The sequence below is a fragment of the Deltaproteobacteria bacterium genome (assembly GCA_013151235.1).
Lineage (GTDB): Bacteria > CG2-30-53-67 > CG2-30-53-67 > CG2-30-53-67 > CG2-30-53-67 > JAADIO01.
In genome coordinates, this window is sequence record JAADIO010000023.1 from 1 (window position 1) to 57,027 (window position 57,027).

The following is a 57,027-nucleotide window of genomic DNA, read 5'->3' on the forward strand; positions in this document are numbered from 1 at the left end:
TCAAGGAAGAACACCCCTGGGTACTCTACTTCGGGGGGGATAGTGCAGAGAGTTGGTGGAAGATCCGTTACTATATCGAGAAGGCCTGCAAGGAATCCGGAGTTGAGCGGTTCACCCCTCACACATTACGGCATACCTTCGCTTCTCATTGTGCTATGGCCGGGGTCGATCTCCGGACCCTGGCGGAACTGTTAGGCCACAAGACCCTTGATATGGTGATGCGATATTCCCACCTTTCCCCGAAACATAAGCAGGCGGCCGTGGCACTCCTGAACAACATCGAGAATCCGGGAAAGAAGGTTTTGGAGTTCCCCGCAAATAAAACAAGTACGGAATAAGTACGGAAGGGGAAAACCGGTTTTTGCAAGAATCCTTTGAGGTGCCCTAAACTATTGATTTTATTGGTGCCGAAGACGAGACTCGAACTCGTACGAGGTTTCCCTCACTGCCCCCTCAAGACAGCGTGTCTACCGGTTCCACCACTTCGGCATCTTCCAAAAATAGCTTCATATTTTAAACATGCCTGTAGTGGTTGTCAAGAAAAAATCCTTTACTTTTCCGTCTTCAACCTCGGGTCAAGGGCATCCCGTAACCCCTCGCCGAGAAGATTGTAGCCAAGCGCCGTAATGAGGATGGCAAGCCCGGGAAAAATGGAAAGCCAGTGAGCGAAGTCGATATACTTATAGCCGGAACTGAGAATATTCCCCCAACTCGGGGTGGGGGGCTGAACACCGAGACCGAAGAAACTCAGTGCCGACTCCGTAAGGATGGCACCGGCAATGCCAAAGGTGGCAGAGACCAGAACGGGGGCCATGGCGTTGGGAAGGAGATGACGGAAGATGATCCGAAAATCGGAGGCGCCGAAGGCCCGGGCCGCCTGGACGAATTCCTGCTCTTTGAGCGCGAGAAATTCCGCCCGGACGAGACGGGCCACACCCATCCAGCCGGTGACACCGATAATGACCATGATATTCATCAGGCTCGGTTCCAGCACGGCAATGACCGCCAGAATCAGGAAGAAGGTGGGAAAGCAGAGCATGATGTCGACAAAGCGCATAATTACGGCATCGACCTTCCCCCCGTAATAGCCGGCAACCGCTCCGAAGAAGATGCCGAGCAGGGTAGCGATCCCTACCGCAACGAACCCGACCAGCATGGAGACCCGGGCCCCATAAATCATCCGGCTCATCACATCCCGGCCCGATTCATCCGTCCCCATCCAGTGGGCGACAGACGGAGGACTCAGGATATTATTCACATCGATCCGGGCGGGATCATAACGAGCCAGCAAAGGAGCAAAGAGAGCAAAAACGAAAAGGATACAGATAATCACCAAACCGGCCACGGCCAGCCGGTTCTTCCGGAATCGGCGCCCGACGATCTGTAGATAAGATGCACTCTCTTTCATTTCGCCTCCTCCACACGTATCCTCGGATCGGCCAGAGCATAGGCGATATCGGCGACCAGATTTCCGAAGAGGGTCAGCAAAGCACCGATCACGAGAATCCCCATGACGACCGGATAGTCCCGGGCCCATGTGGCATCGAGGAAGAGTTTCCCCATTCCGGGAATCGCGAAGATCTGCTCGAAGATGGCACTCCCCCCGATCAGGCCGGGGATGGCCAGCCCGAGGATCGTGATCGTTGACATGAGGGCATTCCGGAAGGCATGCTTGTAAATAACCGACCGCTCGGGCAATCCCTTGGCCCGGGCCGTCCGGATATAATCCTGGCGGACCACCTCAAGCATGCTGGAACGCATGTAGCGAGAATATCCCGCCAGCCCGGCAAAGCTGCTCACGAAGATCGGCAGAACCAGGTGGCGTGCCCGGTCCCAGAAAAGGGGCCAGAAGGTGAGCTGATCGGCGTGCATCGACTGGAGCCCGGAGATGGGGAGCCAGCCGAGAAAGACCCCGAAGAGAATCATCAGCAGCAGAGCCAGCCAGAAGGTCGGCATAGCAAAACCGACAAAGACGAGAACCGTTGTCGCCTTGTCAAAGAAGGAATACTGCTTCACGGCGGAGAGGATCCCGATCGGCACGGCTACCACCAGGATCAGGATCATCGAGCAGACATTGATCAGGATTGTAATGGGAAGGCGTTCCCGAATTTTGACGAGAACCTCTCTTCCGTCGGTAAACGACCGGCCGAGATCCATCACCGAAAGACGCCGGACCCAGTGCAGATACTGGATCGGGAGGGGTTTGTCCAGTCCGTAGATTTTCCTGAGATTTTCCCTGGCCTGAGCCGAGGCCTTCGGGTTCAGTTCGGTCATGGCATCGGTCGGACTCCCCGGCGCCAGGTGAATCACCAGAAAGGTGATTACGGTGATTCCAAAGAGCATCGGCACCAGCAGGAGAATGCGTTTCAGCAGGAATATTGCCATCAGTGTTGTCTCTCCTCTTTTCTTCTGAGAACCGTAACTGCTCAGGTTGCTTCTATTTTCCCGCAGGACAAGGCGTGAGGAGCGCGGACACCTTCGGCGTATTTTTCATACGTTGAGGATTTGAGCACCGCAACACCCCAAGATCCCTTATTCATCAGAGCCGCTGAAAGCGGCAAAGATAAATCTAAGGCGGGGCGGGGCACGCCGAAGGCGTAACCAGTCATGCGGAAAAATAGGGGTGACCTGAGTAGTTACTGAGAACCTTAATGCAAACCCTGCGTCCGGTTCAAGTGAAAAATATGTTTACAGAACTCAAAAGCTGTGATGTAATTTATATGTAACGATCATAATCACAGACAGGCATGGACAGAATGGGATGAGGAGCCGCTCCCCTTAACTCGTGTGAAGGAGGAACCTGCGTGGAGCAATCGGTTTCAAATCATATTTTTGCAAAAGGTCTGAACAGTACGATTTCCCGCCTGCTGCTGAGTGTCGTCGGCATCACTCTCATTGCTGCATCCCTTCCGATTCTCTATTCCATCTCCCGGGCACAGTCGATCCTGATCACCCTGGAAACAGTGAAGCAGGTATTCCTCTGGGGGGGCCTCTCCCTGGCCGTAACCCTGCCCATGGCAAGCTGGAGAATCCGAAAAAAGATTTCCACACCTCTCCAGGACGTGCTGATCGCCGTGCAAAAAATAGAGGCAGGCAACCTGAATACCTGGGAGACTCATACGGAACTGACCGAGATCAAGGAGCTTTCCCGGTCGGTCCAGAACATCTCAACGCACCTTCAGAATGTCCTGAAAAATATCCTTCATACGACTCAGGCCCTTTCCATGATGTCCGAAACCACCTCTTCCAACGCTCGGAAGTTGGGCCGCGGCGCCCGGAAGGAAGCGGAGGCACTCGAATCAGTCTACGGTACGCTGAAGACTATGGCAACCTCCTGCCTGGAAATTTCCCGGATTGTGGAGAGCCTCTCCGATTCAGCGCAGGAGATCTCGTCCGCCACCCTGCAGGTCACCACTTCCACCCACCGGATCCAGGAAAGCACGTTGCAGCTTTCCGAATCGGTGGAAGAGAACGCAGCATCGATCGGAGAAATGACCGCTTCTCTCAAGGAAATCAGCGAAGGCGCAGAGGTCCTCTCCTCTTCCTCGGAGGAACTCGTCTCCACCATCACGGAAATCGACATGAGCATCCAGGAGGTCGCCGGTCTTGCCAAAGATTCCGTACGGGTGGCCGAGCAGGTCGCAGACAACGCTTCAGATATGGGGATGATGTCGGTCGTGGACACCATCAATGGAATGGAAGAAATCCAGAATGCCGTGGAAAAATCAGCGACCATTGTGAACCGGCTCTTTGAGCGCTCCGAAGATATCGGTCGTATCCTCACGGTCATCAACGAAGTCTCGGAGCAGACGGAACTTCTCTCTCTGAATGCCTCTATTCTGGCGGCGCAGGCGGGGGAAAACGGGAAAGGGTTTGCCGTCGTCGCCAATGAGATCAAGGCCCTGGCCGACCGGACGGGAGATTCCACCAAAGAGATCAAACGAATCGTCAATGCCGTCCAGGACGAAGCAAGAGACGCCGTGGGGGCCATCCAGGAAGGGAAAGAGAAAGCGGAAAAGGGGAAAGACCTCGCCCTTGAGGCAGGCAACGCACTCAACAAGATCCTCGAAAATTCCCGGGAGGCAGCACAGATGGCCCAGAAAATTGAGCAGACCACCGTGGAACAGTCAAAGGGGGTCTCCTTTGTCCGGGAATCCGTTGACAAGGCCAACACGATGCTCGAGAGAATTTCCCGTGCCATCAATGACCAGAAAGAAGGGAGTATCCAGATTCAGGATACCTCGGAACAGATCAACAGCCTCGGACACCAACTCAAGAATGCGATGAAGGAACAGACAACCGGGACAGAACAGGTCAGCACCTCCATGGAGAAGATCATGGAGCAAATCCAAACGCTCGAAAACACCCTGGAGCATAGCGAAACCGGAAATAACCAGAGCGTAAATACCATCCACAATATCCGGAAATCAACGCAGGAACGGATCGCCATCGCCGCGGAGCTGGAGGCCTCAATCAATTCCCTGCAGGATGAAAACACCACCCTCAAGGAGATGCTGACACATTTCAGAAACACTTGAAGGTCCGGCCGTTTCACCATGATGGCGGCTTCCGCTTGTCTTCCTCGTGATTTCCCGTGTCCGCTGTGGTGGATTGTTTTTTGTGACTTTGCCCCGGTCTTTTGTCTTTTCTCTCAGGGCGACAAGGTCACGGAATACCCTACCCCGTCCCGGACCACCATCAGTACTACATTCTCTGCATTCAATACCTGTTCCATGGCCTCCTGATAATCCTTTAAAGAACTGACGGGAATACTGTTCACCTGCCGAATGAGATCACCCGGACGAAGCCCGATTCTGTACGCTTCGGAATGCCGGCCGACCTTTTTGAGAACCACGCCTTCCGCACCTTCGGCCACATCGAGCCCGAGCCATTCACGCGAGATCGACAGCGCCCGTTCCGGGGTAACCGAACTCCCTTTTACAGTGGCCCTTTTCATCTTCCCATTCCGAAGATACCGGAGGGGTATCTTGTCATTCACCCGGTATCCTTCAATCAGCGTCAGATAGGATTCCCGATCCTCCACTTCGTGGTCCCCGATTCGAATCAGGATGTCCCCTTCCCGAAGTCCGGCCCGATCGGCGGGGCTGTTCCTGATCACCCGGGAGATCAGGATCCCCTTCCCTTCGGGAAGATTGAAGTATCGGACCAGTTGCGGTGTCAGGTCCTGCAGAAAAATTCCGAGCCAGGGTTTGTGGACCCGCCCGAAGGCCAGGAGATCTTCATAAATCCGCCGGGCCCGCCCGATGGGAATGGCGAACCCGATCCCCTCGGCCTTCCGGTAGATCGCCGTGTTGATGCCGATGAGTTGCCCGTTGATATTGAGAAGCGGCCCCCCGCTGTTGCCCGGATTAATGGAGGCATCAGTCTGGATGAAATCCTGGTAAAGACGGTTTTTCGTCCGGATCGACCGGTTCAAGGCGCTGATCACGCCGGTGGTCACGGAATGGGAAAGGCCGAAAGGGTTCCCGATGGCAATCACCGTCTCCCCGATCATGAGATCGTCGGAACGGCCCATATGGATATATGGGAGGGGCTTGTCTGCTTTGATCCGGAGAACGGCGATGTCCGACTTGGGATCGGAACCGACGAGGGTCGCCCGGTATTCCGTCTTGTCCGCCAGTCGGACCCGAATCGCCGTAGCCCGGTCGACCACATGTTCGTTGGTCAGAATATAACCCTTGGAGGAGATGATGACCCCCGAACCGAGACTCTGTGTCTTGTACTCCCGGGGTCCCAAGGATTCATAGAAATCACGGAAAAAATCGTCAAAAAAAGGAGAAGAAGCGCCGAAGTTGAAGGGGGTGGCGCGTGTTTCATGAATCTGCTCGCTACTGACATTCACAACCGCCGCCGAACTCTTCTCTACCGCCTCCACCACGGCATTCCGCCTGGAATAGGGAGCATGGGCGGCGGAAAGAGGGGGGTGGAAAAGAACAAACAGAATCGTGATCCAGAGAAAATATTTCCTTTTCAATTTCACCTCTCCTCCACACCATGTTTTTTCAGGATCACCGCAATCTCCTCCCGTGCCTCTTTTGTGCGCCCCTTCCGCAACAGGGCAAGGGCCTGCGAGTCCGCCAGTTTCCGAAAGAGGCGGGAGCGCCTCTTGCCGTCACCCACGGCCTCCAGGATCTGCGGCCGAATTCCTTTGAGCAGCTTCAGAAACCGTCCGTACTCCGGACCGAAACGAACCGCAAGCTCCCGACGGATTTTTTTCGCCAGGGCGGGACTGGCCCCCCCGGTAGAAACCGCCACGGTCAGATCTCCCCGCCGGATAACGGAGGGGACAATAAAATCGCACAGTTCCGGAACATCAACGACATTCAGCAGCACCCCTCGCTTTTTCCCTTCCCTCACAGCCCTCCGATGGAGACGGTCATCATCGGTCGCGCAGAAGGCAAGACGAACCCGGTCCATGTCCGAAGAACGGAAAGACCTCCTTCGGCAGGCAATCCGCCGGGCCTCGACAAGGCACTCCAGTCCCTTCGTCAAAGCGGGGCTTACGAGGCGGACCTTTGCGCCATAACGCAGAAGCACCCGCACCTTCCGTTCCGCCACCGGCCCGCCGCCGATCACGAGGACGGGCATCTGTTCCAGATTCAGAAAAAGTGGATAATAGGAATTCATTTCAGCGTGTCTACCAGGGGATGATCTTGTCAAGGAAAGAACGCTTCAACAGGACTTCCTTCTCTTCTGATCCCGTCTTACCCGACGTTGCCCGGCATTGATCGTCCGAGCTCCGGGCCTGCAGGAGCAGGAGCCGGCGAGCCCGTGCATCCCGGTCCTTCCCCTGATAGGTCCCCGCCAGTCCCGTAGAGACAAGAGGCCTGTCGGCACACTCCGCCGCACGCTTTTCCACACAGGAGGTCTTCGTCCCCTGCTGTTCCAGCTTTCGAACGGAGGGAATGTATTCGCTGTTGGGATACTGTTCAAAGAGAAGCTTCCGATACTCCTCGGCATGCTCCTCATCCTTCAGGTCCCGGTATGCCTTGTAAAGATAAAAAAGAAGCTGATCATTGATCCCGGAATCGGGATAGCGGTCCAGCGCCTCCTTGAAGCGGTTGACCGCCGCAAAAAGTGCGTTTTTCCGGAGATAAAACTCACCAATAAAAAATTCATTCTCCGCCAGAAATGTCTGGATCGACTTAATCCGCAACCGGGCCTGTGCAAGGTATTCACTCTTCGGAAAATCCTGCAACAGCCGATTGAAGACCTTCAGCGCCTCTTTGGCATGGGTCGGGTCCCGATCGATGGTATCGATCTGCCAGAAATGACATTCCCCGGTCCTGTAGAGAAGATAATCGGCCACGGGTCCACCAGAGTGAAGCTTGAACATCTCCTTATAAAGAGTCCGGGCAGCTTCATATTCCTTCTCTTCAAAGTAACTGTCCGCCACGGCGATCTGGGCAAGAAGTTCAAGGTCGCTCTTCGTCCCCATGACCTTCACCTTGTTGAAAATCTTCCGGGCCTCTTCGTATCTCTCCTTCTTTTCAAGATTAATCCCTTGACGATAGAGCTCCCTGGCCGTGGGAGGTTTTTTCAGAGTTTTCTTCTTCCAGAAACATCCCGCCACCACCAGAAAAGTCAGGAGCAACAGAAACAGGACAGCCCGCCGGAAGGAAAGATTGTGATTCATCGCTGCATTATCTCCAAAAAACATATTTATTTTCAATATGTTACACAGGGTGTGTATACACGCTCCCCCTGAGAAAGTCAAGAAAAAAAGAGGATATTGATTGACTTTTCAAGACGGATATCCTATTTTTCTCAGGTTCATTTCGTGATCTTTTTCGAGAGACGTCCAACGATTCTCCGGGGGGTATCTTTGCGGTTCTCCATTTTCTTTTTCCTTCTGGGCCTTTTCCTGCACGCCCAGGCGGCAGCAGGCGCACAATACACTCAGGTTACAGATCCTTTCAAGACCTTCAATTATATTGATACGGCCTCCGGCGGGACCGAAATCACGCTTGGAGACAACGCCGCCAGTGATCCGGTCGATCTCGGCTTTACCTTCAACTATTACGGCACATCCCACACACAGATCATCATCGGTTCCAACGGAACAATCGGCTTTCCGACGGAAACCACCGGCCTCGACACAACAACGAAACTCCCGGCCGTTCCCGACCCCACCGCTCCGAATGCCGTGATCGCCCCCTTTTCCGCCGATCTCGATCCCTCTTCCGGCGGAAGCATCCATTATCTCCAGGGCGGGACAACGGGGAGCCGCTATCTTGCCGTGGAATGGCTCAATGTCCCGCTGAAAGATAAGGGGGGTATTCGCTCATTCGAGGTCGTCCTCTACGAGGACAACGGCGACATCCTCTTTCAGTACAAGACCCTCGAGGGAGGGGAAGGGATCGACAGTACAACCGTCACCATAGGGATCGAAAACGGCGACGGATTAGTAGGCCTGACCCCGGCGGATGTAACGCAAATCGCAGAAGGGACCTCGATCCTCTTCTCGGAAAACCCCTCCGATGCCGACGGCAACGGCCTGATCGACCGCTTCGAATCGTTCTACAACCTCACCGGCGGCGGCACCGGAGACGATGACGGCGACGGGCTTTCCAACGCCGATGAATTCACCGCCGGGACCCGGCCCGACGAGGTCGATTCCGACGGGGACGGGATCAGCGACAAAAACGATGCCGACCCGCTCTCCACTGATTCCGACTCCGACGGGCTCAGGGATTCCGTGGAGGATATCAACACAGACGGGGTCCGGGACGGCAGCGAGACCGATGCCGGCTCCTTCGATACTGACGGGGACGGCTATACCGACGCAGCCGAGATCACCTACGGCAGCGATCCCCGTGATGCCGCATCCACACCCTCCCTGAATTTCACAGCAGTCACAACCACAATCCAGGCGGCAATAGACAACGCATCCGCCGGCGAACGTATCTATATCCCCGCAAGTACGACCCCCTATGTGGAAGATCTCACAATCAACAAGGCGATCACCCTGATCGGCGCCGGTACGGCTTTCACGACGATCGATGGGACGATTACCGTCAGCGGGGTTACGGGCGCCACACTGACCGGTTTCACCATTTCGGATGCAACGACCGCCGTTGAAATTCTCGGGGATGCTACATCCGTGACCGATGTCAATCTTACGAAGGTTACATTAAAGAACTGTACCAACGGGATCCTGATCTCCGACGCAGCCGCTTCCGGCGGAACGGCGGGAACGAAGACGAAAGCAGTCCTCAACGGGGTCACTTTCAGCGTGACTGATCCGATGACCGTCGGATACGGCATCAAGGTGGAGGATTTACAGGATGGAACGGATGACGTACTCATGAATAACGCCTCCGTTACCCTCACCGGAAGCGGCGGCATCATCATCGACAACAGCCGCAACATCGAGATCCGTGGGACGTCGGTTTCCAGGAGCGAGACCGCCGGAATCGTAGTCCAGGGAGACGGGGTGTCTTCCCTCGACATCGACAATACGTCCCTCTCCGGCAACTACGGAACCGGCATCACGGTGGCCGGCAACGGCACCGGGATCATCCTGAATCGGGATACCCTCTCGGGGAATGCCGGAAGTGGAATACGACTGACCGGCAACGCCTCGACCACCCTGACGGATAACACGATTACCCAGAACGGCGGATACGGGATGGAGGCGACGAGCGCTCCCACAGTAACCAATTCCGGAAATGCCCTTACAGGGAATACAAGCGGGAGTTACAGCAGCACCTCCATCTTCAGCGTCGACACGCCTGCCGACATCACAGGCACAAGCAGCACGGGACAGGTGATCGCCCAGTCTGTCGCCTGGATCCCGGCCGCCACGGGGGGGACGGTGCCCCTGATCGAACCACCGGTCGTGCTGAGCGATCCGATCTACAGCCTGTTCGGTGCAAGCATCACCTTCCCGGCCGGTGCGCTGAGCGAAGATACCCGGGTCACGATCTCCAAATCAACGGCATCTTATCCCTCGCTCCCGATCACGTTCAACTACCCCATGCCGCTCGCCGAGTTTTCCCTGGAACAGGGAACGTTGAACGGAACGGCCACCGTAACCCTGCCCGTCCTGGCGGGTTACGATACCGATACGGCCCGGGTCTTTCATCTGAACGGGAACACCTGGGAAGAAGTCACGGCTGCGCCGCCGGTCGGCAACGCTGTTACATCGCTGGAGACAAAAACCATCGCCGCCGTCCATCAACAGGTCTCCTTCCGGACGACCGGCATGGGCAGTTTCATTCTGGTCATCGACCTCCCGCTCCTTGACCATGGAGATCCGGGAAGCGGAGGAGGATGTGCCCTGCGGAGAAGGCCAGAAGCCGCCATATCCTCTTCGCTACCCGACACGATACTCTTCTTTTCTCCGCTGTTGGCCCTGTTCATGAAAATTCGAAAGCGATGGTCCGCCGTTGAAAAGTAATATCAACATAGACGCTCGATTCCGGGCATGGCACCGGCGGCTTGCCTGGCTGTTGCCGGCTTTCGTTTGTCTGCTGGCAATCTGCAGTGCCACCGAGGCCGCCCCGATCATCCGGAAGATCGAGATTGTGGGCAACCGAAGGATTGATAGCGGAACACTCCTCAGCCGTATCCAATCGAAAAAGGGGGAATCGCTCTCCATGGAAACCATCCGGAAAGATATCCGGGCAATCTATGGCATGGGGGGATATTTCGAGAACGTGCAGGTAGAAAGCGAACCGGTCAAAGACGGAATCCGGCTAATCTTCCGGGTCAAGGAGAAACCGATCATCTCTGAGATTACGATCAAGGGAAACAAGGAATTGGAAGAGGGAAAAATCCGGGATGTCCTCAAGGCACGGATCGGCTCTCCCTATGATCTCCGGCAGATCAAACGTGACCGAGAGGCCATCCGGAAACTGTACCGTGACGAAGGTTTTTACTTTGCAAAGATTCAGGCAACGGCAAAAGATGACCGGAATAAAAACAAAAAACTCCACTACAAGATCAGCGAAGGGAAAAAGGTCATCATCGGCGAGATCATCCTGAAGGGGAGCAAGCAGCTCAAGCCCGGAGAGATCAAGAAAAAGGCCATGGAAACCAAGGAACACTGGATGCTTTCCTTTATCAGTTCCGCCGGGGTCTATAAACGGGAGACACTCAATATCGACCTGGCCCGGATCAAGGATTTCTACTACAGCCACGGCTACCTTGAGGTCAAGGTGGGAGAACCGGAGATCTCCTTCAAAAAACCGAAAAGACGCACACATGACCGATTCTACGAATGGTTCGAGGGATGGGGGTGGGGCAAGAGCAAGATTGTCGTGACAATCCCCATCCATGAAGGAAAGCAGTACAAGATCGGGAAGGTCCGTTTTGAGGGAAATAATGCCATCTCCAGTGAGATCCTGGCTTCCTCCCTCTCCTCGAAGAAAGGAGAGATCTTCAGCAGCGAGAAGATCCGGAAGGATATTTCCATCATTGCTCATCTCTATGGAAAAAAGGGGTACGCCTTTGCCAACGGAACTCCCCTGACCAATCTTCACCGGGAGACCCGGACCGTGGACCTTACCTGGGATATCGATGAGGGACAGCGGGTCTACATCGGCGAGGTCAATATCCTGGGAAACGTTCGGACCCGGGACAACGTGATCCGACGGGAACTCCGCTTCAATGAAGGAGACCGGTACAATATTGCCAAGATAGATCGAAGCAAGGTTCGCATCCGGAATACCGGTTTTTTCAAGGACGTGCAGATCCGGACCAATCGACGGCCCGGCCGGCAGGTGGTTGATCTTAACGTCCTGGTTAAAGAACAACAGACCGGCTCCTTGAGTTTCGGGATCGGCGCCAGTTCCACCCAGGGGCTGATCGGATCTTTCGATGTGCAGCAGAAAAACATCTTCGGCACCGGGCGGGAGGTCAACATCTCCGCCGTCCTCGGCGGAAAGGACAGCAGTTTTAACCTCCGATTTGTGGAGCCCTGGCTCTATGACCGGGAGGTCAGTCTCGGGTTCAACCTCTATAAGAACATCTCCGATTACGACTCCTTCCGGGAAGAAACCCTGGGCGGCGGCATGACGTTCGGCCGCGCCCTCGATGAGTACAGCCGGGGATCGATCGGCATCAACTACGAAGACATCCATTACAACAATGTCGACCAGGGATACAACGCAAACCTGATCCAGGGACAGTCGGTCTCCGACATCACTCTGGGCTGGAAGCGAAACACCGTCGACAACATCATGGACCCGACCCGGGGCTACCTGGCCCGGGCCTCCGCAAAACTCGCCGGACTCATCGGCAACGCAAAATTCAACAAGTACTATCTTGCCGACCGGATCTTCATCAAGGGCCCCGGAAAAATCACCTTCTCCGAAAACGGAGAGGTTGGTTATATCAAAGCGAGCAGCGCAAAGGAGATCCCCGTATCCGAACTTTATTATCTGGGAGGGATCGAATCGCTGCGGGGGTATCAGTACCGGAGCCTGGGCCCGAGGAACTTTTTCGGCAGCCTCATCGGCGGCAGAAAGATGCTCCTGTCCAACTCCGAGATCTATTTCCCCGTCGCACCTTCGGCGGGACTGAAGGGCTTTCTCTTCTTCGATATCGGAAAAGTCTATGACCCCGTCACCCGGACGGTCATCTCATCCTACCGGGAGATCGACACCGATGGAGACGGTTTCGTCGACACCACCGAAGCGGTACGAAGCCCGAACATCACCGACGGCAATCAATGGAAGCGAAGCTACGGAATCGGCATCTCCTGGCGCTCTCCGGCGGGACCGATCAAGCTGGTATGGGCAAAGGCAATGAACCCGGAAGCCTTTGATAACGTTGAGACAATTCAGTTCAGCATGGGAACGACCTTTTAACCTTACCCAAGGAGTCTTTTATGAAAGCAAAAACCCCCCTGATGGCAATACTGATCCTTTCTTTCCTGCTGATCTCTTTCCGGCCGGCCTCGGCCAAGGAAAATCAAATCGGGATCGTTGATTTCCAGAAGGTCTTTGAAGAATCAACGGTCATCCGAAAGATGAACGACAATTTACAGGACAAGATCAAAGCGCAAGAGCAGGAGATCGAAAAAAAACGGGAGGACCTGGCAAAGATGCAGCAGGACCTGGAGAAAAAAAAGGCCCTCATGAACGCCGATGCCCGGACACAAAAAGAAGAGGAACTCCGCCAAAAGCTCAAAGACCTGAAGCGTTACGCCGACGACAAGAAAGATGAATTTCAGCGAAAAGGAAACAGCCTGATGCAGGCGATCATGAAGGACCTGACAAAAATCGTTCAGGAGATCAGAAAAGAGAAGGGTTATACCGCCATCCTCGAACGATCCTCAGGAGGTGTGGTTTGCTGCTCCCCCTCGGTCGACATTACCGAAGAAGTGATCTCGGAATACGATAAGAGGAACAAATAATGTCCGGGAAAGGGCACCACAAAACCTGGCGTCTCTCCGAACTGGCCTCGCAGGCCGGCGGTCATCTGGAGGGAGACGGGACCCTCGAAATCTCGGGCCTGAATTCTCTGAAGGATGCGGGGACCGGGGAGTTGGCCTTTCTGGCCAACCCGAAATACCTGCCGGAACTGGAACGGACAAAGGCCTCGGCCGTGATCCTGCCGCCGGACGTTCCTGTACGGATCGCTGCAATTCGGAGTCCAAACCCCTATCTCGCCTTCGCGAAGATCGCGACACTGATGCAGGGAGAAAGACCCGCCCCCCTCGGGGTGAGTTCCGACCTGATGCAGGGAGTTCGGTGCCGGCTGGGCAAGGATCTCTCCATTCATCCCCGAGTGGTCCTGGGCAATCACGTGACCGTAGGGGATCGAGTCACCCTCCATTCCGGGGTCGTCATCGGCGACAACAGCATTATCGGCGACGATACACGTTTCTATTCCAACGTCTCCGTGCGGGAGAATTGCCGGATCGGGAAAAGGGTCATCCTCCATTGCGGAGTGGTCATCGGCAGCGACGGGTTCGGTTTCGCCCCGGACGGTAATGAATATTACAAAATCCCCCAAACCGGCGGGGTCGTCCTTGAAGATGATGTGGAGATCGGCGCCAATTCGACCATCGACCGCGGCGCATTAGGAGACACCATCATCCGCCGGGGAACAAAGATCGACAATCTCGTCATGATCGCCCACAATGTGGAGATCGGAGAAAATTCGATCATCGTCTCACAGGTCGGCATTTCCGGCAGCACGAAGATCGGAAATCATGTCACCCTCGCCGGACAGGTCGGTGTGGCGGGTCACCTGACGATCGGGGATGAGGTCACGGTCGGAGCACAGTCCGGGATCACGCGGAACCTGGCGCCCAAGAAACGGGTCAGCGGCCTGCCGGTAATTGACCATCAAAAGTGGCTGAAAGCGGCAAGCAGCTTTGAGCACCTGCCGACGATCCGGAAGGCGGTAAGGAAACTGGAAGAACGGATCCGGGAACTCGAAGCTACGAGGAGGGAGGCCCCCGGATCTTCAAAAGAAGGAGGATATAGAAGATGATGGACATCAACAAAATCATGGAGTATCTTCCACACCGGTATCCCTTCCTGCTGGTCGACCGGATCGTAGAAATGGAAGCCGGAAAACGGATTGTCGGTCTGAAAAACGTCACCCATAATGAACCTTTTTTTCAGGGCCATTTCCCCGGTCATCCGATCATGCCGGGGGTCCTGATCATCGAAGCCATGGCCCAGACCGCCGGGGTGCTCTCCATGCAGATGGTGGACGACCCGGCCTCAAAGGTCATCTATTTCATGAGCATCGACCGGGCCAGGTTCCGTCATCCCGTGGTGCCGGGGGACCAGCTTCGGATGGAACTGGAAGTCATCAAGATCCGGGTCCCCATCATGAAGTTGGAAGGCCGTGCCTATGTGGAAGACAAAAAAGTCGCCGAGGCACTGCTGACGGCAACCATCACCGATAAATGAACATCCCGAAAAAAGGTCACCCCATGAAGATACATCCGACAACCCTCGTCCATCCCGGAGCAAAGATCGGTAAAAAAGTAGAGATCGGCCCCTTCTGCACGATCGGGGAACACGTTACCATCGGAGCCGGAACAAAGATCAAGTCCCACGTCAGTATTGACGGATGGACCGAAATCGGCGAAGGGTGCGCCTTTTATCCCTTCTCCTCCATCGGGGAACCGCCGCAGGACCTGAAGTTCAAAGGGGAGGCCTCGAACCTGAAGATCGGGAAGAACAACGTCTTCCGGGAATTCATTACCGTAAATCGGGGCACGGAACACGGCGGAGGAGAGACCGTCATCGGCGACAACAATTTTTTCATGGCCTATTGCCACGTCGCACACGACTGCCGGATCGGCCACCATGTCGTACTGGCGAACGCCGCCACCCTGGCCGGTCATATCACCATCGACGACCACGCCATCATCGGCGGGATCTCAGCCATTCACCAGTTTGTCCGGATCGGACGGCATGCCATTGTCGGCGGGGCCTCCGCCGTCCCCAAGGATGTCCCCCCCTTCTGTAACGCCACGGGGAACCGGGCGACCCTGCACGGGCTGAACACCATAGGGCTCAAGCGCCACGAATTTCCGGAGGAGACAGTGCGGGAACTGAAAAAGGCCTACCGGATCCTCTTTCGATCCGCCCTCCTCTTCGAGGAGGCCCGGGCACGGGTTGAACAGGAGGTGGCGAAGCTTCCGGAGGTCCGGGAACTGCTCGACTTTCTTCAGCATTCCGAACGGGGTTTCTGCCGATAGGATGAACAACCATGAAAAAATATTCTCCCATCGATTTAAAGAAAATCACCACCTACCCGATTGAACAACGGAAGAACAAGGTCAACGTGAAGGCCTTCGCTCAGCCTCAAAAGCCGGGAGCAGGGTTCAATAATTTCCTGGAGTCCCTCCCGGACATCCTGGCCGCACGGGACTTCAAGGCCGTCGTCGAGGCGGTCGTCGATGCACACAGACGGAAACGTCCGGTTCTGCTGGCCATGGGCGGCCACGTGATCAAATGCGGACTGGCGCCGCTCCTCATCGACCTGATAAACCGGGGGATCATCACGGCCCTGGCGTTAAACGGTTCCGCAAGTATTCACGACTATGAGATTTCCTTCCAGGGCGGCAGTTCCGAAGATGTGGCGCAAGAACTGAAAACGGGGCACTTCGGCATGGCCGACGAAACCGGGCGGGGAATTCATGAAGCGTTGGCTGCAGGCGACCGGGAGGGCTGGGGATACGGTGAATCACTGGGCCGGTATATCCTTGACCGGAAGACCCCCTTCCGGCAATACAGCGTCCTGGCCGCCGCCGCCGAACGGAAGGTCCCCGCAACGGTCCATGTCTCCATCGGGACCGATATCATCCACATGCACCCCGGGATGGACGGCAGGATCATGGGGGAAGCCACTTTCCGGGATTTCAGGATCTTCTGTTCCGTCGTCGCCGATCTGGGACAGGGGGGAGTCTTCCTCAATGTCGGATCGGCAGTCGTCATGCCGGAGGTCTTTCTCAAGGCCGTCAGTATCGCCCGGAATCTTGGACACGACCTGAGTGATTTTGTCACGGTCAATTTTGACATGATTCAGCACTACCGCCCCCGGGAGAATGTGGTCCGCCGCCCGACCCTCGGCTGCGGGCAGGGCTATGCCATCACCGGGCACCATGAAATCATGATTCCGCTGCTGGCGCGGGCAATCGTGGAAAAATTAAAATGACGAATTCGCAAAAAGTCCGTCTGCAACAAAAAAACAGAATCGTGGTGAGGGGAACGGTATGAATCAAGAGCGGATCCGGGAAATCCTCGGGAAGATCAGGAACCGGAAGATCCTCGTCGTCGGTGACGTCATGGTGGATGAGTATGTCTGGGGGCAAATTGACAGGATTTCACCGGAAGCCCCGATCCAGGTCGTCGATGTCCATTCGGAGAACACCGTCCCCGGCGGCGGCGCCAACGTGGTCGCGAATCTTGTCGGCCTGGGGGCCAGGGTCTATCTGGGGAGCGTTGTCGGAAAGGACGCGAAAGGCGACCTCCTCCGGGAACGGCTGCGCAAACAGGGGGTCCGTATCCAGGGAATGATCACCGACCGGACGCGGCCCACCTCGACGAAGACACGAATCATGGGCCGGAATCAGCAGCTCCTTCGGATCGATCGGGAAGATCGGACCCCGCTCCGGCCGGAGACGGAACAACGTCTCCTTGCCTATCTGAAAAAACAGATTCCGCTCTGTGATGCCGTGATCCTCTCAGACTACGGGAAAGGGATCCTCACGGAGAAGATCTTGACGGAGACGATCAGAAACGCTGCGAAAGAGGGAAAGATCATCACCGCCGATCCGAAAGGGAAAGATTTTAAAAAGTACCGGGGCATCACCTGCCTGACCCCCAACCGCAGGGAGGCGGAGGAAGCAACGGGAAGAATCCTGGCGAAGAGATCGGAGATCCGGGAGGCGGCAGAGCAATTACAGAGAGTCCTTCACAGCCCGGCCTGCCTGATCACCCTCGGGGGAGACGGCATGGCCCTGCGGGAACGGAATCGGTTTACCTTTCTCTCAACCGCAGCGCGGGAGGTCTTTGATGTCAGCGGCGCCGGGGATACGGTAATCGCCGCATTAACGCTCGTGGCAGCCGCGGGCTATTCGCTGAAAGAGGCCGCCGAAATCGCCAATCTCGCCGCCGGGGTCGTTGTCGGAAAGGTTGGTACCGCTCACGTCGCCCCCCGGGAGATCCTCGACCATGCAATGGGGGCCGGTGGGGACCGGACCGGAAAGATTTTCTCCTTTGTGGAACTGAAAGAGGAGATCCGGCGGAAAAAAGCACTCGGCAAGAAGGTGATCTTTACCAACGGCTGCTTCGATCTCCTCCATGTGGGGCATATCCGATACCTCCAGGAGGCCCGTGCCCTGGGGGACCTGCTGGTGTTGGGACTGAACAGTGACGACTCGGTACGAAAACTGAAGGGGAAACTTCGTCCGCTCATCTCCCAGGAGGAACGGGCGCTGATCCTGGCCGCCCTCGACTGCATTGATTATGTCGTGATCTTCGAGGAACGGACTCCGCTCAAACTGATCCGGGAGTTACAACCCGACGTCCTCGTCAAAGGCGGAGACTACAAGAAATCCGAGGTCGTCGGCGGCAACTTGGTGGAGGCCGCCGGAGGAAGGGTTGCCCTGATCCCTATCGTCCGGGGAAAATCCACGAGCGGTCTGGTGGAACGGATCGTGGAACGCTACGGGAAAGAGCAAGGCGCAAAGGGACAAAAACGCCCGAAAAACTTTTTGTAACCGGACAGGACAAAGGCCATGAATCAGCAAAAATCATCCAGTCCGCCCCTCCGGGTCGGCGTCATCGGTGTCGGCTATCTCGGACAGCACCATGCCCGGATCTATTCGGAGATGGACGGCGTGGAACTGGTCGGCATCGCAGATACGGATCGGGAGCGAATGAAGGAGATTACCGACCGTTTCAGCGTCCCGGCACATGATGACTATCGCACCCTTGTTCCGAAGATCGACGCCGTCAACATCGTTTCCCCCACGGTCACACACCACAAGATCGCCCGGGAATGCCTGGAGGCGGGCCTCGACGTCTTTGTGGAAAAACCGATCACCGTCACCCCCGATGAGGCCTCCGATCTGGTCCGCCTGGCCGAGGCAAAAAAGAAAATTCTTCAGGTCGGTCATATCGAACGGTTCAACGGTGCCGTACGGGAGTTGGCCCGTCTGGTCAAGGATCCGGGCTTCATTGAAGTCCACCGCTTAGGCTCCTTCGTCGGGCGGGCAACGGATGTCGATGTGGTCCTTGACCTCATGATCCATGATATCGACATCATTCTCAGTCTGATTCAGTCACCGGTCCGGGAGATTCGCGCAAACGGCGTCCCCGTGATCACGCCGAATGTGGATATCGCCAATGCCCGGTTGGAATTTCAAAACGGTTGTGTCGCCAACGTGACGGCCAGCCGGGTCTCCACCCACCCCCAGCGGAAGATGCGTTTTTTTCAGCCTGACGCCTATATCTCCCTCGACTTTCAGGAACAGGAGCTGGAATACTACCGGAGGATCGGCGATCCGGCGGAGTTCCTTGCCGGCAAACCGCCCCGGATCGTAAAGGAGGAGGTCACAATTCCCAGGGAAGAACCACTGAAGGTCGAACTCTCCTCCTTTATTGAGGTCCTCCACAACCGGTCGCGGCCCGTGGTCTCCGGCAAGGAGGGGTTGCATGCACTACTGGTGGCCACCAATATTCTCCAGGAGATTCAATCCCATCCTCCCGATACCACGGCATTTCCAAGATGATAAGCGAAAAGACCATCATGATCATTGCCGGAGAGGCCTCCGGAGACCTCCATGCCTCTCACCTGGTCCGAAAGATGACCGAAGTGGAGCCGCAACTGAACTTCTTCGGCGTGGGAGGTCAAAAAATGGAAGCCGCCGGGGTGCAACTCATCTTTGCGAATCATGAGATTGCCGTAACCGGTTTCTCGGAGGTTCTCTCAAAGATCGGGAAAATCCGCAAGGCCTACCGGGCCGTCCGGAAAACCCTGCGGGACCGTCCTCCGGACCTGCTGATCCTCCTGGACTTCCCCGACTTCAACCTGCGGGTGGCGAAGATGGCGAAGAAAATGGGGATTCCCGTCCTCTACTATATCAGCCCCCAGGTCTGGGCCTGGCGCCGGAACCGAATCGGTCTGATCCGGAAGCTGGTGGAGAAGATCATGGTCGTTCTTCCCTTTGAGGCATCTCTCTATGGAGAGAAAGGCATTTTTGTGGGGCACCCCCTGCTGGACATTGTAACACCTTCCCAAACGCCGGGAGAAATCATGGACCATCTGGGAATCCAGCGGGGTTCTCCGGTCGTCACTCTCCTTCCGGGCAGCCGTAAAAATGAAGTTGATAAGCTTTTGCCTGTGATGGTGGAGGCCGCCCACATGATCCGGGAGCGAATCACCGACGTACAGTTTGTGCTGCCGATCGCCTCCACCATATCCAAAGAGGATGTGACCGTCCTCCTGGAGGACGCCCTTGTCCCGATCATTCCGGTGCAGGAGCAAGCCTACGACGCTCTTTCGGTCTCCGACTTCGCCATTGTTGCCTCGGGAACGGCGACATTGGAAACCGCCATTTTAGGCGTCCCGATGTTGATCCTTTACCGGATGTCGGCCCTGACCTATGCCCTGGCCCGCCGGCTGGTCCGCGTTCCCCATATCGGCCTGATCAACATGGTGGCCGGAAAACGGATCGTACCGGAACTGATCCAGTCGGAGGTCACCCCCAATCACATCATGGAAGAAACCCTGCAGGTACTGGAGAACGGTGAGTACGCGGCACAAATCTCCCGAAAACTGCGGGAAGCCGTAATAAAATTAGGCAGTCCCGGCACCTCCGCCCGGGCCGCCCGTATTGCAATTGACCTTCTTGAGGAAAAGGGATGAAGAACTACAAACGTCTGCTCCATTTCATGGCCCGATACAAGAGTTATTTCTTCCTCTCCTTTATCTGTATGGGGGGTGTTTCCCTGGCCAAGGGTGCACTGGCCTGGGCGATGGGCCCCCTGGCCAAGGAAATCTTTCTCGCCAAAAACCTCTCCATGCTAAAAGTGATGCCGGCTATTGTCCTGGCCATCTATCTCTTCCGGGGGATGAGTATGTTCGGAGAGGCCTATTTCATGGCGATCGTTTCCCAGCGAACCATCCGGGACTTACAGAATCATATTTACGAGCACCTTCTTGAGATGTCCCTCTCTTTCTTCGTCCGCAAACCGACGGGGCTCCTCATGTCCCGCATTACCAACGACGTCAACGTGGTCCAGCAGGCAGTATCCAAGGCAATCTCAAGCCTGATCATGGAGAGCATGACGATTGTCGTCCTCCTTGTCGTTGCACTGACAAAAGACCCGACGATTACCCTGATCTTTCTGGTCACGCTTCCCCTGACCACCATTCCGATCACCCGCTTCGGAAAGCGACTCCGGAAGATCAGCACCCGAACCCAGGAAAATTTCGGTGTCATCAGCACCTTCCTCCATGAGACCATTTCGGGCATCCGGATCGTCAAGGCCTTCGGAATGGAGAAATACGAAAACAGGCGTTTCCGGAAGCGAAGCCAACGTCTCTACCGCTACCGGCTCAAGGCAAACATCGTCAAGGGCTTTTCCGAACCGGTGATGGACATGATCGAAGGGATCGGTGTCACCCTTGTCATCGGGATCGGAGGCCTGGCGGTCATCCACAGCCGGATCGATTTCGCCGAATTTACAACCCTCATGGCAGCGGTCATCATGATGTATTCCCCGATTAAGAAGTTGAGCAAGGTCCACTATATGATCCAGGAGGGAATGGCCGCCGCCGACCGAATCTTCGACATCATCGATGAAACACCGGAGATCAAGGACCGACCCGGGGCAAAGGAACTTCCGCCCATTCAAAAAGAGATCCTCTTCGAAGATGTCCATTTCAACTATGGAGACAAGGAGGTGATCCGGGGGATTTCCCTGACCGCCCGGACCGGGGAAGTGGTTGCCATCGTCGGCGCCAGCGGCGAGGGAAAGACGACGATTCTGAACCTGATTCCCCGGTTCTACGATGTGGTGCGCGGATCGATCCGTATCGACGGGACCGACATCCGGGACGTTACGGTTCGTTCCCTGCGGAAACAGATTGCCATGGTCACGCAGGAAACCGTCCTCTTCAATGACACGGTTCGGAGCAATATCGCTTACGGTCTGGAGGAAATCTCCGATGCGGAGGTCATCCGTGCGGCCGAAGCCGCCAATGCCCATTCCTTCATCAAGGAACTCCCGGAGCAGTACGATACCGTTATCGGGGAAAGCGGCATGACGCTTTCCGGCGGGCAGCGGCAGCGGATCTCCATCGCCCGTGCCCTTCTCAAGGATGCGCCGATCCTGATTCTGGACGAAGCAACCTCTTCGCTCGACACGGAATCGGAACAGGTGGTCCAGGAGGCCATCAACCGGCTGATGAAAGGACGGACCACCTTCGTCATCGCCCATCGTCTCTCCACCGTTACAGGCGCATCCCGGATCCTGGTGATTCAGAATGGAAAGATCGCCGAAACCGGACGCCATAAAGAGCTTCTGCAACAGGGAGGTCTTTACAAAGAACTCTATGACCGGCAGTTCCAGGCGAAGGCCTCCCCCATCGAGGAATTCCCACGATGAAGTTCCCCGAGGTGCGTGAAATCATGATTCCCTGCACGGCCTCCTTCATCATCAAACTGGTGGGATGGACCCTCAGGATGACAACGGTGGGAGAAGAACATTTCGAGCAGTTCCGATCGGAAGGGAAGCCGGTACTTTTCGCCTTCTGGCATAACCGGCTCCTCTACACCTGCTATTTCTTACGGAAGAAGAACCTGACCATGATGATCAGCAAAAGCCGGGACGGAGAGCGGATTGCACGTGTTGCTCGGCATTTCGGGATCGATTCCATCCGGGGTTCATCCTCCAGGGACGGCCTCCGGGCCATCGGAAAGATGGTGCGCGTTTTGCGAAATGGAGGAAACGGCGGGATCACACCGGACGGCCCCAGGGGACCGAAATACCAGGTCCAGGCGGGAGTACTTCTTGCCGCGAAAAAATCGGGGGTACCGATTCTCCCGGTCTCGATCAACTTCGACCGGAAAAAGATCTTCGCCAGTTGGGACCGATTTCGCTTCCCCTACCCTTTCGCCCGGACCATCCTCGTCTTCGGTCCCCCCTTCTTCGTCCCGCCCGACGCGCAGGGGGAGACGCTGGAACGACTGAAGAGGGAACTGGAACATGCATTAATGAGCGTCACGGAAAAGGCGGATCGTTACTTTCTATAAAACAGGATCAAGGTTCCGGAGGAGTAGGGGATCGAGCCGTTTCATCGTAATCGTTTCACCTGAAAGTGTTTCATGATCTACTTTTTTTACAACCTGCTCACCACCGTCGTGGTCGTCCTCGGTCTCCCCTTTTTTCTGATCAAACTGATCACCACACCCAAGTACCGCCCCGGCGCCGCGCAACGTCTCGGGTTCTACCCGAAAGAGGCGGCCGAAAAACTCCGGGGCCGGGAGGTGCTCTGGATTCATGCCGTCTCCGTGGGAGAGGTCATCGCCGCCCTGCCGTTAATGCGTGAACTGCGCCGACGGTATCCCGAACGGAAAATTGCACTCACGACCGTAACGGCCACGGGAAACCGGATTGCCCGCGCCCAGGCAAAAGAGGCCGACGTCATTCTCTTCTTCCCCTTCGATTTGAAACCGATCGTCGGCAAAGCCATCCGTCTGACTCACCCCGCTCTCTTCATCCTCATCGAAACGGAGATCTGGCCCAACTGCATCCATGCCCTGTTCAAAAAGAAAATCCCCAGTCTGGTCGTCAATGGCCGGATCTCCCGGAACTCCTTTTCCGGCTACCGCCGGATTCGCTTCCTCATGAGTCGGGTCCTTCCCGAAATTACCGCCTTCTCCATGCAGACGAAAGAGGATGCCCGTCGGATCATCGCTCTTGGGGCACCGCCGGAGCGGGTTCGGAATACCGGAAATATCAAATTCGACATCACGGCGAATCCGCTGACCGGAGAAGAAGCACGACAGATACGGAACGATTACCTTCTTCCCCCGGAAGGACCTATTTTTATCGCCGGAAGCACCCACCCCGGCGAGGAAGAAATCATCATCAAGATCTACCGACAACGGAGGAAGGTCCACCCCGATCTTACACTGATCCTGGCGCCGCGACATCCCGAACGATGCAGTGAAGTGGAAGAACACCTGCGGACAGCCGGGCTCTCCTATCAGAAGCGGAGTCATCCGGAGACGGGGAAGGAGGTTCTCCTCCTCGACACCGTGGGAGAACTCTCCCGCCTGTACGGAATCGCCACGGTCGCCTTCGTGGGGGGAAGCCTCATCCCTCACGGCGGGCACAATATCCTGGAACCGGCCGTTTACGGCGTCCCCGCCCTCTTCGGACCCCACATGGAAAACTTCCCGGAAATCTCGAAGATCATGAAAGAACGGCGGGGGGGGATCGAATGCGACGGCGCCGAACAACTCGGAAAAACCCTGGAAGAACTTCTGAACGACCCCGGAAAGCGGAAGATCATCGGCCGGGCCGGCAGGACCATCATTGAAGAGAATCAGGGGGCTTTGGAACAAACCCTGACGCTCATCGATCAACAGTTAACCGCTGTGTAAAAAAATTATCGGCTGTGTTATGTTTGTTTTTTCGTCATTGACGATTGCGGGTCGGAAGAATTTCATGAACGGTTCATCAAAAATCGCAGTTTTGCAGAGGCTCCTTTCGCCCCTGTCTCCCCTTTATCAGGGAGGCGCAGCTCTGCGTGCCTCCCTTTATCAAAAGAAGATCCTGCCGTCGAAAGGACTGCCGAAACCGGTGATCTCCGTGGGAAACCTCACGACCGGAGGATCGGGGAAAACCCCCCTGGTGATCGAAATCGTTCAGCGGTTTTCCGGAGAAGGGCTCCGTTCGGCCGTACTGAGCCGGGGCTACAGGGGAAATTCCAGAGCACCGGTCAATCTTGTTTCCGATACAACCCGGATTCTCATGGATGCCGCCGGCGCCGGAGACGAGCCTTTCCTGATGGCCCGGAAACTGCCGGGAACCCCGGTCATCACCGGCAAGGATCGTTATACCGCGGGGATGGAAGCACTGCAACGGTTCGAGATCGACCTTTTCCTCTTAGACGACGGTTTTCAGCATCTCCCACTGAAAAGGGAGATGAACATTCTCCTCATGGATGGTCAAAACCCGTTCGGATCAGGCAGATGCCTCCCCGGCGGAGACCTTCGGGAAGGACCTTCCGCCCTGCGCCGGGCCGACCTGATCCTCTTTGCGGGCAGCCCCGCCGAGGCGGACCGGAACCACATTCACCGGTTGGCGCCCCGGGCCTCTTTTCATTCCGTCCGGTTCGAGGCAACGGGTGTGACGGACCTCGGATTAAAACCGGCTGCCCCCCTCTCCTTTCTAAAGGGGAAAACTCTCTTCGCCTTTGCCGGGATCGCCCGGCCGGGAAGGTTCTACGAAACACTGGAGCAGGTCGGCGTAATTCTTCAGGGACGGCGAAGCTTTCCCGACCACCACAACTATCGTCCGGAAGAGTTGAGAGCCCTCCTTAACGAAGGAAAGGACCGGCAGGCCGAGGGGTTGATCACCACCGAAAAGGACGCCGTACGAATTACCTCTTTCCCGGCGGGGCTGCCCCTTCATGTACTGCAACTCGGAGTCATTCTGGACAATCCAAAGGACTTTCTGCAGGAAGTCCGGCGAAAAACGGGAGTATGAGGATATGAGCAGAAGGGCAATCTTTCTCGACCGTGATGGAACCATCAATGAAGAGGTCGGCTATCTCGATCATCCCGACCGGATCGTCCTGCTCCCCGGCGCCGCCCGGGCAATCCGCAGAATAAACGAAAACCAGCTTCCCGCCGTGGTCATTACAAACCAGTCGGGAATTGCCCGGGGATACTTCAATGAAACCGCTGTAGCAGCAATCCATGATCGGCTTCGCAAAGAATTAAAACGCGAGGGGGCCTATCTCGACGCAATCTATCTCTGTCCCCATCACCCCGAAGGAGCGGTTCCTGAATATCGCCGGGAGTGTCCCTGCCGGAAACCGGGGACGGCCCTCGTGGAAAAAGCCGCCGAAGACTTGGGGATTGACCTGCAGGCATCGTTCATGATAGGAGATCATGTAAAGGATATGGAGCTTGCCCTTGCCGCAGGGATGACAGCCGTCATGGTCCGTACGGGACACGGCCGGAAACAATGGGCACAGACCGACAATGATCTGCGCTGCCGGATTGCCCATCTGGCGGAAGATCTCGCCGCAGCCGTGGAGTGGATCCTGGGAGAACTCTGAAAAAGGAGAATGCACGATGTCCATGAACAAAGACCTGCTCGAAATCCTGGCCTGCCCCAAGTGCAAGGGCGAACTGAGCTTGACGACCGATGAAACCGGCCTTGACTGTCCGGCCTGCAAACTCCGTTATCCCATACGAGACGATATCCCGGTCATGCTGATCGAAGAAGCGGAAAACCTCGATCACTGACCGCCACGACCCAACATGATAACCACACCGCAAAACATCCTGATCCGGGGCGTCAACTGGTTAGGCGATGCCCTGATCACCATTCCCGCCATGCGGGTCCTGCGTGAACGTTACCCTCGCAGCCGGATGACTCTCCTCATCAAGGCCCCCCTTGATACGCTCTTTGACGGATTCGATGCCGTTGATGAAGTGATCGGCTTTTCCGTCCGGAAAGGAATCGCCGGGCTGCCTGACCGTTTACGTCTGATCAGGAGACTTCGAAAGTCAAAATTCGATCTCTGCCTCATTCTTCCCAACTCCTTTGATTCCGCCCTGATCCCGTTTCTCTCGGGGATCCCGGAGCGGACCGGTTTTAACCGGGACGGTCGGGGAGCCCTCCTGACCCGGCGGATTCCGCCCATAGCGAAAGGAAGAGGTGAACACCAGGCCCGGGAGTATCTGAAACTGATTCTCGAGGAGACAAACACCCCGGAGAAACTCGACTTTTCCCTCTCACCGGGACCGGCGGCCCTCGGCTGGGCCAAAGAACAGATCGCCTTCCTCACACCATCGGACGACACCCCCCTCATCGGGTTAAACCCCGGCGCCGCTTACGGCCCGGCAAAGATGTGGATTCCCGAACGTTTCTCCGAACTGGGGACCCGTCTCTTCAATGGGATCGGCGCGGACATTCTCCTTGTCGGCGGTCCCTCGGAGATCGCCCTTTGCCGGAATATCGCACGGAGGATTTCCGGGGAGGTCCTCGATCTCTCCGGCCGGACCGATCTGCCTCAACTGGCTGCCGTCCTCTCCCTCTGCGACCTGGTTGTCACCAACGACTCCGGTCCCATGCACCTCGCATCGGCCGTAGGGACCCCCGTGGTAGCCCTCTTCGGCTCAACCGACCCCGACGCGACCTCGCCCCTGGGGGAGCATGTCATTCTCAGCAAACGGATGGAGTGCGCCCCCTGCCGGGAGCGGATCTGCCCCCGGGGAGACATGCGTTGCATGAAAGAGATCGAAGTGGAAGACGTGATGGAGGCAGTCATCCGGCTCCTGCCGGAAGCGGGGGAATCCCGTGATGATTGACCTTTCGATTCTCATCGTCAGTTACAATACCCGGGAACTGCTGCTTCACTGCCTGGAAGGGATCTTCCGCGTAGACGGCCGCCTGACCCTGGAGGTCATCGTCATCGACAACGCCTCGAAGGACGGAAGCGCCGACACCGTAGCCCGCTCATATCCGCAAGTCCACCTGATCCAAAACGCTGAAAACCGGGGATTTGCCCAGGCCGTCAACCAGGGACTACGGGCCTCCTCGGGGAGAAACCGTCTTCTCCTCAATCCCGATGCCGTCGCCGAACGAAAGACTCTTGAAGCCATGGCCGACTATCTCGATCACCATTCCGAAACGGGGGCCGTTGGGGTACAGCTTCTTCACGAAGACGGACGCCTGCAGAACAGTATCGCCTCCTTTCCCACTCTGGCCACGGAACTGCTGAATAAAAGCCTCCTGACCCGGCTTTTCCCTCATCGATTCCCCGGAAAGAACAGGCCATTCGAAGGACCGATGGAGGTGGAATCATTAATCGGCGCCTGCATGATGGTCAAAGGAAAAGTTATTCAGTCGGTGGGACTGCTCGACGAAAGATATTTCTTCTTCTTAGAAGAGACCGACTGGTGTCTCCGAATGCGTCGGGCAGGTTGGAAAATCGTCTTTCTGCCGGAACTTCGGGTCCCTCACCTTCAGGGAAAGAGCGCATCACGGAATCTCACGGCCGCCCGGATTGAGTACTACCGCTCCCGCTACCGGTTCTTCATCCTCCACAGGGGAAGGACTGCTACCGCCCTGCTGCGGGGAGGGTTAATCGTAAAACTCCTGGTCGAATGCACAGGCTCTCTCCTTCTGATCGCCATGAAAGGCTTTTCCGACAAAAAGGAGACAACACGCCTCCGGGTCCGCCTGGGACTCCTCGCCTGGCACCTGACAGGCTGTCCGGATGATGAGGGACTTGAAAAAGCAGGAACAAGCTGTGGTCAGAACTTGAGATGAAACTTGGAGATCAACGACCAGGAAAGTTTATTTTTCTGGGGTGTTATGGGATCGGTGAGAGAATCAATGCTGGTCGCGTAGCCGGCACCAACGGAAAAGCCGAGGCCGGGAGCAATTTCATAATGACCGGCGATATCAACTTCATATCCGACGTTGGAGGTGGAAACACCGTTTTTCTCTTCCACCGTCTGGGAGAGACCCGTCGACAGGTTCGCGGAGAACTTCTCCGTCGCCTGATACTTGGCGGTAGCCACCACCATACTGATGTTGGAGAGGCTCCCGTTGTAGGCAAACCGTGAATGTTTGGGCCCGTAGGCCAGGGAACGGGGGATGGAAAAAATCTCCAGGTAATCACTCTCCGAGGCATCCAGAAACTTGTCGGCATTCAGAGATCCCTCCCCGATCTTGATGCGCTCGACATCAACCGTTAAGGGGAGACCGAGATGAGCGGATAAATCGTAACTCTGTTTGCCGTAACTCAGCCCCTCCATGGAATGCGCAGGGTCCATATCATAGACGATAAACCCGTTGACCCCGGAGGGATGGAAAAAAGTGATTTGCTGCGAATCCGATACGGCAGGCTGTCCATCTTCCCCCCAGGCCGGACCTGCACCGAAGAAAAGTACGGAAAAAACAAGACAACATATGGAAAGTATGCATCTTTTCATGATTCAACCACAGCCGTCCCTCAATTAAGCCGATAAGCTTACTTTACAAAATACCTTTATGCAACGTTAGCAAGATTTATCACTTCTGTCAAGATTAATTCTCTTCGATAATCCTTCAGAATTATACATAAACGCCCCCCTTCCCCGGCACACCGGAATACTTCTACTTTGAACGAACGTAATTTACCACAATATCACCGATCTCCGTCGTGGAGTGCCCCATCCTGCCGGCGGACATACTTTTCATCTCCTTCGCAATCGTCCGCATCACCGCCTTCTCGATCCTCTCCGCGGCGGAGGTCTCCCCGAGGTAGTCGAGCATCATCTGCCCGGCGCAGATGGCCGCCAGGGGGTTTATGACGTTCTTTCCGGTATATTTCGGTGCCGATCCCCCGATCGGCTCGAACATCGAGGTCCCTTCGGGATTGATGTTCCCGCCGGCGGCGATTCCCATCCCCCCCTGGGTGATCGCCCCTAAATCGGTGATGATGTCTCCGAACATGTTATCGGTGACGATAACGTCGAACCATTCCGGATTCTTCACCATCCACATGCAGGTGGCGTCGACATGGGCGTAGTCGGTTTCAATATCGGGGTAATCCTTCGCCACCTCGTGGAAGGTCCGTTCCCAGAGATCGAAGGCAAAGGTCAACACATTGGTCTTGCCGCAGAGGGTCAGCTTGTTCTTCCGGTTTCTCTTCCTGCAGTATTCAAAGGCATAGCGGATGCATCGCTCCACCCCTTTGCGGCTGTTGATCGATTCCTGGATCGCGACCTCGTCCGCCGTCCCCTTTTTCAGGAATCCCCCGGCCCCGCAGTAAAGACCCTCCGTGTTCTCCCGCACCACCACGTAGTCGATCTCCTCCGGCCCCTTGTCACGCAAAGGGGTTTCCACCCCGGGGTAGAGCTTGACCGGCCGGAGGTTGATATACTGATCGAGGGCGAAGCGGGCCTTGAGGAGGATTCCCTTCTCCAGGATCCCCGGTTTCACATCGGGATGGCCGATCGCCCCTAAATAGATGGCATCAAGATCCCGGAACTCCTCAATGGCCGAATCGGGAAGAATCTCTCCCGTCTTCATATAGCGTTCGCCCCCGAAATCATAAGACGTCAGATCAAAGGAGAATCCCTCCATTTCAGCCGCCGCCTTCATAACCTTGACCCCTTCCGCCAGGACCTCCGGTCCCGTTCCGTCTCCCCCCATCAATCCGATCTTATAGATCTTTTCCATCGTTTTTCCTTTCCATAAAAGAATCGCTGTCCGCACTCAGTTTTCAGAGGCCGGCAAAAAATGACTGAAGAACTGCACCTGAAACTATATCTTCTGTTTTACGTACGCCATCAACCCTCCGGCGGCAATCAGCTCCTGCATGAAAGGAGGAACGGAGACCGAGGCGAACTCCCGGCCGGTCGTTCTGTTCCGGATCACACCGGTTTCCATTTCCACCTCGATTTCATCCCCCTCGGAGATCCCGGCAACCGCCTCCTCCGACTCAAAGATCGGAAGCCCCATGTTGAAGGCATTCCGGTAAAAGATCCGGGCGAACGATTTCGCAATCACCGCCGAGACCCCGGCCGCCTTGATGGCGATCGGCGCGTGTTCACGGGAGGAACCGCAGCCGAAGTTCTTCTCCGCAACGATCAGATCCCCCGGCGTCATCCTGTTCATGAATTCCGGATCGGCATCCTCCATGCAGTGTTTCGCCAATTCCTGCGGATCGGAGGTATTAAGATACCGAGCCGGTATAATCTGGTCCGTATCGACATCCCGGCCGAACTTCCAGCCCTTTCCTTTAATCTGCATTTTGTGATCCTCCAAGGGTGATGAAATCGTAAAAAGTCGTTTTCCGGATTCCGTTCATGGTTCGACAGCCTCACCACGAACGGAACATCAATCACTTACACCGTTCGCCCTGAGCACGGCTCTCCTGAGTATGTCGAAGGGTCTGTCCTGAGCCGGTCGAAGGGTCGAAGGGCTTCGTGACTTTTTACGAGACCATCAAGGGTTTAAGGATTCACGGTGGTTTTCTTTTGCCTTCCCCCGTGACACCCCGTGTCCCCCGTGGTTAATGTCTTTCGGTTTTTGCTTTCGCCTTTGATTTTACTTTGCCGCTTTGTGCCTTTGTGTCTCGGTTTTTACCTGTTTTATACAACTTCCTCCGGATGGGTAATCCGTCCCGTCACGGCCGAGGCGGCCGCCACGGCGGGATTTGCAAGATAGACTTCACTCTCCGGATGTCCCATCCGTCCGACGAAGTTCCGGTTTGTCGTGGCCACGGCCCGTTCCCCTTTGGCGAGGATTCCCATGTAACCTCCCAGGCAGGGACCGCAGGTCGGGGTACTGACGGCGGCTCCCGCTTCGATGAAGATATCGAGGAGCCCCTCCTTCATCGCCGCACGGTAGATCTGCTGCGTGGCCGGGATGACGATCATCCGCACATATTTCGCCACCTTCTTTCCCCGGATCACTTCCGCCGCCTCCCGGAGGTCCGGAAGTCGTCCGTTCGTACAGGAACCGACCACCACCTGATCGATGGTGATCTCCGAGGCCTCCCCTACACCATGAACGTTCTCCGGCAGATGAGGAAAGGCAACCTGCGGTTCAAGTTTCGAACAGTCGTATTCCCGAACGTCGCAGTAGGATGCGTCCGGATCGCTGAAGTAGAAGAGCGGTTTGCGCCGGGCACGCCCCGTGACATACTGCTCGGTAATGGCGTCCGGAGCGATGATTCCGTTCTTGCCGCCCGCTTCAATGGCCATGTTGGCCATCGTAAGGCGGTGTTCCATGGGGAGGGTTTCGATCACCTCGCCGGTGAACTCCATGGCCCTGTAGAGGGCACCGTCGACACCAATCTCCCCGATGGTATGAAGAATCAGATCCTTGCCTCCCACCCACTTCGGGAGCTTCCCCCTGTAGATGAACTTCATCGATTCGGGGACCTTGAACCAGGTCTCACCGGTGATAAAGGCCGCGGCAAGGTCGGTGGATCCCATGCCGGTGGAAAAAGCGCCGAGCGCACCGTAAGTGCAGGTATGAGAATCCGCACCGATCACAATGTCCCCCGGTACGACGATCCCCTGCTCCGGCAGGAGGGCGTGCTCCACCCCCATCTGACCGACCTCGAAGTAATAAGTCAGGTCCTGCTCCCGGGCGAAATCACGGAGGATCTTACATTGCTCCGCCGAGTCGATATCCTTGTTGGGGGAGAAATGGTCCGGCACGAGCACAACGCGCTCCCGGTCGAAGACCCGTTCCGCACCCGACTCCCGGAATTTCTTTATCGCAATCGGCGCCGTGATGTCGTTGGCCAGGGCGATATCGACCTTGGCCGTGATCAGTTCCCCCGGCTCGACTTTATCCTTTCCGGCGTGAGCCGCAAGGATCTTTTCGGTAATCGTCATTCCCATGATTTTTGTCACCCTCCACCTGATTATTTCACCTTCCGCGAGGGAGGGTGAAATAATCAAATCACCCCCACCCTGACCCTCCCCCAAGGGGGAGGGGAAAATTACAATACATCAATCTTACAAAAACCCCATACACCTCTTAAGATTCTGTTGCAAATGCCGCAGATGCAAGGCGCGACATTATTTGTCGAATGAGGCGTACTTCCTCGTACGCCGCAGATGGGGTTATGCACACAATCGTGGTAACGACTCAGGTTGCCCCGGTTTTGTTGCAGGGCAAGGAGCGAGGAGCGCACAACCGGAAGCGTATATGTAATACGCTGAGGATTCAAGCACCGCAGCACCTCAAGATACCCTATTTTCATAGCCGCTGAAAGCGGCAACAAAAATATAAAGCGAGACACGCGACGCTCCGTAACATTGTTACGGAGCAGCAAGCGTAACGCCGCCATGCAGCAAAAGAGGGGTGAGATGAGTCGTTACTATTTACGGTTGCGCCTCCAGTGCTCCAGCCGATTCAACGCATTCACGTAGGCCCGGGCGGAGGCGAGGATGATGTCGGTGTCGGCCCCCTGCCCGATGAAAATCTTCTCCCCGTCCCGGACGCGGGTCGTCACCTCCCCCTGGGCGTCTGTGCCGCCGGTGATCCCCTTGACGAAATACCCGACAAGAGGAGAGTCGTTCTTCGCGATCTTCCTGATCGCCGAATAGACGGCGTCAACGGGACCGTCCCCGGTTGATTCCACGGTCACACACTCCCCGTCCACACACATCCGGACTTTCGCCCGCGGAGCTTTCCCCGTGACGCTGTGGGCCTCGACCGACTCCAACTCATAGATATCCGGAATCCGATAGACCTCGTCGGCAATCAGCGCCACGATATCCTCATCGAAGATCTCTTTCTTGGCATCGGCCAGGATTTTGAAACGGTCAAAGGCCCGATCGATCTCCTCATCGTTCAACCGGTACCCCATCTCTTCAAGACGGGTCCGAAAGGCATGCCTGCCGGAATGTTTCCCGAGAACGAGCGTACTCTTTGCCAACCCGATCGACTCGGGGGTCATGATCTCGTAGGTCTCCTGTTTCTTGAGAAAACCGTCCTGGTGAATCCCCGACTCATGGGCGAAGGCATTCGCCCCGACGACCGCCTTGTTGGCCTGCACCAACATCCCCGTAATGTTACTGACCAGACGCGAACTCTGGTAGATTTTTTCCGTCTCGATATTTGTGGTCACACCGAAGAGATTTTTCCGGGTCCGGACCGCCATGACCGTCTCTTCCAGGGAAGCATTTCCGGCCCGTTCCCCCAGCCCGTTGATGGTGCATTCCACCTGACGGGCGCCGTTCTGTACGGCGGCCAGGGAGTTGGCCACGGCCAGTCCCAGATCGTTATGACAGTGGACACTGATCACGGCCCGGTCGATATTTTCGACCTTCTCCCGGATCACGGCAATGAGCCTTCCGAATTCATCGGGAATGGCATAACCCACGGTATCGGGGATGTTCACGGTGGTCGCCCCGGCATCGATGACCGCCCCGATTACTCGGCAGAGATAGTCCACGTCGGAACGGGCGGCATCCTCGGCGGAAAATTCCACATCCTCCGTATATTTCTTCGCTCGCCGGACGGCCCGGACGGCCTGTTCCAGGACCTCCTCCCGGGACTTCTTCAGTTTAAACTGAAGGTGGAGATCGGAGGTCGCGATAAAAATATGGATTCGTGCCCGCTCCGCCTCACGCACCGCCTCCCACGCCCGGTCGATATCCTTCTCCGTGGCCCGGGCGAGACCGCAGATCACCGGCCCCTTCACCGTTCGGGCAACTTCCCGGACCGATTCAAAATCCCCGGGGGACGCGATCGGAAACCCCGCCTCGATGATATCGACCTTCAGCGCCGCTAACTGCCGGGCCACACGAATCTTCTCCGCGAGGTTCATGCTGCATCCGGGTGACTGCTCCCCATCCCGAAGGGTCGTGTCGAATATTCGTACGATCTTTTCCATGGCATCCATCCCCGAGGGCTTCCGGTTAAAAATGGAAAGAGAGAGAGGGCCTGAGTCGTTACGAAAAAAAGACCCCCGCCTCAAGCTCATAACTCTCACAAGCCAGGGACGAGGGTCTGATGCAGCCCACGTGGTACCACCCTGATTCAGCAAAACGGGACAGCCCCCGCTCCGCCCTTCATTATATGGGTGAGATAACGGTCACAAACCGGCGAAAACTACTGCGTCCCTTACGGAAACGGTTCCCCTTCGCGACTCCAAGGCGAGTTCAAAGGCCCCTGTGCCGGTTCGCACCACCCACCGGCTCTCTGAAACAGGGGAAGCTTCTACTACTCCTTATCATCGTCAATTCTATCTTTTTACTACATCTTCATCATCAATGTCAAGTACATCAATCGATTTTCTGTGACGGATTCCTTCGACCACGCCGGAAAGAGCATAGGTCACGGCAATCAGGAAGAGAACAATCTCCGGTTTTGCCGCGATCACCAACGCCCCCAGGATCGAGAAAACCAGGATCTTGAAGGGACGCCGTTTGACCAGGTCAACATCCTTGAAACTGTAGTACCGGATGTTACTCACCATGAGAAAGGCCGTGAGAAGAACCACAATCACGAACCAGAAGGGCTTGTCCGACTCCGAATAGCCGAAAATCTCATGATAGGCAATCACGGACGTGGCGACCACACCGGCCCCGGCCGGAATCGGCAATCCGACGAAATATTTTTTGTCCACCACCTCGACGTCGGCATTAAACCGGGCAAGGCGGAAGGCCCCGGCCAACACGAAGAGAAAGGCCGCCAGCCAGCCGACCCGTCCGAAGGGCTTGAGCGCCCAGAGAAAACTTAAGATCGCCGGCGCCATCCCGAATGTCACAAGGTCGGAAAGGGAATCGTATTCCACGCCGAAGCGGGAGGTGGTATGGGTCCACCGGGCGATCTTGCCGTCCAGGGAATCAAAAAGCCCGCCCAGGATAATCGCTACCGCCGCCCGCTCATAATCGCCCAGGACGGAGGCGATGATGGAATAAAAACCGAGAAAGAGATTCCCCGAGGTAAAGATATTCGGGAGAAGATGGATCCCCCGTGGACGGTCAGCGGCTTTATTCATACCGGGCTATTTCTTTTCCTTCACCAGTTTTTCCTTCTGGAGCCAGCTCATCATGGAACGGAGTTTCTTGCCGACCGTTTCAATCGGGTGGGCCAGTCCCTTGTTCCGCAGGGCATTCAACACCGGCGCATTCACCCGGTTCTCCAGCATCCATTCCCGGGCGAACTCCCCGTTCTGGATCTCCCCCAAGATCTCCTTCATGGCGGCCCTCGATTCCTTTCCGATCACGCGAGGACCGCGGGTCAGATCACCATACTCCGCGGTATTGCTAACCGAGTAACGCATGTTCGCAATCCCGCCCTCCTGGATGAGATCGACGATCAGCTTCAGTTCATGGAGACATTCAAAATACGCCATTTCCGGTGCATATCCGGCTTCAACCAGTGTCTCGAACCCGGCCATCACCAGTTCACTGCACCCGCCGCAGAGGACGGCCTGTTCGCCGAACAGATCGGTCTCCGTCTCTTCCTTGAAGGTCGTCTCAATCACTCCGGCCCGGCCGGCTCCGATGGCACGGGCATAAGCCAGGGCAACCTTTTTGGTATTCTTCGAAGGGTCCTGAAAAATGGCGATCAGGGACGGCACTCCGCTTTTCTGGAGATACTCATGACGCACGAGATGTCCCGGACCTTTGGGAGCGACCATCATGACATTTACATCCGCCGGCGGCACGATCTGCCCATAGTGGATATTGAATCCGTGGGAAAAGCTGAGGATATTCCCCTTCTTTACGTGAGGGGCGATCTCGCTTCGATAAACCTCGCCCTGGACCTCATCCGGCAGGAGGATATGAATCACATCCCCCCAGGCCGCAGCCTCCGCCACGGTCATGGCGGTCATTCCATCCTTCCCGGCCTGCTTCCACCCGCGGGAACCTTTCCGGACGCCGACCACTACGTTCATTTTGCTGTCCCGGAGATTCTGAGCCTGGGCATGTCCCTGGCTCCCGTATCCAATAACGGCAATCTTCCTTTTCTTTAAAAGCGCCGGATCCGCATCCTTGTCATAATAGATCTTCATAAACTTCCTCCTGTCTTTATCCTCTGGACATGGCCGTCAGGCCCGTCCGCACGATTCCCTTGATCCCCAAGGGCTTTAACATATTGATCATTCCGTTGACTTTTCCCTCGCTTCCGGTCACCTCGATCGTGTAGTGGGCGTGGCTTGCATCCACCACCTTGGCCCGGAAAATATCGACAATCCGGAGTGCTTCGGCACGATGTTCCGCCTTGGCCGAGACCTTGATCAGGACCAGCTCCCGATTGATGAAGTCCGCTTCCGTCGAATAATCGATCACCTTGATCACGTTGATCAGCTTGTTCAGTTGTTTCGTAATCTGTTCCAGGATCCGGTCATCCCCCCGGGTCACAAGAGTCATCTGCGACAGAGCCGGATCAAGTGTGGGAGCGACATTCAGGCTTTCGATATTAAATCCCCGGCCGCTGAAAAGACCGGATACCCGGGCCAGAACACCGAATTTGTTTTCCACCAGAACGGAGATGGTATGACGCATAATTCCCTGAATCCTTTGAATGGTTTCGGACAACACGCAGCGGTTTGCTGCGGACCGGTTCTACCTATCCGGTGATCCGGTCGGCCTGGTCGGAGGTCAGTTTCTTCTTCCCCCGTTTCTCCTCAAAGATCATCTCATCGATCGCCGCTCCCGCCGGCACCATCGGCATCACGTTGGCCTCCCGGTCGATCACGAAATCGAGAAGGACCGTGTTTTTGATGGAGATGGCCTCCCGAACGGCATCGGGAACATCTTCTTTTTTCGTCACCCGGATCCCTACCGCCCCGTAGGCCTCGGCCAGTTTCACGAAGTCGGGACCACTCTGCAGGCAGGTTGAAGAGTACCGGCAGTCATAAAAAAGCTGCTGCCACTGCCGGACCATCCCGAGAAAACGATTATCAAGAATGGCGATATTCACCGGCAGACGGTGCTGAACGGCCGTGGCCAGTTCCTGAATATTCATCTGGATGCTGCCGTCCCCTGCGATATCGAAGACCACCCGGTCGGGACAGGCAAACTGCGCACCGATTGCCGCGGGAAAACCATATCCCATCGTCCCCAGTCCCCCGGAGGTGAGGAATTGGCGAGGGGATTGAAATTTATAGAACTGGGCGGCCCACATCTGGTTCTGACCGACTTCGGTCGTGATGATGGCCTTGCCTTTCGTCGCCTTATAAATCTCTTCCACCACGTATTGCGGAGCAATCTTTCCCTTGCGTGTACGATAGATCAAGGGACGCTTTTCCCGCCACTGCGCAAGCCGGTCAAGCCATGCTTTATGTTTTGCTTTCCAGCCTGCGCCGCGCACAGCGGAAATCAGCTTGTTCAGTTCCCGCAGGGTATTCCGGCAATCTCCGACGATCGGGACATCGACACGGACGTTTTTCTTGATCGATGTCGGATCAATATCAATATGGACAATCTCCGCCTTGGGCGCAAAGGCATCGATCCTGCCGGTCACCCGGTCATCGAAGCGGGCGCCGACGGCAACAATGAGATCGGCATTCTGGAGGGCCAGGTTGGCGACATAGGTCCCGTGCATACCGGGCATTCCGAGAAAGAGCACATCCTCCCCGGGAAATCCGCCCAGCCCCATCAGGGTACTCGTCACCGGAATCCAGGTCTTTTTGGCAATTTTCTTCAGCTCCTCTGCAGCCCCGGAGAGGATCACTCCGCCTCCCGTGAACAGAACCGGTCGTTCCGCTTTCCGCATCAACGACACCGCCCGCTTGATCTGCTGAAGGTTCCCGTGCAGGGTCGGTTTGAAACCCTTCAGATCGACCTTCGACGGATAAACAAATTCCGTCTTGTTCACCGAGACATCCTTGGGAAGATCGATCAAAACCGGTCCTTTGCGTCCCGTCGTGGCGATATGAAAAGCCTCCTTGATGGTCGAAGCCAGTTTGGAGACATCGCTGACCAGATAGTTGTGCTTGGTGCAGGGGCGAGTGATCCCGACGATGTCCGCCTCCTGGAAGGCGTCGTTTCCGATCATCGACATCGGGACCTGGCCGGTAAAGATCACAAGAGGAATCGAATCCATATAGGCCGTGGCAATGCCGGTCACTGTATTGGTGGCGCCGGGACCGGAGGTTACCAGGACCACGCCCGGTTTTCCCGAGGCACGGGCATAGCCGTCGGCCGCGTGGACGGCCCCCTGCTCATGCTTGGTCAGGATATGACGGATCTCCCGCTGTTGATGAAGGACATCATAGATATTCAGCACCACTCCGCCGGGGTAACCAAAGAGGGTATCGACCCCTTCCTTTTTCAGACATTCCACAAAGATTTCGGCACCGGAAAGTTTCATGCGACTCTACCTCGACAAATCTACAGGAGCTGTGTACGTGAATGGGAGACTTTATCACCCTTGCCCGGAAAAGACAAGCGGAAATTGGATCCAAATTCGGCATGGCTCCCATCGCAGGGAGCTGTAAAACGGAGGGAAAGAAGGTCAGGGAGAGATCGTCCCCTCTGCCGCCGGACCCTTCCGGCCGTTTCTCTGTTCCCGGAAAACAATCCATGACTCCAGTACCAGCCAGACCTCAAGAAGAAGGATAAGCGATCCGACGCCGAGGAGAAGGAAGTTCCGGTCCCGCCAATAGGCGGAGATCTTCAGGAACATCCCGGAGATGGAAACAACCAGCATAAAGACCATCGGAAGCATTGTATAAAGTGTCGGCCGACCTTTCCTGTAAAGATAGACACTGACCGTCAGAAGGGCCAGCGCTGCAATGATCTGGTTGGTCACACCGAAGAGCGGCCAAAGGGCCATCCCCGACGAGACCTTTCCAACGGGGATCCGGGCCAGGGCCAGTCCCGAAAGAACGGCCGCGGCAGAGGCCGGGTAACGATTCTGCAAAACGGAAATCCCGGCATTTTCACCGATCTCGGAGACGATAAAGCGAAGCATTCGGGCACAGGTATCAAGGGTGGTCATGGCAAAGGAGACGACGATTACCACAACGAGGGTTTTCGAAACCTCCGGAGAAAACCCGAGGGCCGAGACGAAACCTCCGGCCCCGTCCACAAAGGCCCCCAACTTATGCGACAGGGAGTTCATCGCTCCCCAGGAGGCATACCGCTGATGCCAAAGGGCGGCCGAACCGATCCCGGCCGTACAGGCGAGTACCGCCATGGTCGAGAGACTCCCCTCGGCCAGCATGGCACCGTAACCGATAAAGGAAGCGTCCGTCTCCCGGTCGATCTGTTTGGCCGTTGTCCCGGAGGCAACAAGGGAATGAAACCCGGAGATCGCCCCGCAGGCGATCAGGATAAAGAGAAAGGGGAAGATCGGCGGGGCGCCGACCGGATGAAGCTGAACCGCAGGCGCCACGATCTTCGGATGGACGAGAAAAAGCCCGAGGTACATCGCCCCCAGCCCGAAATAAAGGGCGAAGGAGTTCAGGTAATCCCGGGGTTGGAGCAGCGCCCAGACGGGGAGAACGGAAGCGACAAAGGCATAGGAGAGCAGGATCACGATCCAGAGATTCAGTGAGATCCCGCCCCCCATGGGATGAGAGGCCCCATAGGCAATCCCCCACCCCATCAGGAGAACGCCGACGACCGTTGCCCCTTTGAGACCGAAACCGGTCTTGAAGACCAGGGTTCCGATCCCCATGGCAAGGATAATGAGAAAAAAGGTCGGAAAGACCGACTGGGGATGCTGCCGGAAGAGGACCCCGATGACGATGGCAAAAACCGCAAGGACGAGGCTCAGTCCAAAGAAGATCAAAATCAGGAAGAGATTGCGCGCACGGCGACCGATGAGATCTTCCGTCAGATCCCCAATGGAACGGCCCTGGTGCCTGAGAGAAACGACAAGGGACGAAAAATCATGGACCCCGCCGATAAAAATCGTTCCCAGAACCACCCAGAGAAGCCCCGGCAGCCAGCCGTAAATCACGGCAATGGCCGGCCCGACGATGGGTGCCGCCCCTGCGATGGAGGCAAAATGGTGGCCGAAAAGGACATAGCGGTTGGTGGGAACGAAATCGATGTCATCCCGCAGGGTATGGGCCGGAGTCGCCCGTTCAGGATCGATCCTGAAGATCTTCCTCCCCAGAAACCGGGCATAAAACCGATAGGCCAGCAGATAGGCCGTAAGGGCCATCAGGGCGACCAGTACACTGTTCATCTTCTCCTCTCTTCGGAATGCGGGCCTTCGACGTCCCCGGGATAGGTCCCTCTATTCAAAAAAATGGAGTACCGTCCGATAACAGAGCGGCGCCTTCGGAATCTCCCGTGTGGAAACAGCAGGAACCCTCCCCAATTCATGATCTCCATTCTTCACGACAATCTCGCCATAGGCCTTCCCCTTGATGATCGGCGCCGGGAGAACGGAAGGGAGGGACAATTCCCGATGTACCCGCGATTCTTGTCCACGCCGGACATGCACGAAGAGATCCGCGGCCGCCGACAGAGGGACGCTCTTTTTTCTGGCACCGGTCACGACAACCTTCGAGGAAACGGGTTCTCCCTTTTTGACGACCTGTATCTTCCTGTACATGTTAAACCCGATACTGAGGAGACGTCCGGATTCCCGGACACGGGATGCATCACTGGAGGCCCCCATCACCACGGAGATCATCCGTAAACCGTCCCGGGAAGCCGTGGCCGTGAGATTATAGCCCGCCTTTCGGTAGTAACCGGTCTTGAGCCCGTCGGCACCGCGAAAATTCCCGATCAGTTTGTTCGTATTGTCGAGGATGAACGCTCCACCCCGGAAGGGGGCCCGCTTCGTTGAGGCCCACTCCAGAATCTTGGGATACTTCACGAGTGCTCTCGCCAGAAGCGACAGGTCATAGGGACTCGAGAGATCGGGCTTCCCGCCCCGCCCGGGCGGCAGACCGTCCACACTGTAGTAGTGCGTGTCGCCCATCCCCAATTCCCGGGCACGACGATTCATAAGGTCGACACACCCTTCCACGCTCCCCGTGAGAAACTCCGCAACCGCCACACAGGCATCATTGGCCGAATGGATGACAATGGCCTTCATCATCTCCTCCAGCGGGAAGACCTCCCCCTCCTTCAAATAGACCTGGGATCCGCCGAACCGGCTCGCCTTGGCCGAGGTTTTGACAGGGTCCTGCAGAGTCACCGAATGCATTTGAACTTTTTCCATGACCAGCAGCATCAGCATCATTTTGACCATGGAGGCCGGCGGCCTGCGATCGTGATCATTCTTCTGATAGAGAACTTCCCCGGTGTCGGCATTCACGAGGATCGCCGCTTTGTAGTCCCCGTCCCGGACCGTGACGGGAGGACCCTCCCCGGCCATGGCGATCCACGGTGAGGTGATCAAAATGAATAAGAGAAGAGCGGAGAGAAACGATCGAACTGCGGCAAAAGACATGCGATTCTCCTTGGGAATGATATCATCTGGAGGGCTGTCATATTCGCACATCCGCCCCCTGGTCGTCAATACCCACGATGTAAGAAATGGAAGGCCGTTAAGCAGTAAAGAGGAGGATCCCCTTGCAGATGAGCCAGGCCATGAGGATCGTCATGGGAAGGGTGAAGATCCAGGCCAGGACGATCTTGCCGACAACCCCCCAGCGGACGGCCGTTAATCGCTGTGTGGCGCCGACCCCCATGATGGCCGTCGAAATCACATGGGTCGTACTTACGGGAAGACCGAAATGACTGGCACCAAGGATCACCATCGTGGCCGAAGTCTCGGCGGCAAACCCGTGAACCGGTTCCAGCTTCAGCATGTTGACACCGATGGTCTTGATCACCCGCCACCCCCCCAGGGCCGTTCCCAACCCCATGGCGATGGCGCAGACGAGAATAACCCAGACGGGAACGACAAGAGAATGGAGATAACCGCCGCTCACCAGCGACAGGGTAATGATCCCCATCACCTTCTGGGCATCGTTCGATCCGTGGGAGAAGGCCATAAAGGCCGAGGAGAAGAGCTGTAACCGACCGAAATTCCTGTTGATCGTCCCCTTGGGCAGATTCCCGAAAAGCTTCAGGATTCCCTTCATGAGCCCGTAACCGATGAGGATCCCGAAGATCGGGGAGAAGAGCAGCGCCAGGAAGATCTTCGTGAGCCCCTCATATTCGAGGATCCCCAGACCACCATAGGCTGCGGCCGCCCCCATGAGGCTCCCGATCAGGGCATGGGAAGCACTGACCGGCATTCCGACCCAGGTCATTGCCGCGTTCCAGAGAAATCCGGAGAGGAGCGCCGCCACAACCACAACCCCCGTCACCGCCTCGGGGGCAACAATCCCCCGGCCGATGGTCTTGGCCACCGCCGTTGAGAAAAAGGCGCCCAAGATGTTCATGGAGGCCGCCATAAGGACCGCCTGCATGGGGCTCATCACCCGAGTGGAAACCACCGTGGCGATGGCATTGGCCGAATCGTTCCAGCCGTTACTCATGTCAAAGACAATAGCGATCAGAACGATCAGGAGAATGGTTCCGTTCATCATGAGAAAAAGGGTCGCTGAGACTTCGGTTAAAGGGTCATCCCTGTTTCAGAACGATACTTTCCAGAATATTGGCCACATCTTCACAACGGTCCGAGGCGTCTTCAAGATGTTCGTAGATCTCTTTCCACTTGATGATCATGAGCGGATCTTTCACATCATCGAAGAGGCGCCCCAGGGCGTCCCGGAAGATCCGGTCCACATGGTTTTCAAGCCGGTTGATCTCGATACAGTTGTCGTGGACAAAGGAATATTTCTTCTGCCGCAGGTAACCGAAGGAGCTTTCCAGGACCTCCGTCGTGGTATGCAGGGCCCGGGCGATTTCCAGCGCTTCGGGCATGGTCTCCCGGATCCGGAAGACGGTCATCCGATCCACAGCCCCCCAGATCAGGTCGAGGACGTCATCGATCGCCGACGCCAGGGCGTGAATATCCTCCCGGTCGATGGGGGTAATGAAGGTCTTGTTCAACCTTCGCATCACCTCATGGGTCAGGGTGTCCCCTTTCTGCTCGATGCCGTAGATGATCTTGGCCTTTTCTTCAAGGAGGGAGATATTCTTGAAGAGATCCATCAGGTGAGAGGTGGCGTCAGTAAGATTGCTCCCCGCCTGGTCAAAAATCTCAAAAAAGTCCACACCCTTGGGAAATAGCTTCATACCTTCTCCTTCCTCAAGGACTCTAATCCTCTTTCATCACCGCCCCGGTGGAAGCGGAGGTGACGTTCTTGGCATACCGGGCCAGCCATCCCGTCCGGATTTTCGGTGACGGCGGCTTCCACGACTTCATACGTTGTGCAATTTCCTCGGGAGAAAGACCGAGGGTCAGTTTTCGATGGGGGATATCAATCGTAATCGGATCGCCGTCTTTGACCACGGCAATGGGGCCTCCCTCCATCGCCTCCGGAGAGATATGGCCGATGCAGGGTCCCCGTGTACCGCCGGAAAAGCGTCCATCCGTAATAAGGGCAACCTTCTCGGCCAGACCGAGACCGATCACCGTGGCCGTCGGGGCCAGCATCTCCCGCATCCCGGGACCCCCTTTGGGACCTTCATACCGGATGACCATCACCTCGCCGCCCCGGATCTTTTTCTTCAGGAGCGCGGACATGGCCGCCTCTTCAGAATTGAAAACCCTTGCCTTTCCGGTAAACCGTTTCATCTTTTCAGAAACAGCCGTCTGTTTGACCACCGAGCCGTCGGGTGCGAGGTTTCCCTTCAAGACGGCAATCCCCCCTTCCCGATGATAGGCCTTCTTCACGGGACGGATTACATCGTCCCCCTCCACCTCAGCCGCTTTCGCGATCCGGACAATATCCCGGCCGTTGACCGTCTTTGCCGGTTTGAGTTTTCCGGCCAGCCGGTGCAAAACGGCCGGGATTCCCCCGGCATATTCCACATCTTCCATGAAATGGTCGCCTGCAGGTTCCAGGTTGGTCAGATGGGGGGTCTTCCGGCTGACGGCGTCGAAGAGTTCAAGAGGAAGGTCGCATCCGGCATCGTGGGCGATGGCCGGAATATGGAGGGTCGTGTTGGTCGATCCCCCCAGGGCCATATCCACCCGAATGGCGTTCTCGAAGGCGGCGGGGGTCATGATATCGCGGGGACGGAGATTTTCTTCGATCATTTGCACGATCCGGATGCCGCTATCGAAAGCGATACGCCGTTTTTTGGCGGAGACGGCTAATCCCGTGCCGCAGCCCGTGAGGGACATCCCCAACGCCTCCGTGACACAGGCCATGGTATTGGCCGTATAGAGCCCCTGGCAGGAACCCGGTCCCGGACAGGCCTCCATCTCCAGGCACCCCTGTTCCTTCTTTCCGACTTTTCCGTTCCGGACCTTCCCGATCGTCTCGTAGGCATCCCGGACGAAGGATCGCCGTTTCAAACGGTAGTTCCCGGTCATCATCGGTCCCGCCGTAACAACAATGGAGGGAATATTCAGACGACCCGCCGCCATCAGCATTCCCGGTGTAATCTTGTCACAGTTCGTCAGCAGGACAAGGCCGTCCAGGGAATGGGCCAGTGCGACCGATTCGATCATGTCCGCGATCAGTTCCCGGGAAGGAAGAGAGTAATGCATTCCCATGTGGCCCATGGCGATTCCGTCACAGATCCCCGGCACACCGAAGAAGAAGGACTGGCCGCCGCCGCTGTGAACCCCCTTTTCAATGTATCGTTCCAGGTCCCGCATCCCGATATGGCCCGGGATCAGGTCTGTAAAACTGGTTGCCACCCCCACGAAGGGATTCTTCATCGCAGCCTGCGTCACTCCGGTGGCATGGAGTAACGCTCGATGAGGAATCCGTTCCACACCTTTTTTGATTTTATCGCTTCGCATAGGCCCCTCTCTATTCATGGTGAAGGCTTTTTACTTTTTGACTTTTGCTTTCAACTCTGTGCCTGGTGGTGAAATGCTTGTTGGTGTTGACTTTGTAAATCCCCCCTTTCCCCTTTCGAAGAAGGGGGGGGAAATCCATTGATTTTGATTTCCCCGTGTCCCCCGTGGTTCACGCTTTTCGCTACCTCGTTGCAAGGACGGACCGATCTTACCGGATGGGTTCGCTTCCGTCAAGGCAGAAAACCGATCGCAGACCCCATTTTTGTCCGGACACCTTCGCCGGGCGAAAGCCGGACCCGCTCCTTCTCAAAGAGGAGAATGACCGTCGATCCGAGTTCAAAACGGCCGACCTCTTCCCCTTTTTCCAGGAAAATTTCCCGGCTGTAGGACCGGGCATAGGGACCCTGGAGGGAGAACCTTCGGTGGACATCATCAAATCGGACCCGAATTTTTCCGACATTCGTCGCCCCGACCAGGACCATCGCTATATTGCCCGCCTGAGTCCGGATATGGAGAATAAGGCGTTCATTGAGCAGGAAAAGATTCTCGATTCGAAAGAGAGAAAACCGGTTCACCGGGAAGAGCCGTCCCGGCAAATAGTGCAGAGACTCCACCGTTCCGGATAAGGGCATGTGAATCCGATGATAATCCGCGGGGGAGAGATAAAGGGTGCAGGCGCTCCCGCCCAGATACCGGGAAGCCTGCCGGGCATCCCCCAAAAGGTCACGAACGGCGTAATGCCAGCCCTTGGCCTGCAACAGGGTCCCGTCGGTCACCTCTTCCACCCGGACGAGGGTCCCGTCCACAGGAGAGACAATGCTGTCAGGGTTCGGGTCCACCGGACGTGCATCCGGTTTCAGGGCTCGGGTAAAAAAGGACTGGAGAGAAAGATATTTTGACAGAGGATATTGCACCTCCGCCCGGTCGACACCAAACAGAAAGGCGTAGGCACGAAGGATCAGAACATTGAGCGGAAAAGGAAGCGGAATCGCAGCCACGATTCCGGTCAAGCGGGAAAGCAGATTGGTCGGTAATACCCGCAAGAGAGCAAGAGTAAGTCGATCCAATATTCCCACCGAATGCAGATTCACACAAAAGTCTCAACCTCGAGACAAATCCGACCAAACGATACCGGGTGAATCCTTTCAATAACGGACTACGCCTTTTCCCGTCCGACGCTCTTCTCGATTACCTTTTTCAAAAGCCCTTTCTTCTTGCCGGTATCCTCTTCAACAGGCTGGCCGGATTCACGCACGGGCCGATCCAGGTATTCGATAATTGCCATCACCGCACCGTCTCCGGAGCGATTCCGTGTTCGAACGATTCGGGTATACCCGCCGTTCCGCTCCTGGAAACGCGGGGCCAGATCATCAAAGAGCTTCTTGACCAGATCACGATCCCGGAGCAGATCAAAGGCTTGCCGACGGGCGGGAAGGCCGGCTTTTTTTCCGAGGGTGATGAGCTTTTCCGCAACGCGACGGAGTTCTTTCGCCTTGGCCAAGGTCGTTTCTATGGCCTCATGCCGGATCAGAGATCCGGCAAGATTCTTCATGAGGGCCGCCCGGTGGCTTGAAGTACGGTTCAGTCTTCTTCCGGAAATTCTGTGTCGCATTGCGTTACCCTTTCAAACGTAGTTTTCAGGAGGCTTCTTCTTCCACCGCCCCCCCCGGTTGCAGCAGATCATCGTCCACCTTCATCCCGAGAGAAAGCCCCATATCCGTCAGGAGTTCCTTGATTTCATTCAATGATTTCCGGCCAAAATTCTTGGTGCGCAGCATCTCCGAATCGGTCTTCTGAACAAGCTCACCGATCGTCTTGATCTCCGCTTTTTTGAGACAGTTGTAAGACCGAACGGAAAGTTCGAGCTCCTCCACACTTTTCCGGAGAAACTTGCGAAGTTCTTCATCCTTCTCGTCCTTGACCGGTTCCTCTTCTTCCACTTCCTCGTCAAAATTGATAAAGATCGTCATGTAATCCTTGAGGATCTTCGCAGCATAGGCGACGGCATCATCCGGTTTTATGGCCCCGTTCGTCCAGACCTCCAGGGTCAATTTATCGTAATCGGTGGCATGCCCGACCCGGGCATTCTCCACGGTGAAGTTGACCTTCCGGATGGGGCTGAACACGGCATCGATCGGGATCACACCGATCGCTTGATCTCGCTCAATGTCCTCGGTGGCCGGAACATAGCCGCGTCCCATGCGAACTTCCATTTCCATATCCAGATCGGAATCTTTCTCCAGCGTCGCAATATGATGCTTCGGATTGATCACTTCGAGGTCCGCATCGGTTTCGATATCCCCGGCCGTCACCATCCCTTTGCCACGGGCCTTGAGGTGAATCGTCTTGGGCTGGTCCGTGTGCATCTTGAATGAGACCCCCTTCAGGTTCAGAATGATTTCCGCCACATCTTCCAGCACACCGGCAAGAGTAGAGAACTCGTGCAACACACCTTCAAATTTAACGGAGGTAATGGCCGCCCCCTCAATGGAAGAGAGCAGTATCCGACGCAGGGAATTCCCGATGGTCGTCCCGAACCCGCGCTCAAAAGGCTGGGCATAAAACTTCCCATAGGTTTCCGTCATGGTGTCGAGTTCGAAATTTAAACGCTTGGGCCTCTGAAACCCAGTCAGTTTCATCGCCATTCAAACCCCTCCCTTTCGTTGAGAGTGGATAAATAAATTACTTGGAATAGAGTTCTACGATCAGCTGTTCACGAACGGGCAAGGGAATCTCTTCCCGTGTGGGAAGGTGGTGAATCACGCCCTTCATATCTTTTTTGTCGGCTTCGATCCACTGCGGAACTCCACGGCGGTCCACCGCTGAGAAACAGACCTTGATCCGTTCCACCTTGTTGCTTTTCGGAGAAATGGAAATCACATCCCCGGGACGCACTTGCAATGAGGGGATATTTACCTTTTTGCCGTTGAGGTGAAAATGGCCGTGCCGGATGAAGTGTCTCGATTCCGCCCGGGAGTCGGCAAGGCAGAGGCGGTAAACCACATTGTCCAGACGAGATTCCAGTATCCGGAGAAGGTTTTCCCCGGTGACCCCTTTCTTGCGATCCGCCTGATAAAAGTAAGAGCGGAACTGTTTCTCCAAGACCCCGTAGATCCTGCGCACCTTCTGTTTCTCGCGAAGCTGTACACCGTAATCGGAGACCTTTGAACGACGCTGCCCATGCTGTCCCGGTGCATAACTCCGGCGCTCCATACTGCATTTATCCTTGAAGCAGCGCTCCCCTTTCAAAAACAATTTTTCACCCTCTCTGCGGCACAGCCTGCAGACCGGACCTTTATATCGTGCCAATGGGTACCTCCTGAAATTTCAATGTGGCGGCATCATCGCCGCCGGAACCAAACATTATACAACCGGGCCGGATTACCTTGAACACGATTATACCCGGCGGCGCTTCGGTGGACGGCATCCATTATGGGGAATGGGCGTAACATCCCGAATCAGGGTAATGTCCAGGCCGGTCGCCTGAAGGGCCCGGATGGCCGACTCCCGCCCGATCCCCGGCCCCTTCACCAGAACCTCCACCTTGCGGACACCATGCTCCATCGCTTTCTTCGCGGCATCTTCCGCCGCCAACTGCGCTGCAAACGGGGTGCTTTTCCGGCTCCCCTTAAAGCCCTGCCCGCCGGCGGTCGCCCAGGAGATCACATTCCCCGAAACGTCGGAGATGGTGACAATGGTATTGTTGAAAGATGCCTTGATGTGTGCAACCGCATTGAGAATATTCTTCTTTTCTTTCTTCTTGCGGCCGCCTTTCTTTTTCGGATCTGCCATGGTTTCTCCCGTAATGCTGCGTTACTTCTTCGCTTTGGATGTTTTCTTGCCCTTGATCGCCCGCCGGGGTCCCTTACGCGTCCGTGCGTTGGTATGGGTCCGCTGACCCCGGACCGGCAGTCCGCGGCGATGGCGAAGCCCCCGGTAGACCCCAAGGTCCATCAGTCGTTTGATACTCATGGAAACCTCCTTGCGGAGATCTCCTTCGACGCGGCAATCCGCAACGATCACGTCCCGGATTTTCCCGATCTCTTCACTGCTTAAATCTTTCACACGCACCGTCCCGTCCACACCGGCCTTTTCAAGAATCTCCCGTGCGAGGGGTCGGCCAATGCCGTAGATATAGGTCAATGCGATCTCTACATTCTTACGATCCGGAACGTCTACTCCTGCTATTCTTGCCAAAACCGATCTCCTCTCTCATCTCCCTGGGGGATGCGAGTTATCCTTGTCGCTGCTTGTGTCTGGGATTGACACAAATAACGCGAACCACGCCTTTTCGTTTAATGATCTTGCATTTCTCACAAATTTTCTTTACCGATGCTCGGACCTTCATGATAAATTCCTCGATTATCCCTTGTGCCGATAGACGATCCTTCCACGACTCAGGTCATAGGGGGAAAGTTCCACCTTGACCTTGTCCCCAGGCAGGATCTTGATATAATGCAACCGCATCTTTCCGGAAATGTGGGCCAGCACTTTATGACCGTTTTCCAGTTCCACCCGGAACATGGCGTTGGGAAGCGGCTCCAGCACCGTGCCTTCAACCTCGATTGCATTTTCTTTTGCCATGTGGCCCTTTCTTTACATCCCGGGAAGACTCCCCGGTTATGCTGCACGACTCAGGATACGCGTCTCGTGATCCAGGATCGCAATCGTGTGTTCAAAATGAGCGGAAAGACTCCCGTCCGCCGTGACCGCGGTCCAGGTATCGGACAGAATTTTGACCTCCCAGTCTCCCATGTTCACCATCGGTTCAATGGCCAGAACCATTCCTTTTTTCAACCGGGGACCCCGGTTCGGCTGCCCGAAATTCGGAATCTGCGGCTCTTCATGAAGACTCCGACCGATCCCGTGTCCGACAAACGCCCGAACAACAGAGAACGAATGGCCCTCCACATACTGCTGAATCTCATGAGAAATATCAAACAGGCGATTTCCCTCACTCGCCTTGCCGATCCCTCGATAGAGAGATTCTTCGGTAACCCGGATCAGACGATCCGCCTCTTTCGAGACCTTCATAACGGGAAAGGTTTTTGCCGCATCCCCGTAATAACCATCAAGAACCACCCCGACATCCAGACTGACCAGGTCCCCTTCCTTCAATTCCTCTCTGGAAGGAATTCCGTGAACCACCCGGTCGTTGATGGACGTACATAACGTCGCCGGATATCCCCGGTATCCTTTGAAGGCGGGCCGGGCCTTCCGGCTGACAATATATTCCTCCGCGATCCGGTCCAGTTCCTCCGTAGTAACCCCGGGCTCGATCTTCTCTTTCAACATCTCCAGAAGGTGGGCTACGATCTGGTTGGCACGGTAGAGTTTCTCCACCTCATCAGGATGTTTCAGAATGATCATTCCTTACTTCTCAATCACCGCACAGATGCGGGCAAAAATCTCATCAATCCCGCCCGTCCCTTCGATATCCACCAAGGCTCCGTCATTCTTATAGTAGTTGATCAGTGGCTCGGTCTGCTCATTATAAACGGCAAGCCGGTTTTTAATGGTCTCTTCCTTATCGTCATCCCGCTGAAACAGGGGACCCCGGCACTGATCACAGACCCCTTCTTGCGCCGGCGGCTTGAAGAGAAGATGGTATCCGGCTCCGCACTCCTTACAGGTCCGGCGGCCCGTGAGCCGCTTGATCAGTTCATCATTTGCAACAACAATGGAAAGAACGGCGTCAATCGACTGGCCCATTTCGCTTAAGGCCTTTTTCAGCTCATCCGCCTGCGGTACGGTACGGGGAAAGCCATCCAGGATGTATCCTTTTTCACAATCCTTTTCCTGCAACCGGTCCCGGATGATCCCGACAACGATGGCATCCGTTACCAGTTCGCCCTTGTCCATGTAGGATTTTGCTTCTTTCCCGAGTGGGGTCCCGTTCTTGACCGCTTCCCGGAGGATATCCCCCGTTGAGATCTGTGGAATTCCGTATTTTTCCACTAACTTTTTCGCCTGTGTTCCCTTCCCGGCTCCGGGAGGTCCTAAAAGAATCAATCGCATCTTTCATCCCTACCTTTCTTTTCTGATAACAGCTTCAAGCCGACTTTTTCCACATGGGTTTCATCATTCGTCCCGGCCTCAGACCTTTAATGTCCCCTTCGATCCCGCAGACGCCCCGTCTTTAAGAACCCGTCATAGTGACGTTGCAACAAATGTGACTCTACCTGGCGAAGCGTATCGAGGGCCACCCCCACGACGATGAGGAGAGAGGTTCCACCAAAGTAAAAGGGGATATTCAATTTTTGGATCAGAAACATCGGCAGTACACAAACCGCCGACAGGTAGATCGCTCCGATAAAGGTGACCCGGGAAAGAACGCGGTCCAGATAATCGGAAGTATTCTTCCCGGGCCGGATTCCCGGGATGAACCCCCCCTGTTTTTTCATGTTGTCCGCAACATCCACGGGATTGAACATAATCGCCGTATAAAAAAAACAGAAAAAGATGATAAACCCGACATAGATAATATTATAGAAAATCGATCCGGGACGCATGCTCGCCGCTACGGCCTGGGCCCAAGGATAATCAACCATCCGGGCGATCGTCGCAGGAAAGAGGATGATCGAAGAGGCGAAAATCGGTGGAATCACCCCGGCGGTATTGATCTTCAGGGGAATATGGGTGGAACTGCCCCCATACGCCTTTCGCCCTACCATCCTTTTTGCATACTGGACCGGGACCTTCCGGAAACCGTTTTCCATAAAGATAATCGCACCAATCACACTCACGGCAACCACCAGGATCACCATCACGACATAAGGCTGCATGATCCCGCCCCGGACCATGTTCACCGTCAGCGCCACCGCCGAGGGCATGGCCGCCACAATCCCGGCAAAGATGATCAGCGAAATCCCGTTGCCGATCCCCCGCTCCGTAATCTGTTCCCCCAACCACATGATAAACGAGGTCCCCGCCACGAGCGTGATAACCGTAAAAATAAGAAACGTCGAACCGGGATGAGGAACAAGGGGTGCGCCGCTGGGGCTGGTCGTTCCCTGCAGGCCGATGGCAATTCCCGCCCCCTGTACCAGACTGAGGATAATCGTCCCGTACCGGGTGTACTGCGTAATTTTCTTCCGTCCCACCGCCCCTTCCTTGGCCAATTCATCCAGAGAAGGGATGACGGCCTGGAGGAGCTGCAGAATAATGGATGCGCTGATGTAGGGCATGATCCCCAGGGCAAAGACCGTCATTCGCCGAAGCGCCCCACCGGAAAACATACTGACCAATCCGAGAATACCGCCCTGCTGAGCCTGGAAAAATTCCTCCAGCGCCCGTGCGTTAATTCCCGGGATCGGGACATGACAACCGACACGATAGATCGCTAAAAATCCAAGGGTAAACAGGATTCTTCGTTTAAGTTCCGGTACCTTGAATATGTTTTGCAGATTTCCGAGCAAGCCCGAATCTCCCCTGAATTCAGATTGACAATGTTTCGATCTCACCACCGGCGGCCCGGATCTTCTCCACCGCCTTCTTACTGAATTTGTGTGCTTTCACCTTAACGGCCCGCCGGATTTCACCCTCACCCAGGATTTTGAGCCCCGCCTTCATCTTCTTGATCACACCCAATCCCAACAGAAGATCGGGGTCCACTTCCGTCAGATCGGACAGACGGTCAAGCTGGGATAGATTCAGGATGGCATATTCCTTACGAAAAATATTGGTGAACCCCCGCTTCGGCAACCGGCGCTGCAACGGCATCTGCCCACCTTCAAAACCGGCCTTCTTGGGGCCGCCGGACCGTGCGTTCTGCCCCTTGTGCCCCCGGGTGGAGGTCCCTCCATGGCCGGAGCCGTCACCCCGTCCGACCCGCTTCCTCTTCTTTTTTGAACCCGCAGGGGGCCGTAAATCATTTAATCGCATCGTTCAATCCTTCCGGGAAATCTGTTTTCCGTCGGCATAGTCAAAAGATCCGGCTGCATAAGGCAATGGTAATCGAAAGGAAACCCTGTTCCTCCGTCCGCCGCAGCGAACTCGGGAACGATCACCCCGGGATAGAGGAACGGAACCGCGCCGCCGAAGGCGTCACCGACAGACAGCCTTATTCGGAAACCGGCTCAACGTCCACAATATGCGGGATCTTGTTGATCATCCCCCAGGTTTCAGGGGTATCCTTCAGGATCACAGACTGATTTGTCCGTTTCAACCCCAATCCCCGGATCACCGCCTTATGTTTTTTGGGTCTTCCGATCCCACTTCTTTTTAATGTAATTTTCAGCTGTTCCATGATCATACCGTTTCTACGCCGCCCCTTACCGCTGATCAGCGTGAAAGCTCCTCGACCGTCAATCCTCTCAGTTTCGCAATCTCTTCACTCCCCCGCAACTGACGCAACCCGTCCATGGTGGCACGAATGGCATTGTGAGGGTTACTCGATCCGATACATTTCGTCAGGATATCCTGCACGCCGGCAACTTCCAGAACAGCCCGGACGCCGCCGCCGGCGATCAACCCCGTCCCCTCGGAAGCCGGTTTCATCATCACCCGTCCGGCGCCGTAATGGCCGATCACCTTGTGGGGGATCGTCTTTCCCTGCAGGGAAATCGGAGACATTTTTTTCTTCGCAATCTCAATCCCCTTCCGGATCGCTTCGGGGACCTCGTTCGCTTTTCCTTTTCCGTACCCCACACTTCCTTTTCCGTCTCCAACGACCACAAGGGCGCTGAAGCTGAACCGTCGGCCGCCCTTGACGACCTTGGAAACACGGTTAATGTGCACGATTTTGTCAATCAGATCACCGGACTGATCATCCTTCTTTCTCATTCGCTTATCCGCCACGCTGTCATTCTCCCTGAACCGGCAGTCCCCCTTACGGATGCTGCCGACTCTTAGATTTTAATCCCTGCCTTTCTCGCCGCTTCAGCGAGGGATTTGATACGTCCATGGAACTGAAACCCGCCGCGGTCAAACACGGCCGTCTCCACGCCCTTTTCTTTCATCCGCCGTGCGATCTCCTCCCCCACCCATGCCGCGGCCTCCCGCTTGCCACCTTCAATCTTCACCTCACGGAAATTCCTGTGCAGCGTAGAAGCGCTTGCAATGGTCGTCTGATTGACATCATCAATCACTTGCACGGAGATATGCCTGGCACTCCGGAATACGGACATACGAGGCCGCTCAGGCGTGCCGTTCACTTTTTTTCTTACCCGCTTGTGCTTTGCAATTCTTGAGGCCCTTCTGGTGTGTACTGCCACGTCTTTTTCACTCCTTTACCGAATGGTTCCCTGAAGACCGGTATGTTTTCCGGACCGGAGCCGAGCGCTACTTGGTCGTCTTGCCGGCCTTACGGAGAATCTTCTCCTCAGCGTACTTGATTCCCTTCCCCTTGTACGGTTCCGGAGGCCGGAGGTCCCGTATATCGGCAGCGACCTGTCCCAAGAGTTCCTTGTTGATACTTTTCAGCGTCACGGTATTCTTTTCCACCTGCGCCTCTACTCCATCCTTCAGGGGGAAATGAACCGGCTGAGAGTAACCGAGGTGAAGCTCCAGCGACTTGCCCTGCACAACGGCACGGTATCCCACGCCGTTGATCTCCAGTACCCGGGTAAACCCTTCCGAAACGCCCCGAACCATATTGGCGATCAGGTTACGGGTCAGACCATGAAAACCGCGATGACGATTAAGATCGGAAGGCCGACTGACCCGGATCTCATCGCCGGCGACTTCAATCGTCATCTCCGGCCGAAATTCCCGTATCAGCCGCCCCTTCGGCCCCTTGACCTCAAGAACGGATCCTTTGAGTACGGCAGTAACTCCCTGGGGGAGCTTTACCGGCATTTTCCCGATTCGTGACATCTTGTTTTACTCCTCAAAGAGACGGGACCTGCGACTTACCAGACCGCACAGAGAACTTCCCCGCCCACATGTTCCTTTCTGGATTGCCGGTCCGTCAGGACCCCCTTGGGCGTTGACAAAATGGCAACCCCCAGACCGTTGAGGATCTTGGGAATTTCCTCCGCCCCGACATAGACACGCAACCCCGGTTTACTGAGGCGTTTCAGGCCGTGAATCGCACCTTCCTTGCCTTCCTGCTTCCCGAGCGAAATACGAATCAACCCCTGCCGGTTATTCTTTAGAACCTTGTAATTCTTGATATACCCTTCGTCTTTCAGGATCCTGGTAATCGAGATCTTGATATTGGACGCGGGGACGTCGACAGTTTCATGGCGCGCCTGAACGGCATTACGGATGCGCGTCAGAAGGTCTGCGATCGGGTCGGTCATGGACATCGGTTAAATCCTCCACATCATCGTTGCACTTGAGGGTCATTCCTACCAGCTCGATTTTACAACACCGGGGATATCACCTCTCAAGGAGAGTTTCCGGAAGCAGATCCGGCAGATATCGAAGCGCCGCATGTAGCCGCGGGGACGTCCGCAGATCCGGCAACGGTTGTATTCCCTCACCTGGAATTTCTGTTTTCTGTTTGCCTTGTTGATTAATGACTGTTTGGCCAATCTGTTTCCTCCATGATATTTCCGGCCGGTCCTTTTCTATTTCCGGAAGGGCATATTGAAGCCGGCCAGCAGGGCCTTGGCCTCTTCATCACTCTTGGCGGTCGTAACGATCACGATATCCATGCCGTGGATCTTCTCGACCTTGTCATATTTGACCTCCGGGAAAATGATCTGTTCCGTCAGCCCCAGAGAATAATTCCCGCGTCCGTCAAATGCCTTTCCGGATACCCCCCGGAAGTCCCGAATACGGGGGATGGAGGTATTAATCAGGCGATCCAGGAATTCATACATGATCCTCTTGCGCAAAGTCACCTTGCAACCGATTGCCATCCCTTCACGCAGTTTGAAGTTTGCGATCGATTTCCGGGCCAGCGTAACCACGGGCTGCTGTCCGGTGATCATCCGTAACTCCTCCACCGAAGAGTCCAGCAGTTTCGGATTCTGGATCGCTTCCCCCATCCCGACATTCACCACAATCTTCGTAATCTTCGGCACCTGCATGATGCTTGAATAGGCAAACTGCTTCATCAGGGAAGGTACAATTTCATTTTTGTAGATCTCGATTAACCTGGCCATAATTCATCCACTCTACACTCTTTCAGACCTTGTCAAAGGGTTCGCCGCACTTTGCGCAAATCCGTACCTTTTTTTTGTTTTCGAGTATCTTATGGCGGATCCGAACGGGAGCATCACACTTCCGGCAAACGGGCATGACATTCGACACGTGGAGCGTTGCCTCCTTTTCAATAATCCCGCCCTGCTGGTTCTGCTCATTCGGCTTCGTATGCCGTTTAATCATATTCAGCTTTTCCACCAGGACCCGGCCACGCTCCGGGGCGACCAGCAGAACCTTGCCCCGTTTTCCCTTCTCTTTCCCGGCAATCACTTCCGCCATATCGTTCTTCTTGATATGATTCTTGAGTTTCGTCATTTCACTGTTCCTTGCATCCCATTCATCGTTATCATCTCAAAGAACCTCCGGCGCCAGCGAAACGATACGCATAAAATTTTTCCCCCGCAATTCACGGGTCACCGGCCCGAAAATACGGGTTCCGATCGGCTCCTTCTGCGGGTTGATGAGAACCGCTGCGTTCTCATCGAAACGAATGCTGGTTCCATCCTTGCGCTTCACGGACTTCTTGGTCCGAACGATTACGGCACGGACCAAGGTGCCTTTCTTGGTATTCCCCCTCGGCATGGCTTCCTTTACGCTGGCCACAATGACATCACCGACACCGGCATAGCGAACTTTGGAGCCTCCCAGCACACGAACACACATCACTTTTTTCGCACCGGAATTATCCGCGACTTTCAATATACTTTGCGTCTGGATCATTTTCTACTCCCTGTCCGGCATCTCCCGCCGGCTTCTCACGCCTTTTACTTGGCTCGTTCGACAATCTGCACAACACGAAAATGCTTGTCCCGGCTGAACGGTCGGCATTCCATAATCTTTACGGTGTCGCCGATCCGGCATTCGTTTCGCTCGTCATGTGCCTTGTACCGTTTGTCCCGCCGTACAATCTTCTTATAGAGAGGATGCTGCG

General features: G+C 55.8%; 61 protein-coding genes, 1 tRNA gene and 1 other annotated feature (1 of these 63 only partly in view). Of the genes, 20 read left to right on the forward strand and 42 right to left on the reverse strand.

The genetic code is table 11. The features are described 5' to 3' along the window. Positions 1–338: tyrosine-type recombinase/integrase (locus GXP58_04400; protein ID NOY52844.1), on the forward strand; the 338-nt coding region annotated here is incomplete at its 5' end. Positions 339–402: 64 nt separating this feature from the next. Here the strand turns inward: GXP58_04400 and GXP58_04405 are convergent. The 3 genes from GXP58_04405 to GXP58_04415 form a co-directional block, all read right to left on the reverse strand. Further along, positions 403–489: transfer RNA gene (locus GXP58_04405), tRNA-Leu, on the reverse strand. Positions 490–550: 61 nt separating this feature from the next. Further along, positions 551–1,408, reverse strand: a complete 858-nt coding sequence (locus tag GXP58_04410) for an ABC transporter permease (protein NOY52845.1) — start codon at positions 1,406–1,408, stop codon at positions 551–553. Further along, positions 1,405–2,385, reverse strand: a complete 981-nt coding sequence (locus GXP58_04415) for an ABC transporter permease (GenBank protein ID NOY52846.1) — start codon at positions 2,383–2,385, stop codon at positions 1,405–1,407. Before GXP58_04415 ends, GXP58_04410 begins: the two co-directional genes overlap by 4 nt. A 419-nt stretch (positions 2,386–2,804) precedes the next feature. Between GXP58_04415 and GXP58_04420 the strand changes: the two genes are divergently transcribed. Further along, positions 2,805–4,538: a hypothetical protein gene (locus GXP58_04420; protein ID NOY52847.1), complete on the forward strand. Its 1,734-nt coding sequence runs from the start codon at positions 2,805–2,807 to the stop codon at positions 4,536–4,538. 113 nt (positions 4,539–4,651) lie between these two features. Here the strand turns inward: GXP58_04420 and GXP58_04425 are convergent, their stop codons facing one another. Genes GXP58_04425 through bamD form a run of 3 tightly spaced genes read right to left on the reverse strand, consistent with a single transcriptional unit; the run spans position 4,652 to position 7,657 of the window. Further along, positions 4,652–5,995 (reverse strand): Do family serine endopeptidase, encoded by a 1,344-nt coding sequence (locus GXP58_04425; GenBank protein NOY52848.1) that lies wholly within the window; start codon positions 5,993–5,995, stop codon positions 4,652–4,654. A 2-nt stretch (positions 5,996–5,997) separates the two neighbouring features. Beyond that, a complete protein-coding gene (locus GXP58_04430; protein ID NOY52849.1) occupies positions 5,998–6,648 on the reverse strand; it encodes a bifunctional precorrin-2 dehydrogenase/sirohydrochlorin ferrochelatase in 651 nt (216 codons plus the stop codon). A 10-nt stretch (positions 6,649–6,658) separates the two neighbouring features. Beyond that, a complete protein-coding gene (bamD, locus tag GXP58_04435; protein NOY52850.1) occupies positions 6,659–7,657 on the reverse strand; it encodes an outer membrane protein assembly factor BamD in 999 nt (332 codons plus the stop codon). A 189-nt stretch (positions 7,658–7,846) separates the two neighbouring features. Between bamD and GXP58_04440 the strand changes: the two genes are divergently transcribed. The 18 genes from GXP58_04440 (at position 7,847) to GXP58_04525 (ending at position 28,025) form a co-directional block, all read left to right on the forward strand. Continuing rightward, positions 7,847–10,423, forward strand: coding sequence for a hypothetical protein (locus tag GXP58_04440; protein NOY52851.1), 2,577 nt, complete (start codon positions 7,847–7,849; stop codon positions 10,421–10,423). Continuing rightward, positions 10,413–12,836, forward strand: coding sequence for an outer membrane protein assembly factor BamA (gene bamA, locus GXP58_04445; GenBank protein ID NOY52852.1), 2,424 nt, complete (start codon positions 10,413–10,415; stop codon positions 12,834–12,836). The genes GXP58_04440 and bamA overlap by 11 nt, the downstream gene beginning before the upstream one ends. Before the next feature lie 20 nt (positions 12,837–12,856). Next, on the forward strand, positions 12,857–13,384 hold the full coding sequence (locus GXP58_04450; GenBank protein NOY52853.1) for an OmpH family outer membrane protein: 528 nt from the start codon (positions 12,857–12,859) through the stop codon (positions 13,382–13,384). Further along, a complete protein-coding gene (gene lpxD, locus GXP58_04455; GenBank protein NOY52854.1) occupies positions 13,384–14,469 on the forward strand; it encodes a UDP-3-O-(3-hydroxymyristoyl)glucosamine N-acyltransferase in 1,086 nt (361 codons plus the stop codon). The genes GXP58_04450 and lpxD overlap by 1 nt, the downstream gene beginning before the upstream one ends. Beyond that, positions 14,466–14,897: a 3-hydroxyacyl-ACP dehydratase FabZ gene (gene fabZ / locus GXP58_04460; GenBank protein NOY52855.1), complete on the forward strand. Its 432-nt coding sequence runs from the start codon at positions 14,466–14,468 to the stop codon at positions 14,895–14,897. Before lpxD ends, fabZ begins: the two co-directional genes overlap by 4 nt. Before the next feature lie 23 nt (positions 14,898–14,920). Beyond that, positions 14,921–15,694, forward strand: a complete 774-nt coding sequence (gene lpxA / locus GXP58_04465) for an acyl-ACP--UDP-N-acetylglucosamine O-acyltransferase (protein ID NOY52856.1) — start codon at positions 14,921–14,923, stop codon at positions 15,692–15,694. 11 nt (positions 15,695–15,705) lie between these two features. Continuing rightward, complete coding sequence (locus GXP58_04470; protein ID NOY52857.1) at positions 15,706–16,653, forward strand: hypothetical protein; 948 nt, start codon at positions 15,706–15,708, stop codon at positions 16,651–16,653. Positions 16,654–16,711: 58 nt separating this feature from the next. Then, on the forward strand, positions 16,712–18,220 hold the full coding sequence (rfaE1, locus tag GXP58_04475; GenBank protein ID NOY52858.1) for a D-glycero-beta-D-manno-heptose-7-phosphate kinase: 1,509 nt from the start codon (positions 16,712–16,714) through the stop codon (positions 18,218–18,220). Positions 18,221–18,238: 18 nt separating this feature from the next. Further along, positions 18,239–19,234, forward strand: a complete 996-nt coding sequence (locus tag GXP58_04480) for a Gfo/Idh/MocA family oxidoreductase (protein ID NOY52859.1) — start codon at positions 18,239–18,241, stop codon at positions 19,232–19,234. Next, complete coding sequence (gene lpxB / locus GXP58_04485) at positions 19,231–20,370, forward strand: lipid-A-disaccharide synthase (GenBank protein ID NOY52860.1); 1,140 nt, start codon at positions 19,231–19,233, stop codon at positions 20,368–20,370. Before GXP58_04480 ends, lpxB begins: the two co-directional genes overlap by 4 nt. Beyond that, positions 20,367–22,115 carry an ABC transporter ATP-binding protein gene (locus GXP58_04490; GenBank protein ID NOY52861.1) on the forward strand — a complete coding sequence of 583 codons (1,749 nt, stop codon included), beginning with the start codon at positions 20,367–20,369 and terminating at the stop codon, positions 22,113–22,115. Before lpxB ends, GXP58_04490 begins: the two co-directional genes overlap by 4 nt. Then, entirely contained in the window at positions 22,112–22,762 is a 651-nt protein-coding gene (locus GXP58_04495) for a lysophospholipid acyltransferase family protein (protein ID NOY52862.1), read from the forward strand. Before GXP58_04490 ends, GXP58_04495 begins: the two co-directional genes overlap by 4 nt. A gap of 72 nt (positions 22,763–22,834) precedes the next feature. Further along, the gene (locus GXP58_04500; protein ID NOY52863.1) at positions 22,835–24,118 is read left to right on the forward strand and encodes a 3-deoxy-D-manno-octulosonic acid transferase; all 1,284 of its coding nucleotides are present in this window, start codon (positions 22,835–22,837) and stop codon (positions 24,116–24,118) included. Between the two features lie 64 nt (positions 24,119–24,182). Next, a complete protein-coding gene (gene lpxK, locus GXP58_04505) occupies positions 24,183–25,226 on the forward strand; it encodes a tetraacyldisaccharide 4'-kinase (protein NOY52864.1) in 1,044 nt (347 codons plus the stop codon). A gap of 4 nt (positions 25,227–25,230) precedes the next feature. Then, positions 25,231–25,803, forward strand: a complete 573-nt coding sequence (locus tag GXP58_04510) for an HAD family hydrolase (GenBank protein ID NOY52865.1) — start codon at positions 25,231–25,233, stop codon at positions 25,801–25,803. Positions 25,804–25,819: 16 nt separating this feature from the next. After that, positions 25,820–25,993, forward strand: coding sequence for a Trm112 family protein (locus tag GXP58_04515; protein ID NOY52866.1), 174 nt, complete (start codon positions 25,820–25,822; stop codon positions 25,991–25,993). A 15-nt stretch (positions 25,994–26,008) separates the two neighbouring features. Beyond that, positions 26,009–27,061: a lipopolysaccharide heptosyltransferase II gene (waaF, locus tag GXP58_04520; protein NOY52867.1), complete on the forward strand. Its 1,053-nt coding sequence runs from the start codon at positions 26,009–26,011 to the stop codon at positions 27,059–27,061. Continuing rightward, complete coding sequence (locus GXP58_04525; GenBank protein NOY52868.1) at positions 27,054–28,025, forward strand: glycosyltransferase family 2 protein; 972 nt, start codon at positions 27,054–27,056, stop codon at positions 28,023–28,025. Before waaF ends, GXP58_04525 begins: the two co-directional genes overlap by 8 nt. Here GXP58_04525 and GXP58_04530 read toward each other — a convergent pair. The 36 genes from GXP58_04530 to rpsQ form a co-directional block, all read right to left on the reverse strand. Continuing rightward, entirely contained in the window at positions 28,010–28,693 is a 684-nt protein-coding gene (locus tag GXP58_04530) for a hypothetical protein (protein ID NOY52869.1), read from the reverse strand. The two genes, GXP58_04525 and GXP58_04530, sit on opposite strands and share 16 nt — an antisense overlap. A 163-nt stretch (positions 28,694–28,856) precedes the next feature. Next, entirely contained in the window at positions 28,857–29,924 is a 1,068-nt protein-coding gene (locus GXP58_04535) for a 3-isopropylmalate dehydrogenase (GenBank protein ID NOY52870.1), read from the reverse strand. 84 nt (positions 29,925–30,008) lie between these two features. After that, complete coding sequence (gene leuD, locus GXP58_04540) at positions 30,009–30,497, reverse strand: 3-isopropylmalate dehydratase small subunit (protein ID NOY52871.1); 489 nt, start codon at positions 30,495–30,497, stop codon at positions 30,009–30,011. Positions 30,498–30,838: 341 nt separating this feature from the next. Further along, a complete protein-coding gene (gene leuC / locus GXP58_04545; protein ID NOY52872.1) occupies positions 30,839–32,101 on the reverse strand; it encodes a 3-isopropylmalate dehydratase large subunit in 1,263 nt (420 codons plus the stop codon). Between the two features lie 482 nt (positions 32,102–32,583). Next, entirely contained in the window at positions 32,584–34,104 is a 1,521-nt protein-coding gene (locus tag GXP58_04550; protein NOY52873.1) for a 2-isopropylmalate synthase, read from the reverse strand. A gap of 101 nt (positions 34,105–34,205) precedes the next feature. Next, positions 34,206–34,456 (reverse strand) — a binding site (T-box leader). Continuing rightward, positions 34,456–35,214: a CDP-diacylglycerol--serine O-phosphatidyltransferase gene (pssA, locus tag GXP58_04555; protein NOY52874.1), complete on the reverse strand. Its 759-nt coding sequence runs from the start codon at positions 35,212–35,214 to the stop codon at positions 34,456–34,458. (Overlaps the previous feature by 1 nt.) A 6-nt stretch (positions 35,215–35,220) precedes the next feature. Continuing rightward, positions 35,221–36,234, reverse strand: coding sequence for a ketol-acid reductoisomerase (ilvC, locus tag GXP58_04560; protein NOY52875.1), 1,014 nt, complete (start codon positions 36,232–36,234; stop codon positions 35,221–35,223). A 16-nt stretch (positions 36,235–36,250) separates the two neighbouring features. After that, positions 36,251–36,727 (reverse strand): acetolactate synthase small subunit, encoded by a 477-nt coding sequence (gene ilvN / locus GXP58_04565; protein NOY52876.1) that lies wholly within the window; start codon positions 36,725–36,727, stop codon positions 36,251–36,253. Between the two features lie 64 nt (positions 36,728–36,791). After that, positions 36,792–38,537, reverse strand: a complete 1,746-nt coding sequence (ilvB, locus tag GXP58_04570; GenBank protein NOY52877.1) for a biosynthetic-type acetolactate synthase large subunit — start codon at positions 38,535–38,537, stop codon at positions 36,792–36,794. Positions 38,538–38,681: 144 nt separating this feature from the next. Then, positions 38,682–40,364, reverse strand: coding sequence for a carbon starvation protein A (locus GXP58_04575; protein NOY52878.1), 1,683 nt, complete (start codon positions 40,362–40,364; stop codon positions 38,682–38,684). 51 nt (positions 40,365–40,415) lie between these two features. Next, the gene (locus tag GXP58_04580) at positions 40,416–41,582 is read right to left on the reverse strand and encodes a D-alanyl-D-alanine carboxypeptidase (GenBank protein ID NOY52879.1); all 1,167 of its coding nucleotides are present in this window, start codon (positions 41,580–41,582) and stop codon (positions 40,416–40,418) included. 97 nt (positions 41,583–41,679) lie between these two features. Next, complete coding sequence (locus GXP58_04585; protein NOY52880.1) at positions 41,680–42,669, reverse strand: inorganic phosphate transporter; 990 nt, start codon at positions 42,667–42,669, stop codon at positions 41,680–41,682. Between the two features lie 34 nt (positions 42,670–42,703). Beyond that, complete coding sequence (locus GXP58_04590; protein NOY52881.1) at positions 42,704–43,321, reverse strand: DUF47 domain-containing protein; 618 nt, start codon at positions 43,319–43,321, stop codon at positions 42,704–42,706. 22 nt (positions 43,322–43,343) lie between these two features. After that, positions 43,344–45,002, reverse strand: a complete 1,659-nt coding sequence (gene ilvD, locus GXP58_04595) for a dihydroxy-acid dehydratase (protein NOY52882.1) — start codon at positions 45,000–45,002, stop codon at positions 43,344–43,346. A 230-nt stretch (positions 45,003–45,232) separates the two neighbouring features. Beyond that, on the reverse strand, positions 45,233–46,093 hold the full coding sequence (gene psd, locus GXP58_04600; protein ID NOY52883.1) for a phosphatidylserine decarboxylase: 861 nt from the start codon (positions 46,091–46,093) through the stop codon (positions 45,233–45,235). 65 nt (positions 46,094–46,158) lie between these two features. After that, positions 46,159–46,614 carry a 50S ribosomal protein L17 gene (gene rplQ / locus GXP58_04605; protein NOY52884.1) on the reverse strand — a complete coding sequence of 152 codons (456 nt, stop codon included), beginning with the start codon at positions 46,612–46,614 and terminating at the stop codon, positions 46,159–46,161. 25 nt (positions 46,615–46,639) lie between these two features. Continuing rightward, positions 46,640–47,641 carry a DNA-directed RNA polymerase subunit alpha gene (locus GXP58_04610; GenBank protein ID NOY52885.1) on the reverse strand — a complete coding sequence of 334 codons (1,002 nt, stop codon included), beginning with the start codon at positions 47,639–47,641 and terminating at the stop codon, positions 46,640–46,642. Positions 47,642–47,684: 43 nt separating this feature from the next. Continuing rightward, positions 47,685–48,311, reverse strand: coding sequence for a 30S ribosomal protein S4 (gene rpsD / locus GXP58_04615; GenBank protein ID NOY52886.1), 627 nt, complete (start codon positions 48,309–48,311; stop codon positions 47,685–47,687). Positions 48,312–48,398: 87 nt separating this feature from the next. Continuing rightward, positions 48,399–48,794, reverse strand: a complete 396-nt coding sequence (rpsK, locus tag GXP58_04620; GenBank protein NOY52887.1) for a 30S ribosomal protein S11 — start codon at positions 48,792–48,794, stop codon at positions 48,399–48,401. 21 nt (positions 48,795–48,815) lie between these two features. After that, complete coding sequence (gene rpsM, locus GXP58_04625; protein ID NOY52888.1) at positions 48,816–49,199, reverse strand: 30S ribosomal protein S13; 384 nt, start codon at positions 49,197–49,199, stop codon at positions 48,816–48,818. Between the two features lie 37 nt (positions 49,200–49,236). Beyond that, positions 49,237–49,350 carry a 50S ribosomal protein L36 gene (gene rpmJ, locus GXP58_04630; protein ID NOY52889.1) on the reverse strand — a complete coding sequence of 38 codons (114 nt, stop codon included), beginning with the start codon at positions 49,348–49,350 and terminating at the stop codon, positions 49,237–49,239. 14 nt (positions 49,351–49,364) lie between these two features. Continuing rightward, positions 49,365–49,586, reverse strand: coding sequence for a translation initiation factor IF-1 (gene infA / locus GXP58_04635; GenBank protein NOY52890.1), 222 nt, complete (start codon positions 49,584–49,586; stop codon positions 49,365–49,367). Positions 49,587–49,622: 36 nt separating this feature from the next. Then, entirely contained in the window at positions 49,623–50,372 is a 750-nt protein-coding gene (gene map, locus GXP58_04640; protein NOY52891.1) for a type I methionyl aminopeptidase, read from the reverse strand. 3 nt (positions 50,373–50,375) lie between these two features. Then, positions 50,376–51,020, reverse strand: coding sequence for an adenylate kinase (locus GXP58_04645; protein NOY52892.1), 645 nt, complete (start codon positions 51,018–51,020; stop codon positions 50,376–50,378). 86 nt (positions 51,021–51,106) lie between these two features. Continuing rightward, on the reverse strand, positions 51,107–52,420 hold the full coding sequence (secY, locus tag GXP58_04650; GenBank protein ID NOY52893.1) for a preprotein translocase subunit SecY: 1,314 nt from the start codon (positions 52,418–52,420) through the stop codon (positions 51,107–51,109). Positions 52,421–52,439: 19 nt separating this feature from the next. Then, positions 52,440–52,886, reverse strand: a complete 447-nt coding sequence (gene rplO, locus GXP58_04655; protein ID NOY52894.1) for a 50S ribosomal protein L15 — start codon at positions 52,884–52,886, stop codon at positions 52,440–52,442. 178 nt (positions 52,887–53,064) lie between these two features. Then, complete coding sequence (gene rpmD, locus GXP58_04660; protein NOY52895.1) at positions 53,065–53,250, reverse strand: 50S ribosomal protein L30; 186 nt, start codon at positions 53,248–53,250, stop codon at positions 53,065–53,067. A 35-nt stretch (positions 53,251–53,285) separates the two neighbouring features. Beyond that, complete coding sequence (gene rpsE / locus GXP58_04665; protein NOY52896.1) at positions 53,286–53,786, reverse strand: 30S ribosomal protein S5; 501 nt, start codon at positions 53,784–53,786, stop codon at positions 53,286–53,288. A 65-nt stretch (positions 53,787–53,851) separates the two neighbouring features. After that, complete coding sequence (locus GXP58_04670) at positions 53,852–54,217, reverse strand: 50S ribosomal protein L18 (protein ID NOY52897.1); 366 nt, start codon at positions 54,215–54,217, stop codon at positions 53,852–53,854. Between the two features lie 67 nt (positions 54,218–54,284). After that, a complete protein-coding gene (rplF, locus tag GXP58_04675; GenBank protein ID NOY52898.1) occupies positions 54,285–54,818 on the reverse strand; it encodes a 50S ribosomal protein L6 in 534 nt (177 codons plus the stop codon). A gap of 35 nt (positions 54,819–54,853) precedes the next feature. Next, a complete protein-coding gene (gene rpsH / locus GXP58_04680) occupies positions 54,854–55,252 on the reverse strand; it encodes a 30S ribosomal protein S8 (protein ID NOY52899.1) in 399 nt (132 codons plus the stop codon). 42 nt (positions 55,253–55,294) lie between these two features. Then, positions 55,295–55,480, reverse strand: coding sequence for a type Z 30S ribosomal protein S14 (locus GXP58_04685; protein ID NOY52900.1), 186 nt, complete (start codon positions 55,478–55,480; stop codon positions 55,295–55,297). A 36-nt stretch (positions 55,481–55,516) separates the two neighbouring features. Next, the gene (gene rplE / locus GXP58_04690) at positions 55,517–56,056 is read right to left on the reverse strand and encodes a 50S ribosomal protein L5 (GenBank protein ID NOY52901.1); all 540 of its coding nucleotides are present in this window, start codon (positions 56,054–56,056) and stop codon (positions 55,517–55,519) included. 22 nt (positions 56,057–56,078) lie between these two features. Continuing rightward, positions 56,079–56,411 (reverse strand): 50S ribosomal protein L24, encoded by a 333-nt coding sequence (locus GXP58_04695; GenBank protein NOY52902.1) that lies wholly within the window; start codon positions 56,409–56,411, stop codon positions 56,079–56,081. 36 nt (positions 56,412–56,447) lie between these two features. After that, entirely contained in the window at positions 56,448–56,816 is a 369-nt protein-coding gene (gene rplN, locus GXP58_04700; GenBank protein NOY52903.1) for a 50S ribosomal protein L14, read from the reverse strand. A gap of 44 nt (positions 56,817–56,860) precedes the next feature. After that, positions 56,861–57,027: the 3' portion of a 30S ribosomal protein S17 gene (rpsQ, locus tag GXP58_04705; GenBank protein NOY52904.1), read on the reverse strand. It continues 91 nt past the right edge of the window; only the last 167 of its 258 coding nucleotides appear in the window; its start codon lies off the right edge, out of view; the stop codon is at positions 56,861–56,863.

What these genes read in the sequence shown, in the direction of transcription:
- GXP58_04490 (NOY52861.1), top strand. Translation starts at nt 20,367, where the DNA reads ATGAAGAACTACAAACGTCTGCTCCATTTCATGGCCCGATACAAGAGT.
- GXP58_04535 (NOY52870.1), bottom strand. Translation starts at nt 29,924, where the DNA reads ATGGAAAAGATCTATAAGATCGGATTGATGGGGGGAGACGGAACGGGA.
- rpmD (NOY52895.1), bottom strand. Translation starts at nt 53,250, where the DNA reads ATGGAACAGCTGAAAATTACATTAAAAAGAAGTGGGATCGGAAGACCC.
- GXP58_04645 (NOY52892.1), bottom strand. Translation starts at nt 51,020, where the DNA reads ATGCGATTGATTCTTTTAGGACCTCCCGGAGCCGGGAAGGGAACACAG.
- ilvB (NOY52877.1), bottom strand. Translation starts at nt 38,537, where the DNA reads ATGAAACTTTCCGGTGCCGAAATCTTTGTGGAATGTCTGAAAAAGGAA.
- rplE (NOY52901.1), bottom strand. Translation starts at nt 56,056, where the DNA reads ATGGCCAGGTTAATCGAGATCTACAAAAATGAAATTGTACCTTCCCTG.
- GXP58_04415 (NOY52846.1), bottom strand. Translation starts at nt 2,385, where the DNA reads ATGGCAATATTCCTGCTGAAACGCATTCTCCTGCTGGTGCCGATGCTC.
- pssA (NOY52874.1), bottom strand. Translation starts at nt 35,214, where the DNA reads ATGAATAAAGCCGCTGACCGTCCACGGGGGATCCATCTTCTCCCGAAT.
- GXP58_04515 (NOY52866.1), top strand. Translation starts at nt 25,820, where the DNA reads ATGTCCATGAACAAAGACCTGCTCGAAATCCTGGCCTGCCCCAAGTGC.
- ilvN (NOY52876.1), bottom strand. Translation starts at nt 36,727, where the DNA reads ATGCGTCATACCATCTCCGTTCTGGTGGAAAACAAATTCGGTGTTCTG.
- rpmJ (NOY52889.1), bottom strand. Translation starts at nt 49,350, where the DNA reads ATGAAGGTCCGAGCATCGGTAAAGAAAATTTGTGAGAAATGCAAGATC.
- GXP58_04510 (NOY52865.1), top strand. Translation starts at nt 25,231, where the DNA reads ATGAGCAGAAGGGCAATCTTTCTCGACCGTGATGGAACCATCAATGAA.
- GXP58_04410 (NOY52845.1), bottom strand. Translation starts at nt 1,408, where the DNA reads ATGAAAGAGAGTGCATCTTATCTACAGATCGTCGGGCGCCGATTCCGG.
- GXP58_04495 (NOY52862.1), top strand. Translation starts at nt 22,112, where the DNA reads ATGAAGTTCCCCGAGGTGCGTGAAATCATGATTCCCTGCACGGCCTCC.
- GXP58_04580 (NOY52879.1), bottom strand. Translation starts at nt 41,582, where the DNA reads ATGTCTTTTGCCGCAGTTCGATCGTTTCTCTCCGCTCTTCTCTTATTC.
- GXP58_04470 (NOY52857.1), top strand. Translation starts at nt 15,706, where the DNA reads ATGAAAAAATATTCTCCCATCGATTTAAAGAAAATCACCACCTACCCG.
- lpxD (NOY52854.1), top strand. Translation starts at nt 13,384, where the DNA reads ATGTCCGGGAAAGGGCACCACAAAACCTGGCGTCTCTCCGAACTGGCC.
- rplF (NOY52898.1), bottom strand. Translation starts at nt 54,818, where the DNA reads ATGTCACGAATCGGGAAAATGCCGGTAAAGCTCCCCCAGGGAGTTACT.
- bamD (NOY52850.1), bottom strand. Translation starts at nt 7,657, where the DNA reads ATGAATCACAATCTTTCCTTCCGGCGGGCTGTCCTGTTTCTGTTGCTC.
- GXP58_04550 (NOY52873.1), bottom strand. Translation starts at nt 34,104, where the DNA reads ATGGAAAAGATCGTACGAATATTCGACACGACCCTTCGGGATGGGGAG.
- leuD (NOY52871.1), bottom strand. Translation starts at nt 30,497, where the DNA reads ATGCAGATTAAAGGAAAGGGCTGGAAGTTCGGCCGGGATGTCGATACG.
- infA (NOY52890.1), bottom strand. Translation starts at nt 49,586, where the DNA reads ATGGCAAAAGAAAATGCAATCGAGGTTGAAGGCACGGTGCTGGAGCCG.
- rpsH (NOY52899.1), bottom strand. Translation starts at nt 55,252, where the DNA reads ATGTCCATGACCGACCCGATCGCAGACCTTCTGACGCGCATCCGTAAT.
- rplO (NOY52894.1), bottom strand. Translation starts at nt 52,886, where the DNA reads ATGCGATTAAATGATTTACGGCCCCCTGCGGGTTCAAAAAAGAAGAGG.
- GXP58_04590 (NOY52881.1), bottom strand. Translation starts at nt 43,321, where the DNA reads ATGAAGCTATTTCCCAAGGGTGTGGACTTTTTTGAGATTTTTGACCAG.
- leuC (NOY52872.1), bottom strand. Translation starts at nt 32,101, where the DNA reads ATGGGAATGACGATTACCGAAAAGATCCTTGCGGCTCACGCCGGAAAG.
- GXP58_04610 (NOY52885.1), bottom strand. Translation starts at nt 47,641, where the DNA reads ATGAAACTGACTGGGTTTCAGAGGCCCAAGCGTTTAAATTTCGAACTC.
- GXP58_04450 (NOY52853.1), top strand. Translation starts at nt 12,857, where the DNA reads ATGAAAGCAAAAACCCCCCTGATGGCAATACTGATCCTTTCTTTCCTG.
- GXP58_04430 (NOY52849.1), bottom strand. Translation starts at nt 6,648, where the DNA reads ATGAATTCCTATTATCCACTTTTTCTGAATCTGGAACAGATGCCCGTC.
- ilvD (NOY52882.1), bottom strand. Translation starts at nt 45,002, where the DNA reads ATGCGAAGCGATAAAATCAAAAAAGGTGTGGAACGGATTCCTCATCGA.
- rpsK (NOY52887.1), bottom strand. Translation starts at nt 48,794, where the DNA reads ATGGCAGATCCGAAAAAGAAAGGCGGCCGCAAGAAGAAAGAAAAGAAG.
- fabZ (NOY52855.1), top strand. Translation starts at nt 14,466, where the DNA reads ATGATGGACATCAACAAAATCATGGAGTATCTTCCACACCGGTATCCC.
- map (NOY52891.1), bottom strand. Translation starts at nt 50,372, where the DNA reads ATGATCATTCTGAAACATCCTGATGAGGTGGAGAAACTCTACCGTGCC.
- GXP58_04525 (NOY52868.1), top strand. Translation starts at nt 27,054, where the DNA reads ATGATTGACCTTTCGATTCTCATCGTCAGTTACAATACCCGGGAACTG.
- lpxA (NOY52856.1), top strand. Translation starts at nt 14,921, where the DNA reads ATGAAGATACATCCGACAACCCTCGTCCATCCCGGAGCAAAGATCGGT.
- GXP58_04530 (NOY52869.1), bottom strand. Translation starts at nt 28,693, where the DNA reads ATGAAAAGATGCATACTTTCCATATGTTGTCTTGTTTTTTCCGTACTT.
- rpsE (NOY52896.1), bottom strand. Translation starts at nt 53,786, where the DNA reads ATGAGAAAGAAGGATGATCAGTCCGGTGATCTGATTGACAAAATCGTG.
- rplQ (NOY52884.1), bottom strand. Translation starts at nt 46,614, where the DNA reads ATGCGACACAGAATTTCCGGAAGAAGACTGAACCGTACTTCAAGCCAC.
- waaF (NOY52867.1), top strand. Translation starts at nt 26,009, where the DNA reads ATGATAACCACACCGCAAAACATCCTGATCCGGGGCGTCAACTGGTTA.
- lpxB (NOY52860.1), top strand. Translation starts at nt 19,231, where the DNA reads ATGATAAGCGAAAAGACCATCATGATCATTGCCGGAGAGGCCTCCGGA.
- rplN (NOY52903.1), bottom strand. Translation starts at nt 56,816, where the DNA reads ATGATCCAGACGCAAAGTATATTGAAAGTCGCGGATAATTCCGGTGCG.
- GXP58_04585 (NOY52880.1), bottom strand. Translation starts at nt 42,669, where the DNA reads ATGATGAACGGAACCATTCTCCTGATCGTTCTGATCGCTATTGTCTTT.
- ilvC (NOY52875.1), bottom strand. Translation starts at nt 36,234, where the DNA reads ATGAAGATCTATTATGACAAGGATGCGGATCCGGCGCTTTTAAAGAAA.
- GXP58_04575 (NOY52878.1), bottom strand. Translation starts at nt 40,364, where the DNA reads ATGAACAGTGTACTGGTCGCCCTGATGGCCCTTACGGCCTATCTGCTG.
- rfaE1 (NOY52858.1), top strand. Translation starts at nt 16,712, where the DNA reads ATGAATCAAGAGCGGATCCGGGAAATCCTCGGGAAGATCAGGAACCGG.
- lpxK (NOY52864.1), top strand. Translation starts at nt 24,183, where the DNA reads ATGAACGGTTCATCAAAAATCGCAGTTTTGCAGAGGCTCCTTTCGCCC.
- GXP58_04480 (NOY52859.1), top strand. Translation starts at nt 18,239, where the DNA reads ATGAATCAGCAAAAATCATCCAGTCCGCCCCTCCGGGTCGGCGTCATC.
- GXP58_04695 (NOY52902.1), bottom strand. Translation starts at nt 56,411, where the DNA reads ATGACGAAACTCAAGAATCATATCAAGAAGAACGATATGGCGGAAGTG.
- GXP58_04500 (NOY52863.1), top strand. Translation starts at nt 22,835, where the DNA reads ATGATCTACTTTTTTTACAACCTGCTCACCACCGTCGTGGTCGTCCTC.